Origin of the sequence: Winogradskyella ouciana, assembly GCF_009709615.1 — a bacterium.
GTDB lineage: Bacteria > Bacteroidota > Bacteroidia > Flavobacteriales > Flavobacteriaceae > Winogradskyella > Winogradskyella ouciana.
This window is the reverse complement of sequence record NZ_WJYA01000004.1, coordinates 57672-115342: the sequence shown is the minus strand read 5'-3', so window position 1 is coordinate 115342 and position 57671 is coordinate 57672. Positions and strand designations below refer to the sequence as shown.

The window sequence follows — 57671 nt, the reverse complement described above, 5'->3', positions numbered from 1 at the left end:
TCCTTTAGTCGTAAAAGAGACCATACCTCCAAAATCATCCATTTGAGATTTTGCAACCTCAAAATTAGGGTGGCTTTCAAAACCTGGCCAGTACACGTTTTCAATTTTTGGATGATTAGCCAAATAGATTGCTATAGCTTTACCGTTTTCGCAATGTCTTTGCATACGTATATGAAGTGTTTTAATTCCTCTTAAAACTAAAAACGAGTCTTGTGGCCCACAGATTGCGCCGCTAGCATTCTGAATAAAATAAAGTTTATCTGCTAAATCTTTGTCCTTAACCACTAATGCTCCCATTACCACATCACTATGACCACCTAAATATTTGGTTGCAGAGTGCATTACAATGTCAGCACCCAAATCCAAAGGTCTTTGTAGGTACGGAGTGGCAAAAGTATTGTCAACTGCCAATAACACATCGTTCTTTTTGGCAATTTTTGAAACCGCAACGATATCTATAATATTCATCATTGGATTCGTTGGTGTTTCTACCCAAATAAGTTTGGTGTCTGGTGTAATATATTCTTCTATTCTACTGGTATTTTCCATTCCAATGAAATGAAACTTTATTCCGAAATTTTCATATATCTTAGTAAATAGACGATAGGTGCCACCATACAAATCGTTTGTAGAAACCACTTCGTCGCCTGGTTGCAATAATTTTAGAATTGCATCTATTGCCGCCAAACCAGAGCCAAATGCTAATCCATAATTACCATTTTCTATACTAGCAAAGGCATTTTCTAGTGTATTGCGGGTTGGGTTGTGTGTTCTCGAATATTCGTAACCTTTATGTCCTCCGGGTGTGGATTGTGCATAGGTTGTTGTTTGATATATTGGTGGCATTACAGATCCGTATGCAGGATCGTGCTCCTGACCTCCGTGTATTACTTTTGTATTGAATTTCATGAAGTGCATTTTTATATTACAACAAATTTAAGGGATTATGCGTTCTATTCAATTCTATGCAATACCTTTATGGTATGATTAACTAAAACACAAGATTCTTGAAGCGATTACTGCCTTTTTTCGTTTTTTTATTTCTGTTGAGTTCCTGCGATTCGGAATTTAAACCTGTTGTATTTGAAACAACTGAAATTAACAATACTTACGAAGCTGACATTTCCGTGATTTATGATAAAGCTATTGGCAAAAATGAGCTAAGTAAAACCATTAATTTTAAGATTGAGGAAGCGATAATTACCACATTAAGTGATGCAACAAAAAAGACGAACCTTGAGTCCATTTTAAAAGATTTCAATTCAGAGTTTACAAACTTTAAAAAAGACTTTCCTGATGCCTCTGAGCCTGTTTGGGAGCTGCATATTGAAACAGAAAAAATTTATCAATCTGACGAGGTTATTACTCTTGCTGTCAGTACTTACGAATTTAAAGGTGGCGCACACGGAAATGACAAAATAAAATTCTTAAACCTCAATGCAAAAACAGGTGAGGTTCTCAATCAAAAAGATATAATCGAGAATTTGAAAGATTTTAAAGTTATAGCTAAATCACACTTTGTAAAGTCTCTTGATAGAGATAGCGAACAAATAAAAATGGAAGATTTCTTCTTTGGAAAGCCTTTTCAACTACCAGAAAATATTGGTTTTAGTGAAGATGGTTTGGTTTTACTCTATAATGTCTATGAAGTAGCTTCTTACGACCAAGGTTATACAGAATTTGTCATCCCTTTTAATGAAGTTGAGTCTTTGCTTAAAGTACATTAAACTTTGGGTCTTGTCAATCGCTTTATAATAGGTTCTACAGTTAAACCTTGACCTACTATAGATACAATTACCACAATGTAAGTTATCACCAGAAATAGCTCTCTATGCATTTCCTCTGACAAACTAAGCGCTAACGCAATTGAAATCCCTCCACGTAGTCCTCCCCAAGTCATAATAAGGTTAGTTTTTGGCACAAAATCTAAACGTTTAGAAAAGAATTTTATAGGTAGCCACAATGAAATATAACGACACATTAAAATAATTGGTATCGCCAATAAGCCTGCATAAATGTATTTTCCTTCTAAAGTTAAGACTAGCATTTCCATACCAATCATTACAAACAAAACAGTATTTAATAATACATCTATAAGCTCCCAGAATTTATCAACGTAGATTTCGGTAGTTTCAGACATTGCCGAATTTCTTACAGTATCGTTTCCGACAATTAAACCAGCTGTTACCATGGCCAAAGGTGCGGATAAATGAAACTTATGCGCTAACATAGTACCTCCCATTACTGTTGCAATAGTAAGAATAACTTCTACCTCATAATTGTCAATAGAACGCATTAATCGATATGTTATCCAGCCTAAAACTAAGCCCAAAATCAATCCACCTATAACTTCTTGACCAAATAAGGTCGCTATAGATGAAAACTCTACAGCCGCTTCAGGCTTAGCTGCAATGGCAAATATGGTTAAGAATATCACTACACCTACTCCATCATTAAATAAGGATTCACCCACAATCTTAGTTTCTAATTTTTTGGGTGCGCCTGCCTTTTTTAATATTCCTAAAACGGCAATAGGGTCGGTAGGAGAAATTAATGCCCCAAATAATAGACAGTAAATAAAATCAACATTCAAATTCATCCATTGCAGTACAAAGAACATAATTACTCCCACCAAAAAGGTAGACATTAAAACCCCTAAAGTGGCAAATGCTAGAATTGGTCCTCTTTGAATTTTTAATTGCTGAAAATTAGTATGCAGCGCGCCTGCAAAGAGTAGAAAACTCAACATTATATCCAACAGAACCGTTTCAAAATCTATGCTATTAATGAATGCTCTTTCTTGCAGAAGTAGTGTGTCATTAAACTGTGCAATGGCAACCACAACTGCTGTAAATACAATGGTAATTACCATTAAACCAATAGTAATTGGAAGTTTTAAGAACTTTACATTGATATAACCAAAAATGCCCGAGAGCACTATTAAAATTGTTGCTATTGAATAATATTCCATTACTGACAATCGATTTTTGAGCGGGTAAAAATATAATATTGTGCTTTATTTTCTAAAAGTAATCCTTTTTAGGATTAAATAAATTTACTTTGTATTTCAAATATAATTAAGGGACTAATAACATGAAAAAAGTATTTTATCTAAGCACTTGCAATACTTGTATGAGAATTATAAATGAGCTTGATTTATCTAGTGATTTTCACCTTCAGGATATAAAAACAGAAGCTATAACTCAAAGTCAACTTGAAAATATGAGAAGCCTTACAAATAGTTATGAAAGCCTCTTTAGTAAACGCGCTAGACTTTATAAGGAACTTGATCTAAAAAATAAAAACCTAACAGAAGAAGATTACAAAAATCATATTCTAAAACATTACACTTTTTTAAAACGGCCTGTTATCATCTTTAACGATCAGATTTTTATAGGCAATTCCAAAAAAACAGTGGCATCTGCAAAACAAGCTTTAGATGAATAGTAGAGCTTTTGCCATTTTTGCGCTTTTCATGGTACAACTGCTATACGGACTTAATTACACTATAGCAAAAGCCGTAATGAATGAAAACTACATTAAGCCTTTCGGCTTTGTACTATTAAGAGTAACGGGAGCAACTGTTTTATTTTGGCTTTTAAGCCTAATTGTACCTCAACAAAAAATTGAAAAAAAAGATTTTATAAAACTTTTTGCAGCTGCGTTGTTTGGCGTGGTCATCAATATGTTATTCTTTTTTAAAGGATTGGAATTCACATCACCAATCCATGCCTCCGCGATAATGACTATTACACCAGTTATTATTTTAATTCTATCGGCTTATGTTTTAAAGGAAAAAATTACTTCATTAAAAATTGTCGGCATTGTCTTAGCACTTTGCGGTGCTTTAGCGTTAACCATTTATGGTAAATCTATTAGAACAGGAGACAATGTGCCATTGGGAAATTTGCTTATTTTTTTAAATGCCATTTCGTATAGTATTTATGTCATATTAATCAAAAAATTAACAGCGAAATACCACCCTTTTTCATTTATTAAGTGGTTATTTTTGTTTGGGTTAATTATTCTTATTCCTTTTGGTTATAAAGAATTACAAGAGGTACAGTGGCAATCGTTTACACCATATATTACATTCTCAGTCTTATTTGTAATTTTAGGTGCCACCTTTGGTACCTACTTGTTAAATCCATTAGCACTTAATAAGCTAAAAGCATCAACTGTTGGTATATTTATTTATCTTCAACCTGTAATTGCTGGTTTATTTGCTATAACAATGGGTGCAGACAACATTGATGCCATTAAGATTTTTGCTATGATTTTAATTTTTACAGGAGTGTATCTCGTATCATTTAAACCCAAAAAGATTCACTGATTTGTCTTTTAAATCTGAAATGTTTGAAGCCGTAGATGCGATTCCAGAATCCTATTGGGAAAGCTTGGGCTGTACTTCAAACATTTATTATTCCTCAGAGTTTTTAAAAGCGTTTGAGATTGCAAATACAGATATTGACTTTAACTACATCTTCATTCTAAAAAAAGGTAAAGCCGTAGCATTTGGCAATACCCAAATTGTTACCATTGGTGTTGAAACCATAACAAAAAATACACGTTTACTCCCTTGGATAAAACGTTTTTTTAACTGGTTATTTTGTAATAGCAAAGTCCGAATTCTTTTTTGTGGCAACGTGTTTTTAAGTGGTGAATATGGCACGTTTTTAAAAACAGGTGAACCAAAAATAGAAACCTTTGAAGCACTTGCCCAAAGTATTAGGCAATTAAAATGCAAAAAGCGAATGAACGCCATTTTTGTGAAGGATTTTATAAACGAATCACTTTACATTACTGAGCATCTTAAAACATTTGGCTATGTGCCAATGCATGTTGAACCCAATATGGTGATAAGTTTAAAACCAGAATGGAAGTCATTCACCGATTACCTCAATGCATTAAAATCTAAATACAGAGTAAAAGCGAATAGAGCTGATGCTAAAAGTGAACCTCTCGAAGCAAAGTTCTTCACGGAGGAAGATATTGAGAGCTATAAAGAGGAGCTTCAAAAATTATATCAAAACACTATTGATAATGCCGACTTTAATGCTCAAATCTTAAATTTAGACACTTATATCCATCTCAAAAATACATTTAAGGATAAGTTTATTGTAAAAGGGTACTTTTTAAATAACGTATTGGTTGGGTTTTTATCCGCTATGCAAAACGGAGCTAATCTAGATGCTCATTTTATTGGCTTAGATTACACTAAAAATAGAGAGTTTTCCATTTATCCCAGAATACTCAACGACTACATTAGGCTGGGATTACAAACTAAATCAAAACAGATTAATCTGGGCAGAACAGCCTCTGAAATAAAAAGTACGATTGGTGCAGAACCTGTGCAGCTTACTTGTTACATTAGGCATAAACATTATCTGCCTAATCAAATACTTAAGCCTATTATTCAGAGAAGTGGTGCGGCTATAAAACGATTTAAACAGCATCAGCCGTTTAAATAATTCAAACTTCTAGTGGCTTCGGCCTTACACCATGCTTACGTGTGTCTTCTTTTGTAAGCACTTTAAAACTTTCAGACTTTGGAAATTTATGCGCCAACTCTAATAAAAATTCTGGCAAACCTGTAAGTTTTCTAGCCTTAAGGTCTATCCAACCTCCTTGCATTTCGCAATGAGCTAAATTGTTTCCTTCAGTATCATAGAAATTATGCTCAAACATAAAAAGCATACCATCTTCACTTATGCCAGACACTTCAATGGTCACAGTAATGGGTGCGCCAAGAAAAGATTCTTTAAAATAATACATGTGCTCATAAAATACTACCGGACCAATATTGTGTTTTTTAATTTCGGGCATAGAAAAGCCATATTCGGCAAAAAAAGCCATTCTAGTATGACTCATAAAATTGGTATAGGCAGAATTTGCTAAATGGGCATTGGCATCTACATCACTCCAACGGATTTCAAACTGTTTTTTGTACATAAATTGTTTTTCAGATCAAAAACGCAAAGTTATAAAAGTCTCTTGGGTCACCTCAATACTTTTCAAACTATTTAAATAGCGCGTTAAACATTCATTTTTGTACCTTTGCGCAACTTTAATCGCATCGTATTAATGATACAATCTATGACTGGTTATGGGAAATCTGTTCTGCAACTCCCAACCAAAAAAATATCTATAGAACTAAAATCACTGAATAGCAAGAATTTAGACATAAATGCACGTATGCCATCGATGTACCGAGCAAAAGAGCTCGAAATTAGAAAGCTAATAGCAAAGCATCTGGTACGTGGAAAGGTGGATTTTTCGCTCTATGTTGAAATCACAGGTGAAGACACAAGTTCTCAAATCAATAAGACTGTAGTAAAAGAATACATCAAACAACTAAAGGATGTTGTTGATGGTGATACTACAGAATTACTTAAAATGGCAATCCGTTTACCAGATGCGGTTACGACAGAACGAGATGACATTGATGAAGAAGAATGGACCTTAATTGCCAATGGCATTAATGATTCTGTCTCTAAAATTGTTGCCTACAGAAAAGACGAAGGTGCTACTCTAAAACAAGATTTTTTAGATAGAATTGTCACTCTTAGACGTTTGTTGGAAGAAGTTATTGCTATGGATCCAGATCGTATTGATGGTGTAAGAGCAAGATTGGAAAAAGGTATTGCAGATATTAAGGAAAAAGTGGATGAAAACCGTTTTGAACAAGAGCTCGTATATTATATCGAAAAATTTGATATCACCGAAGAAAAAGTAAGATTGGAAAATCATTTAGATTATTTTGAAAAAGCCTTAAATTCTGATGATTCCAACGGAAAAAAACTAGGGTTCATTTCTCAAGAAATTGGAAGGGAAATTAATACCATAGGCTCAAAATCCAATCATGCGCCTATGCAAAAATTGGTTGTACAGATGAAAGATGAGCTAGAAAAAATTAAGGAACAGTTATTGAACGTCCTTTAATAAAATTTTTAGTCAATGTCAGAAATTAAAACCAAAAAACAAGGTAAGCTCATTGTGTTTTCAGCACCATCAGGCTCTGGAAAAACGACTATTGTTAGGCATTTATTAAAGCAACCAGAATTAAATTTAGAGTTTTCAATCTCAGCAACTTCGCGCGAAAAACGTGGCAATGAAATTCATGGTAAAGATTATTATTACCTCTCCTTAAAAGAATTTAAAAACAGGATAAAAAATGATGAGTTTTTAGAATGGGAAGAAGTCTATCGCGATAACTTCTATGGTACACTAAAGACAGAAGTTGCTCGTATATGGGCTAAAGGAAAGCATGTTATTTTTGATATTGATGTGTCTGGAGGCTTACGTATTAAACGTAAATTCCCAGAGCAAACTTTAGCAGTATTTGTAAAACCACCAGACCTAAACGAATTAGTAAGACGTTTAAAAGATCGTGGCGAGGAAAGCGAGGAAAAAATAAGCATGCGTGTAGCAAAAGCGCCAGCAGAATTGGCCACTGCTCCACTATTTGATGAAATTGTAATCAATTCTAACCTAGATGAAGCTTTGGAGAATGCTTATAAATTGGTTTCTGACTTTATAAATGAATAGATACTGAAATAAATTTAGCTGATAATGAAAATTGGTCTATACTTCGGAACATTTAACCCTATTCACATTGGTCATTTAACTATTGCAAATCATTTAGCAGAGCATAGTGATCTAGACCAGGTCTGGTTCGTAGTGACACCTCAAAGTCCTTTTAAAACAAAAAGTAGTTTACTGGATAATCATCAAAGATTAGAGATGGTTTACAGAGCGACCAAAGATTATACAAAATTAAGACCTAGCGATATTGAGTTTGGGCTAAAGCAGCCCAACTATACTATAGATACACTCACTTATCTCGGTGAAAAATTTCCTGAGCATGAGTTCTCATTGATTATGGGAGAGGACAATCTAAAACATTTTCATAAGTGGAAAAACTATGAACTTATTTTAGAAAATTACAACATTTATGTTTACCCTAGATTGTCAGATGGTAAGGTGAACACAAAATTTAACAATCATCCGAAAATTTTTAACATTTCTGCGCCAATAATGGAGCTGTCTTCGACGTTTATACGACAAGAAATAAAAGCGGGAAGAAATGTTCGTCCCATGTTATCCGATAATGTGTGGCATTATATAGACGAAATGAATTTTTATAAATAATTTAGTAGTTAACCCTCTCAATCTTTATTATTCTTTAAAAGAATAATTATTTTTAATTAAAATAAATTTGAAAAAGAAATGACGTTTACCATAGTATTTTTGACAGCTATTATTGCTCTGATTGTTTCAAAAATCAGAACCATTGTACTGAGAAATAATTTAGATGATGTCAATGAAAAACGCCTTTTAATTACAGGAGGTTTACTGATACTTTTTTTTGTTACTAGCGCAACCTTACCCTATCCAGAATCATTATATTGGTTTATTGGATTAGGAGTAGTTTTTACAGGTGTTCTATTATCTTTTAATGTACTAAAGAAAGAGTTTAAAAGATTTTTGAAATTAAGAACTAAAGACAAGGTTGTAAATGTTCTTTTTTATAGCCTCTTTATTGTGGTCACTAACATTTGCCTCTAAAAATGATAGAATGCATTTTCTAAATGTTCTATTTTAAACCCCTTCTTTTCTTTTAGTATTGCAATAATATCAAAACGGACTTCTACATCTAGGTCGTTTTCGGTGACGTATTCATGTACCGCTTTCACCAAGTTTTTAATTTGCTTAGGTTTTACAAAGTCTTGCGGATTTCCAAAATCTATGGTAGAACGTGTTTTCACCTCAATTATGGCTAGGATATCACCTTTTTGAGCAATAATATCTACTTCAGCTTTGTCAAACCTGTAGTTGCGCTCAACAATTTCATAGTTGTTATTAGCTAGATAATTTACGGCTAGTTGCTCTCCTTTTTTGCCAAGTTCGTAATGCTGTGCCAAGTATTTATATTTGAATGATTGTGAAATTTTTCAATAAGGCTAAGAAATTTATTCAAAAGTTAAAGTGCTTTCCTTTTTATCTACCTTCAACTCAACTGTTCTTCCTAAAACCAAGGCTCTATTGTCTTTCTCATGTCCAGCAGGCATATTAAAGGCAATTGGGAAATCATATTCCTTTAAGGCATCTAAGACAAGTTGTTCTACTGAAGTTCCCCATAGCGTGGTGTTTTTTCTTAGCTTAGACATATCACCTACCACTAATCCCTTTAGGTTATCAAAATAGCCAGCACGTTTCATGCTTTGTAACATGCGGTCGATATGATATTTGTATTCACCAATTTCTTCAATAAATAAAATTTTCCCTGATGTATCAATACTTTCCTTAGAACCCAACATGGTATGTAATATGGTAAGGTTTCCGCCGACTATCTGACCTGAGGCTTCACCGTTCCTATTGTATTCTGAACCCTCTAATGTGTAATTGGTGGGATTGCCAAACAAAGCAGATTTAAATGTTTCTATTGAGCTCTTTACATCCTCTAAATCCTTAGTCAGGCTAACGCACATAAGCGCATGGATCGACTCATATCCCTCATTATGTAATTGATTGTGCAATGCTGTAATATCACTGTACCCAATCACCCATTTAGGGTTTTTCTTAAACTTGGAATAATTTAATTTATCTAAAATACGCACGGTTCCATAACCACCTCTTGCACACCAAATGGCACTGATTTTAGGGTCGTCCATGGCGCGTTGTAAATCTTCACAACGCTCATCATCAGTGCCGGCAAAATGATCTGCTTTGCTAAAGACATGTTTTCCTACTACACTATGTAAACCCCAACTTTTTAATAAATCAACGGCTTGTTGTACTTCGCGCTCTCGGTTTTTTAAAATTCCTGATGGAGCAACAATAGCTACGGTGTCACCTGCTTTTAAGTATGGAGGTCTAATCAATTCGGTTATCATGTCAGAAGATTTATCATTATCATTTTGAGCAAAGGCATAATTGCCCATTCCTAATATAATGGCCATACAGAGGAGTAAAATAGTGCGTCTCAAAATCATAAAAACTGCTTTTTGTAAATGTACATTTTTTTTCTAATTCGACTTTATAATGTGTACTTTTGTAGCTTGAAAAAACCATCCTTTATGTCTAAAAGATATACCATAACTGCTGCATTACCATACACTAACGGCCCAATACATATTGGTCATTTAGCAGGTGTTTATGTGCCAGCAGATATATATGCTAGATATTTAAGGCTAACAGGTAATGATGTGGCTTTTATTTGCGGAAGCGATGAGCATGGAGTTCCGATTACTATAAAAGCTAAAAAAGAAGGTGTTTCGCCTCAGGATATCGTAGATAAATATCATGAGATTATTAAATCCTCATTTGAGGAATTTGGAATTACGTTCGATAATTATTCACGTACTTCAGCTAAAATCCATCACGAAACAGCGTCTGAGTTCTTTAAAACTCTATATGATAAAAACGAGTTTGTAGAAGAGGTATCAGAGCAGCTTTACGATGCTGAAGCTAACCAGTTTTTAGCAGATCGTTTTGTGACAGGTACTTGCCCTAAATGCGGTAATGAAGAAGCTTATGGTGATCAGTGTGAAAATTGTGGTACTAGCCTTAACGCTACGGATTTAATAAATCCAAAATCAGCCATAACAGGAAATAAACCTACTTTAAAAGAAACCAAACATTGGTTTCTACCACTAAACAAGCACGAAGACTTTTTAAAAGAGTGGATTCTAAAAGGTCATAAAAAAGATTGGAAACCAAATGTCTATGGCCAGGTTAAATCTTGGGTAGATGATGGTTTGCGCCCAAGAGCGGTAACGAGAGATTTAGATTGGGGAATCCCTGTGCCTGTTGAAGGTGGTGAAGGCAAAGTCCTTTACGTTTGGTTTGATGCACCTATTGGTTACATATCCGCAACCAAAGAATGGGCGGAACGCGAAGGAAAAAACTGGGAAGATTACTGGAAGAATGAGGACACAACTTTAGTACACTTTATCGGTAAGGATAATATTGTTTTTCACTGTATTATTTTTCCATCAATGCTCAAAGCTGAAGGATCTTACATACTACCAGAAAATGTGCCTGCCAACGAATTTTTGAATCTCGAAGGTAATAAGCTTTCAACCTCAAAAAACTGGGCGGTTTGGTTACCAGATTATTTAGAGGATTTTCCTAATCAACAAGACGTATTGCGATATGCTCTAACTGCAAATGCACCAGAAACTAAGGATAACGATTTTACTTGGAAGGATTTTCAGGCCAGAAACAATAATGAACTAGTTGCCATTTTCGGTAATTTCATTAATCGTGTAGTGGTTTTAACTAACAAGTATTACGACGGTGTTATTCCTACACCTTCTGAATATTCTGAAATTGACGAAGAAACTTTAGCAGCTGTAAAGGCCTATCCAGCAGTAATTGCTAGTTCAATAGAGCGCTACCGTTTTAGAGAAGGGAGTCAAGAGCTAATGAACTTGGCACGACTTGGTAACAAATACTTAGCTGATGAAGAGCCATGGAAAACTATAAAAACTGATGAAGCGCGTACAAAAACAGTAATGTTTGTGGCTCTACAGATTGCCTCTGCCTTAGCAGTTTTATGCGAGCCGTTTTTACCGTTTACCTCAACAAAATTAAAGTCAATTCTTGGTCATTCTAAACTTGACGAAGAGCCTACTTGGGACAACGTTCCAACAAAAGATATCTTACTCCCTGCTGAACATACCATAAAAACAGGAAAACCAGAGTTACTTTTTTCAAAAATTGAAGATTCTGAAATACAGAAACAACTCGATAAGTTAGAAGCTAATAGAAAAGCAAACGAAGCGGCCAACAAAACGGTAGAACCTCAAAAAGATGAAATTACGTTTGATGATTTTTCTAAACTAGATTTGCGTGTTGGTACTATTTTAGAAGCTGAGAAAATGCCCAAAACAAAAAAGCTTTTAGTTTTAAAAGTAGATACTGGCATAGATACACGTACCATAGTTTCTGGTATTGCAGAAAGTTTTTCACCAGAAGAGGTGATTGGTAAACGTGTTACTGTTTTGGTGAATTTGGCACCAAGAGCACTTCGAGGTGTTGAGAGTCAAGGTATGATTTTAATGACTGAAGATGAAAACGGTAGTCTGGTTTTTGTTAATCCTAGTATTGAAGGGGTTTCAAATGGGTTGAAGATTAGCTAGTCTTTTAATATCTGATTACACTGGTTTGAATTTTTACGGAGAATAACGTAAAACTTTACTATTCTTTACTAAACTCGCGTTAAAATTGTTTCTTGTTGACGTGGTTTTTGATAAATTTATATTAAAAATCAACAGTTATGAAAGCAATTAACTCACTTCCTCTCTCTAAAACTATTTTTTTACTTCTCTTGTTCTTTGGACTGTCAATCAGCGCACAAGAAGATTCAGAAGTTTTAGAGGCTTATGAAGACTATACTGAAGCAGCTCGTGAAGTCGTTTATATGCACCTTAACAAATCTACTTACATTAAAGGTGAGTCCATAGGTTTTACAGCATATGTGATGGATAAAAAAGATAAAAAGCCATCACTACTTACCACTAATCTGTATGTGAGTATTGAGGATGAAAATAAAAATGTAATTAAACAAAAGCTTATACGCGTAGATGATGGCGTAGCTTCTAATTCGTTTGAGGTTGATTCACTTTTTTCTTCTGGTTATTATAATGTAAAAGCATATACCAATTGGATGCTGAATTTTAACGAGCAAAATCACTATGTAGAATCTGTAAGAATCATTAATCCAGAAACTGAGGAATATATAGAGGAAGAACGTATAGAAAATACGGTTGATGCTCAGTTTTTACCAGAAAGTGGACATTTACTTAGTGGTGTTATTAATAATGTAGGAGTTGTTATAAAGGACAATCTTGGTTTTGGAATTCCCAATGCTAAAGGTGAAGTCATAGATAGTGACAATCAAATATTATCAACATTCGAAACCAATCAGTTTGGTATTGGTAAATTTCAATTGTTACCAAGTACAAATGAAACCTATAAGGTTAATATTACGAGCGCCAACAAAGATTTTACGGTCAACCTTGATCAGAATGTTGAACCAAGAGGTATTATTATGTCCTTAAAAAGCCTAAAATCTAAAGTGTTTGTCTCATTAATTACCAATGATGAAACTTTAGAAAACATAAAAGGCAACCGATATACCCTAATGGCTCATAATGGTGATAACTATGACATCATGGACATCTATTTTACTGATGAAACCGTTGTTACCAAAGCCATTGATTACAGTAATACAGCAACAGGTGTAAATATCCTAACACTATTTAATGGAGAAGACAAACCAATTGCTGAGCGTTTATTCTTTAATCATAATGGTATAGATGTGTTAAAGACCAATGATGTTTCTGCGTCTAGAAAAAGAGATACAGTTACAGTTAACTTAGGCTTTAAGGGTATTAATTCAGAAACTATAAACTCCTTGAGTGTATCTGTTTTGCCAGAAGAGACAAAATCTTATAATAGGCATAACAATATTGTGTCTTACACGTATCTACAACCTTATTTAAGAGGTTATATAGAGCAAGCAAAGTACTATTTTACAGATGTTGATGCCAAAAAGCAATACGAATTAGACAACTTATTACTTACCCAAGGTTGGAGTAGTTATGACTGGAACACCATTTTTCAGAACGCTCCAAACCAAACACATACTTTTGAGCAAGGCATAAGGTTAAAGGCAAATCTCGCTAGCGACATAAGTGATAATGACGACAACTCATTTTTAATGCATGCCGTTGCTGATGAGGAACCAAGAATTTTTTCGCTTTCTGAAGGTGAAAATAGTTTTTTAATAGACAACCTTTTCCCTGTTGGCTCTGATAAGATTTATGTCTCCAAGATGACAAAGGTTAACGGTTTATTACCAGCTTCATTATATTTTCAGAGTTTTCCAAGTGCAATCCCGAGATTAACTACGGATTCTAGAACATTAAACCCTAAACACGATTATAAAATAGAGGCCAATATAAAGCCCAATGTATTTAAAGAATTTAATTTTGATGAAGTCCAAGCACTTAATGAGGTTGTAGTGCAAAGTGAATTAGATAGAAAGCGTACAAAAATGCGCGAATTTGGAAAGCATAAATTTGGTAAGATTTCCGTTATAGAAGAAGAAGACAGGCTATTGTTTAACACGCTTGGCCAATTTCTAGTTTCAAAAGGTTTTAATGTTATTGATAATCAAGGTGAATTTGCGGTAGAAGACCGAATGTATTTTGCAGATAGAACTCCTAATGGTTCACGCGTGGGTCCTGAGTTTTTCTTAGACGGAATGTATATTGCTGATACACAAATATTTTATCAATATTCACTGACCAACGTCGGTTATATTGAAATTAACAGACAAGGGATTGGTGAGGGAGCAAGAGGTGCAAGAGGTGTAATTAAAATTTACTCTAGCACAAAAGGCTCTAAAAGTACCAACAACCAAGATACCGTACAAGATTTTAAGTTACCACTATCGTTTAGCGCAGAGAAAAAATTCTATGTCCCTAAATACCAATCATACTTTAGCGATTTTTATAAAGGTTATGGTGTTATTGGTTGGGAACCAAAAGTAAAAATTGATGAAAAGGGCATAGCTAGTTTTAAAATAGTTAAACCAAGAGGGAACATAAAATTATTTATAGAAGGCATTGCTAACGATGGCTCATTTATTTTTGAGGAGAAAGCCATTTCTCTTAATTAACACCTTAGAACCTCTGCTTTAACCTGTTAAATATTTAAAATTTAGCAGGTTTTTTTAATTATTTTTCAAATAAATTTAGGTTTTACTTAAATATTATTAAAGTTTGGTATTAAAATTGAGGGGTTTCTTACAAGCTATAAATTATTAATCTCTAAAACCATCGCGTTATGAAAAACTCTACTCGATTTCGTATTTCAAAACTATTTATTCTATTAATTTTTCTCAGCAGTTTATCTTTAAGTGCCCAAGACAAGGCTAAAGAAATTGTAACCCAGTACCAAGATTATACCTCGGATGCAAGAGAAGTTGTATATGTACATCTTAATAAGTCTGCTTATATTAAGGGAGAAGCTATTGGATTCACTGCTTATGTCCTCGACAAAAAAGATAAAAAACCATCTAAGGTTACTACAAATCTTTATGTAAGTATTGAAGATGAAAATAACAACGTCTTAAAACAAAAACTTCTCAAAGTAGAAAATGGTGTTGCGGCTAACATCATTAAAATTGATTCAAGCTTTAGCTCTGGCTATTACACTTTTAAGGCTTACACAAACTGGATGAAAAACTTTAACGAGCAAAACTATTTTGTAGAGTCTGTTAAAGTTATAGACCCTAAAACAGAAAAGACCATTATAACTGAGTCGGTTAAAAATTCTATTGATGCCCAATTCTTACCAGAAGGTGGACATTTGCTAAATGGTGTTGTTAACAATGTAGGTGTGGTTTTAAAAGACTATAAAGGTTATGGTGTACAATCCGTAAAAGGTCAAGTTGTTGACCAAGACAACAACCTGATAACTGAATTTGCCGTGAATGAATTGGGTATCGGAAAGTTTCCGCTTTTAGCCGAAATAGGTAAATCCTATAAGGTAAATATTAAATACTTAAACAAAGATTATAGTTTTGATTTTAACGAGCAAGTTGAACCTCTTGGTGTGACGCTATCTCTTGTTAAGCATAGAAATAAAGCTATTGTGGCACTTATGACCAACAAGGAAAGTTTAGATTTGGTTAAAGGAAAGCCATATCAAATGACAATTCATAATGGAGATAATATCGATGTTACTGAAATTGTATTTAATGAGGATTTAACTATTATGAAAGCTTTTGAGCTAGATAATATTGCGGCTGGCGTAAATGTTCTTACACTATTCAATGAAAATAATGAGCCAATTATAGAACGCTTATTTTTTAACTACAATGGTATAGATATTATTGCTTCTAACGAGCTCTCGGCTGTTAAGGCTAATGATTCTATAACAATGAAACTCAACTTTAAGCAAGTTAACCCTTTGCTTATAAATAATATGAGCGTTTCTGTTTTGCCACAAGAAACATCATCTTATTACAGACATCACAATATTTTATCTTATACCTATCTTCAACCATATGTAAATGGTGTAGTTGAAAATGCTAAGTATTATTTTTCAGATATCACTGAAGAAAAGAAAGTAGCGCTAGATAATTTATTGATCACGCAAGGTTGGAGCAGCTACGATTGGAATACAATTTTTGCGCCTAATCCTGGTCTTACTCATACGTTTGAGCAAGGTATAACTTTAAGAGCCAATATTAATGCTCAGTCAAGAGACAAAGAGGAAACCTATTTGGTGCATGCTGTATCCAATCAAGATCCACAATTTTATGAGGTTGATAATGATATAAGCAAAGCTTTTACAGTAGAAAATGTTTTCTTAAACGAAGATGATAAGCTTTATTTATCTAAGGTTAATAAAAATAACGAATTAGAACCTGCGAAGCTCTATCTGCAATCGTTTCCTAGCAAAATTCCATCATTTCAAACTAATGCTGGGATTATAAAACCTAAGTGGGACTATGAAACCTATGCAGGATTGACAAATACAAATATTTCATTTTTAAACTTAAATGAAACACAACAATTAGATGAAGTCCTTGTAAAAACTAAAGCAGGAAGAAAAGAATTAAGAACCCGAGAATTAAGTCAAGGACGCAGTGGTAGAGTGCATGTTGTAGATGAGGATGACGTAATTCAGTTTCAATCAATTGCCGACTTCCTTGTATTCAGGGCAGGTTTGACAAAAAGAACCGTAAATGGAACCACTACCATAACAACGTTTTCTGGCGGTGTACCTGTAATATTCTTGGACGATATGCGTGTGCTCGACAGATCTATAATTGATAATCTGCCGTTGCTCTATGTGGATTTCGTCGAAGTTGATAGACGTGATATTAGTAGAACATCGAATAGTTCTGGCGGAATTGTTAAAATTTATACAGATTTTAAAAATAGACCTAGTAACAATGTAAAGACTACACAAGATTATGAATTGCCATTGGCATTCAGTACAAAGAAGAAATTCTATGTGCCTAATTATAAATATTACAACGATGATTTCTTTAAAGGTTATGGTACTATAGATTGGAAGCCTGAGCTTACAACAGATGCCAATGGAAATGTTACATTAAAAATAGCTCAGCCAGAAGTTCCTATTACATTATTTATAGAGGGAATAGCAAACGACGGTTCGTTTATTTTTGAAGAAAAATCGATTTCGATCAACTAAATTATACTTTAAAGCATTAACGCTTAAAGCCGCTGGGTACATGTACTCGGCGGTTTTTTTTTTGTAATCCATACACATAACTTTCTAAATGGGGCAATATTTTATCGGATAGAAATATAGACTCGCTTTTTCTACTTGTATATTGAGATGACTAAATAAAACAATTATGAAAAAAATATTGATATTATTTATAACCATCGGGTTTTTATCATGTGGCGCATCTAAAACGGTGCGAGAATCCAAAAAAACCATCAAAGGAAATTGGACGTTGAATAGTATATCTACCTCAGCAATTGGCGACATAAAAGTGAGCCTTTTAAACGACGCCAACAAGGATTGTTTTGAGAAAAGTACATGGCAGTTTATCCCAAACAATAACACAGGTAACTATACATTGTCTGGTACAGGCTGTGACCAAGACCAACGTTATTTTGTATTTACTATTGATGAAATCGATGAAACATCTGGCTTGTACCATTTTTTATTAAAGCCTACCAATAGCAAAGGCAAATCCGAAACAAATACAGGATTTAGGCTTCAACTTACTGCGCTATCCGATACTGATATGCAATGGCAGCAAATAGCAAATCTAGACGGAAAGCCAGTTACCATAACCATGAATTTTAAAAAACTTTAAAACTATGATACTTAAAAAATATAAATCTTATATGACAATAGCATTATCACTAATGCTAATCTTATTTACAAATTGTAAGGCCATAGACAATGCCAACAATAAACAAAAAGGCGCTGTTATCGGTGCTACTGGTGGAGCTATTATTGGAGCCATTATTGGCAATAATGTCGGCAAAGGAGGTAATGGTGAACTAGGTGCAGTTATTGGCGGAGTAGTTGGCGGAACTGCTGGCGTACTAATTGGAAAGAAAATGGATGAGCAGGCGCAAGAAATTGAAAATGAAATTCCTGGAGCCGTTGTAGAACGTGTGGATGACGGAATAGTGGTAACATTTGATGAAACCAGTGGTGTATATTTTGCAACAGATAAGTACAATATTAATCAACAATCGCAAACCACCTTAAACAAGCTTGCTGGTGTGCTTTCAGAATATCCAGACACTAATATTTTAGTCGTAGGTCATACAGACAGTGTTGGTAGTGAAGATTACAACATGACTTTATCAAAAAATAGAGCTTACGCGGTTACCAATTATTTACAGGGTAAAGGATTAAGTTCTGGGCGATTTACCACCAATTGGTTCGGTGAGAGTCAGCCTATGCACGATAATAGTACAGCTGAGGGCAGATCTAAAAACAGACGTGTAAATATTGCTATTTTACCCAATGAGGATATGATAGAAGATGCACGTGCCCAAGCTGGTAATTAAATTATAAATTTTCCTAAAAAGAAGGGCTTGTAATATTATACAAGCTCTTTTTTTATATTTATTTTTAGGTTACTCTAAAAGCCTTTCCAATTGTTGAAAATTGCATTTCATCCTATTTATAATCATCCGCTACCAGCAGGACATCGTTTCCCGATGGAGAAATATGAATTATTGCCACAACAATTGCTACACGAAGGCACTTGTAGTGGCAATAGTTTTTTTGAGCCTACAAAACCTAATGACAAATATATTTTAGCAGTACATGAACCCGAATATTATTATGATTTGGTAAACATTACTTTAGATCAACGCGCTGCAAGAAAAATAGGGTTTCCCTTAAGTGAAGTTTTAGTGGAGCGAGAAGTTATCATTGCTGACGGAACCATAAAAGCAAGCGAATATGCATTAAAACACGGAATTGCAATGAATATTGCAGGAGGCACACACCATGCTTACACCGATCGTGGTGAAGCGTTTTGTTTACTAAATGACCAAGCGATTGGAGCACGCTATCTACAAAAGATGGGATTGGCTAAAAAAATTCTCATTGTAGATTTAGACGTTCATCAAGGTAATGGCACTGCACAGATCTTTCAAAATGATAAGTCCGTATTTACTTTTTCTATGCATGGAAAAAGTAACTATCCTTTTAAAAAGGAAGTAAGTGATTTGGATATTGCTTTAGAAAATGACGCTAATGATAAGACATATCTCAAACTATTAAAAGAAACTTTACCAAAGCTCATAGACCAGCAACAACCCGATTTTATTTACTACCTCGGTGGAGTAGATGTCATTTCATCAGACAAATTAGGTAAGCTTGGTATGTCCGTAGAAGGATGTAAAGAACGTGATCGCTTTGTTTTGCAAACATGCAAGAACAACAAAATACCAGTGATGTGTAGTATGGGAGGTGGTTATTCATCTGATATTAAAGTTATTGTTGATGCGCATGCCAATACCTACCGATTGGCTCAAGAGATTTTCTTTTAAATATTAAAAGTTGACCCTAAAAACCAAATTGGGCGTAATACCCAAAGAACGTTTTTTTATTTCGGTGACCTCATCACCGTTTATACGATAGAAGCTATTAATGATATTCTTTCTATCTAAAAGATTCCAAATAGACAATCCCATATTGGCTTTGGTTTTATTACTCAAATTAAAATTATATAAAGCAGAAACATCTACTCTGAAATAATCTTCTAGTTCTACTGAATTAGTAGCGCCATAATTGATATTATCATTTACAATTTCATCACCTTCAATTGGTCGCGTTGTTGGTCTACCTGAGTTCCAGTTTAAACCTGCAGATAGTTTTAATCTTTCGGACGTATAATTTGTTCCAAAAGTAAGAGCGTGTCTAATATTAAAATTGCTTGGGAAGTTTTTTTCTGCTAAGTCTTCAAAATTATAATCACTGTTTGTATAAGAGTAACTCAGCCAAGAATTAAAATTATTTATCTGCTTTCTTACGATAAAATCCAACCCTCTTACTTCATTGAAACCACTTGTTCTTTCAAACTCATATTGGTTCTGAAAACCTTGGCTTTGTGTTGTTATTCCCTTTACTTTTTTATAGTAACCGTCAGCGCTGATTAACCAACCGTTTTTATTAAACGTTAACCCAATAGATCCTTGAAGGCTTTGAATAACAGGAATATCCTCATCATTAGACAATTGCCACCTCCGCTTTTCTATGCCCAAAAAGTCATTCTGAAAATTAATGACCTGTGAAGTGTTTTGATGCTTGAATTCGCCCAAAATTTCAAAAGAAAAATTATCTAAAAACTTATATAAAAAACTTAGTCTTGGCTCTATAAGATGTTTACTGAACTTATCTATATAATTATATCTAAGACCAGCCATAAGGTTCGTATTTCTGTCTTTAGATGTATAAGAAATCTGTGAAAACACACCATGAGTTCTCACAACTTCTGAAACCAATAGTTTAAATCGTGGTGTATCTACATCATCTAAATTGGTGATTTCCGTCTCCACAAAATGATAACCACTTAACAATTGCATTTGGCTATTGATCTTATAATTAGCTTTTAATTTTAAGCTAGTTTCAGATACTTTATTCTCTTGCAAAAAACGTTGAGATTCTAAAACATTGGCATTTATGGACTTTAATTTATAATCTGTTTCATAACCTTCAAAAACTGTTTTCCATTTATCATTCCAAATTTTGGAATATTCGATGGCACCTGCAATGCTATTTTGTGACAAACTGCTTTGTCTTGAGTCTTCTGTTGAATTAAGCGTTGTATTCTCATTAAACACTAACTCATTGGCAACATTTATAAAGTTAATTCTTAATTCTTCCTTATCGTTTATCTTATAAATCCAACGTAAAGAAGCATCATAAAAATCAAATTCCTTGTCTGAGTTTATATTGCTCATGGTATTGTTTTCCACTTCCGTATCTTGAGAAATACGCTCAAAAAAGTTATTATATGTAGGTGTCTCGGTAAAATCACTTATAGATTTTCTTGCTGCTACTTGCAGTGAGGATTTTTCACCAACAGGAATATCTACAAAACCATTAGCATCAATAAAATTTACGCCTATATTTCCATTAAATTTTTTGTTTACCTTCTTATCTGTTTCCATGGAAATGGTTCCAGAAACTCCATCCGTGTATTCTGTTGCAGAACCATTTTTTGTTAACGAAACACGTTGAGTGATCTGAGGATTAAACATGGAGATGAGTCCAAAAAAGTGCCCAGATTGGTACATTTTAATATCATCCCATAAGATAAGGTTTTGGTCATGAGAGCCTGCTCTAATATTAATATTGGAAACCGTTTCATTAATACTCTGAATACCAGGAAATGCCTGGACTGCCTGTAACACGTCAGTATCTATTAAACCTGGAAGTATATCAAAATCTGAAACATCAATCTCAAAGGATCCATTACTCAGTTTATTAATCCCCTTTACAATATAGCCAGACACCATAACTTCAGACAATTGTTGCAAATTGGAAAGTGTGTCCTTGAGAATAACCAAAACCATCTGATCTTCCGTAAGCCGAAACAAGAAATCGGTTACAGTTTCTAAATAATTTAGGGTTTCGTTTAGAGTTAATGTTTCTTTTGGTGGTGTAATCTCTGTTTGAGAAATAGCATCTTCGGCATAGTTAAACTGAACATCAAAGCATTTTTCCAAAAGACTTAAAATTTCGGACAGCGACTGTTTGTTCTCAGTCTCTTGAGAATGTAATGGAAAAGAAAAAACAAAGCTTAAAAGTAGTATTACTATAAACCGCTTAGTCTGTATTGCCATGAATTAGTACTTGGTTGGATGAACTAATTTCAAAAGTTAAATTCATAGGTTGCGTAATAGCTGAAAGGGCATTTTCTAGATTGCTATGTACAAATCCGCCTGTAAATAATCTTGCTGTATTAGTATTGCTAAATACTACTTTAACATTGTACTGACGTTCTAACTCTTCAATAACTTCCGCTAATGGAATTGCCTTAAAGCGACTTTTGTTATTAGTCCATTGTGGTACAGTATCATTAGTTTTATCTTCACTAAACACTTTATTTAAAATGCGATAAGTATCACCAGCTGACAATTGCCTTGTGATACTATCTGAAGTCACCTTAACAACACCTTCATAGCATATCACTTCAAAATAATTATTACGAGCTTTCACATTAAATTCAGTACCCACCACTTGCACTACTCCACTTTCTGTGATAACATCGAAGGTTTTTCCTTTAGCAACTTTAAAATAGGCTTCGCCTTTTAAATCTATTTGCCTTTCTTCATACCAAGAATCCTTATCATAAGTGATTTTAGAATCAGCATTAAGGATAACCTCTGACAAATCCGGAAGGCTTATGGTTGTCTTTTCGGCCAACAAAGTGCGTTGTTCTACGACACTTTCGTTCATGAACATTGTGAAATAAATCGCTAGACCAATTACTAAAACAGCAGCTATTCTTAATGCAGGTCTTAGCCATTTAAGTCGGTTTACCGATGACCTAACTTGGTATTTGGCTTTAAAAGTTTCAAAATCATCAACCTTAGAAACTTCAGAAGCTTTAAAATAGGTTGCATTTTCAATGATGTTTTTGTTTATGGCATAGTCTTCCTGCTTACTAAATGCCTCTTTTTCAACATCTGTAAGGTCATTGTTTAACCATTTTTTCAATAAGTCGTCCTCAGTCATAAACATTTTCCTTGGTTATATAACAACTCTGGTTTCATTTCTCCTTATTATTTTTTACCAATAAACTATTTGTCACTCTGAACTTGTTTCAGAGTCTTGCTTCTAACTCAACTAGAATGAGATGCTGAAACAAGTTCAGCATGACAAGAATTGATGTTAGTGCATTATTTTATTTTAAATCCTTCAAGTTCCTTTTTTAAAACATTAAAAGCACTATATATTCTGTATTCCACTACCTTTTGGGTTACTCCAAGCATTTCTGCTATTTCGCTGTGCTTTTTGCCTTCTGCTTTACTCAAGAGAAAAGCTACACGGTGTTCCTCTTTTAAATTTGCAAGGACTTTATTATATCTTTCAAAATACTGTTCTTGTTCTAAAACAAATTCTGGTGTTTCATTAGTGTAGTGTTTAGGTTTTATTTTTTGATGTTTTAAAACCACTTTTTGATGCTTAATTTCATTTAACATCATATTGTCTGCAACAGAAAACAAGAATGACTTTGCTTTAGCAAACGGCACTTTTTTACAATTGTCCCATAATTTCATAAAAGCCTCTTGCGCCTTGTCTCTTGGGTTGTATTGTGCTCCATATTTATAGTATAAAAAATTATGCACATCATCTGCGTATTTGTTATAAATACGCTCAAAGGCAGCTTCTTCACAAATATTTTCGCTAGGGTTTTTGGGCAAAAGTCTTTAGTTTTTATAAATGTATTGAATATTTTTTTTAAAAAAGTTCAGTAGTTTTTAAAAGTGAGTTGTTATATATTAAATGGCAAGAAAAAAATAAGGCCATCATGAAACAAAGAACAGCACTATATCTATTATTCATTCTTCTAGCTTTCTCATCTTGCAGAAAAGAAGAAACTGAATTTATTCAAGAACCAGAAGAAGAGGTTTTAGTAGCTAACTCTAATATTGCTACCCTAATTGAAAGAACCAGCTCTAATGATGGTTCGGTTGATAACATAGTCGATAGGGCTAATTGTTTTGATATTGCTTTTCCATATGAAGTTAACGTTAATGGAACTCCATTAACAGTAAACTCTCAAGAAGATTATGCTTTTATTGAATGTGTTTTTGACGAATCTGACTCTGATACAGATACCTTAAATATTAATTTCCCTATAACTATTGTCTTAGCTGATTTTTCTGAAATAATCATTAATAATATTGCAGAATTCAACACTTATTCTAGTGGTTGTAATGGTGAGGATGTTGCTGATGATGATATTGAGTGTATTGATTTTCAGTATCCTATTGAAGCTTCAACTTTTAATCCCAACAACGAATTATTAGAAACAGTAATTCTTGAAAATGACAATGACCTTTTCGATTTTGTTCAAGATATTAATGATGATACTATTGTTACCATAGATTTTCCTGCAACCGTAATATTAGCTGACAATTCTGAAGTAATTATCAACAACTTTACTGAGCTTGAAACTACAATTGCAAATGCCATTAACACATGCGACGAAGATGACGATTACGACTATAATGACGATGATTGTAATGGCTGCACCACTGCACAAGTAGAAATACTTTTAACAAGTTGTTCTAACTGGCAAGTAGATAAACTAGAGCGCAACGCTATGGATTACGATGACGCTTACGAGGGCTATGATTTTAATTTCTTTACTGATGGTACTATGTCCGTATTTTGGAACACAACCACAGTTTATGGCACTTGGGCAACGTCTGGTTCTGGTAATAATATTGAAGTATTAATTGACGTCCCAGCTTTACCACTTTGTAATAATAATTGGATTTTACACGAAATAGACAACTGTTCTGACAACACTAAGGTGGACTTTAGAGTAGGTGATGATGATAGATTACGTTACGAGAATGATTGTAATTAAAATTTAAAAATATGCGTAAGTGGATTGTTATATTGTTACTTTTAGTAATTGCTGTAGTAGTTGGCTACAATTACATTTATCAAGATCATAGAGATATTGAAAGTGAAACAGCTGAATTTTCAATGGTATCTTCTGATATATCTAAATTATTCTCTGAAAAAACCACTATAGCAGAAAAGAAGTTTTTAAATAAAACCATAGAGGTTTCAGGGCTAATCTCAGAGATAAACACTAGCGATATTACAATTGATGATAAAGTTTTTTGTCAATTTTCAAATAATATAAAAACCTCGCTAGTTGAAAATGATAAAATAAAAATCAAAGGTCGTGTCATAGGTTACGACGACCTGTTGGAACAAGTAAAACTAGACCAATGTTCAATTATTAATTAACTAAAACCAAAAAAATATGAAAACAAATTACTCTATTAAAGCTATCTTAATGTTTGCAATTATAGCATTAAGTTTTACAAATTTAAAAGCCCAAGCTAATGTTAGAATATCTAAAGTAGATCCTGCCACTAATTCTGTAACATTAAAAAATTATGGCGATGCAACCGCTACTATATCAGGCTATTGGTTTTGTGTGGTTCCGGCATATAGCCAAGTAAGCGGCATGACTTCTGTTACTACACTAGCACCAGATGAAGAAGTTGATATAGCAAGTACTGTAAATCTTGTGGCAAGTAGTGGTGAATTTGGATTATATAGTGCCTCTGGTTTTAGTAACGCTAATAATATGTTAGATTTTTTACAATGGGGAACTGGTAGTTCAGGAAGTAGCCGAGAATCTGTAGCCGTGGCTGCTGGCCTATGGGTTGCAGATACATTTATTACTGTTTCACCGCCTTATCAATATAACGGAGATGGTACTCAAAACGGAGTAGCAAATTGGAGCACATTAGGTGTTGATGATTTTGAGGAAGGCAGCAGTTTAAGACTTTACCCAAATCCCACAAGTGACGTATTAAATATTGAGTTTAAATCTGTAATCGCTGATGGAACATTAGAAGTATTTGATATACTTGGTAAGCAAGTCTTTGTTCAATCCATAACTTCAAATAATATATCACAGATAGATGTCACTAATTGGGAAAGTGGGTTGTATTTAATTAAAATGTCTTCGGAAAATGGAGAGGAAACCAAACGGTTTATAAAACAATAAACTCTTGCTCAGCTTATAAGAGTAAAGCCTTTATACATTATAAATTTTTAAAGAAATGAGATATACATATATAATCATAATGCTATTGGCATGCCTAGTTTCAACAGCACAAGGAGACGATTTGTTGAGCGAAATTGATACGGATTCAATAGGTGATAACTATGCTACAGCAGCCTTTAAAGGCTTAAAAATCGTGAACTTTGAATCCACAAAACTAGTCGCAAAAAAAGAACTTACGTTTATTGTATCTCACCGATTTGGTAGCATAGAAAATGGATTTGATAGTTTTTTTGGCCTTGATGATGCCGTGACCAGATTAAACTTTGTTTACGGTTTAACAGATGCTGTAAACATTGGAGTATCACGTAGTTCATTTCAAAAAATATATGAGGCTTCAGCAAAGTATCGCTTAGTAAGACAAAAAGAAAATGGTTTTCCATTTACCATAGTTGCCTATAATTCAATTTTATTAAATACTGCATTAGAAAAAGAAAATTTACCGAAGTTAGAATTTAAGGATCGTCTTGGGTACACAGTACAAGTACTGGTATCTAAAAAAGTGAGCACAAATTTGTCGTTGGAAATTGCTCCTACATTTTTTCACGACAATTTTGTGGCTTATGACGAGCAGCACAACTCGCAATATGCAATTGGTTTGGGAGGACGGCAAAAATTAGGTAAACGTTGGTCATTAAACCTAGATTATGGTTGGCACCTTAACCGAGCAGACGGTTCGCCATTTAAAAACCCATTATCAATAGGTTTTGATCTTGAGACTGGTGGCCATGTTTTCCAAATGCATTTTTCAAACGCTCAGGCTATGAATACCAATGGGTTTTTAGGACAAGCCACAGGTGATTGGAGCGATGGTAATATTTATTTTGGGTTTAATCTCAGTCGTGTGTTTTAAAACAATTATTATGAAATTGAAATATTATATATCTATCACAATCAGCTTATTAATTCTGAGCTGTTCTTACAATAGTGAAGACGATTTAACTGAAGAGGTAGTCATTGAAGATTTTGTGACCTACGAGAACAATATAAAATCTATAATAGATAATAATTGCATCTCATGTCATAGCGAACCACCAGTTAATGGAGCACCAATGTCTTTAACAACATATTTGGATGTAAAAGATGCTGTTGAAAACAGGGATTTAATTGAGCGTATATCCTCAACAGATCAAGGGTTTTTAATGCCCTTTGGCGGCCCTAGATTACCACAAAACTTAATAGATCTTGTAATACAATGGGAAGAAGAAGGTTTACTTGAAAATTAAAAAACATGAAAAAAATCACATTTATAGCACTTTTACTCATTAGCATAAGTGCAATCGGACAAAGTAAATACCTCACCAAAACAGGTTCCTTAAATTTTGAAGCCTCAGTTCCTTCTTTTGAAGAGGTAGCTGCAAAAAATAATTCAGTTACAGCAATTTTTAATACTGCAAATGGCGAATTTGCTGCATTAGGTCTGGTAAAGGCTTTTCGTTTTAAGAATGCGCTTATGGAAGAGCATTTTAATGAAAATTATGCTGAATCCCATAAGTATCCAAAAGCAACTTTTAAAGGAGAAATTGAGGATTTTGATTTTGATGGGCTAAGTGAAGAAGGTAGTTCAATGTCCATTGATGGCTCATTGACGTTTCATGGAGTTACAAAGGAGATAAAAGATATTCCTTTAACTATGAAGCTTGTGGATGATAAAATAATTTTATCAGGAAGTTTTAAAGTAATGGTTTCAGATTTTGATATTGAAATTCCTAAGGTGGTTAGAAATAAACTGTCTAATGAAGTTACAATAGATTTTAGTTTTGAATTGGTTAAAAAATAGAATCTTATTCTAAAATCAAAAGCGCAAGTGAATCACTTGCGCTTTTTTTATTAACGTCTATCACGCTTCCTTTTCTCTCTTCTCTTCTTCCAAGGTGCATTTTTCTGCCAATCACCTGCCATAATGCAACCGTAAGGCATTACTTCGTCAATGACATTGCCTAAGCCAAATTCGTCCATTTGTGCTCTTACTGCTTTCGCATTTTTATAAGCACTAGGTAACTCGGTAATATCAATTTCCTTAGAAAAGAATCGTACATCCAATCCACGTGTTTCCTCTTTGAAGATTTGCATAACACTCCCTGTTTTACTTTTTCTATGTTGTGTTCTACTCACATTTCTTCCAGCACCATGTGGTGCAAAACCTAAATTGGTTTTTGTGGTAGATCCCTCAACAATTAAAACAGGCTCAGACATATTCAAAGGAATCAATCGAGGTCCTGTAATATCAGGCATAAACTTAGCATCCAAAGGAGTTGCACCTTTAGCATGGTAAAACAAATCACCATCTTTAAACACAAAGTTATGCTCATTCCAGTATCGGTTTTCAATATCAATTCCTAAGGTTTCAGCAACTGAATTGTGCAATACTTCATGGTTGGTTTTTGTCCAATCTCTGATAGTCTGCAATGCATCCCAATAATTTTTACCTTCTTCAGTATCAAAAGGAATCCAAGCATTTTGCTTTTTAGTTTCAGGTGATAAATCACGTCTAAAACGTTCGGCAATTTTCATTCCTTTATTGTACAATTTTGCACCAGGACCTCTAGAACCATGATGTGTTACCATCATAGTGTTTCCTGTATTTTTAGAGGTTCCAATAAATAAAAAATGGTTACCATCACCTTGAGTTCCTAAATGAGAACGTGCAATTTTGATCATTTCTTTGTCATTCAACAACACGTTATCTTCAAAAGCCTCTAACAATTCCTTTGGGAATCTAAATTGAGAATTTCTATCTCTTCCGCCAGGACCAAAATGTGTATTGGCATGTGCTGCATCTAAAATGGCTTTAGGGTCTGTTTTACCGAAATCGGTTAACATGACTGAGCAACAGATGTCTGCGCTATGCATTCCTGGATGAATGGCGTTTTTAGCCACAGCAACACCTCCTACTGGAATTGTTCCGTCAGGACCAGCAGGACAAGCATCTGGCATAATAGCGCCATCAACCAATGTTGGTGTTTTCATCAAGGTTTGCATTGAGTTAATGACTTTAGAGACATTGTCCTCTTCCATTTCATTTTCTGCTTTAATATTTATTGAAAATTCAATCGGATTTCTGTGTAATGCTATTGGATCTGGCATTTTAAACTGCTCTAAATACTTAGTAGTCATTGCCTCTCCTTGTAATTTATTTTCATTGATATGTGCAATGGCTTCTTTCATCCATTTCCCTTGCTTGTATCCTAAGGCAATTAAATCGTGCCCTGTTATTTTTGTTTTCATGTTTTCTAATTTTATTAAGCTCTGCCAGCTTCTACATCTGGCAGAGCGCTACAATGAAGCCTGATTCCAAAAAGACTTCTACTAAATTACTTTTTTTAATTACAATAAATTATTCAGCCTATTCTGAAACCAGCTATTTTTAGTTTCTGCTTCAGCTTCTTTTTTAGCCTGATTTTCTATGATTCTATTTTCGTTTGCCTGTACTTTTCTCTTCTTTTTTACTCGAGATAAAACAGTATCAACAAAACTGATAAAATCATCGTTCAATGCTAATTGCTTTGCTTCTTTAAGAACCTTTTCAGCATCTTCATACTTAGCGATACTTTCGTATAGTTGTCCTTGTGCCAAAGCAATACCAGCCTTACCAACTCCTTTTATAGTTTTAGCGAAGTCAATTAACTTTTGGGCTTCATTAAAATCCTCATTATTAATCAACAGCCTTATATAATCTGGGTATATATCTGGCGTTTCATAATTGCTAGCCAGAGCTTTTTCAAAATAGCGTTTTGCGGTTTCGTTATCACCCAATTGCTCATAGTGTACTTTAGCCATTAAATGCAAAGCTTTTACATTTTCTGGGTCGTAAGACAAAGCATAATTTAAGGCTTCAACCGCTTTCCCTAATTCCCAAGGGTAGGCTTCAATAGCTCTAAACAAGTGGATGTTATGCAAATTATTTTCCATGATACTTTTATTCAATAGTTTGTTACTGTTTTAAATGCAGCGCGTTATGTACTGCTCTTAAAACTGCTCAGATAGATGTATTCTTAAATTTTTTGAAATAAAAAATCCGAAACAGTTTATTTGCTTCGGATTCTTCTCTGGGAAATAAATTATCTACCAGTCTGCCGACAGGCAGGCAGAAAATACCGAAGCCTTGTAAATGACTCGAGGTCATAACTTAAATTTTGAAATGCTACTCTATGTTTTAGCATGGCTTCTTTGTTTTACTGAAATGAATTCAGCATTAATATTATTATTTGTGTTATTGCGAATTGTTTAATTCTGCGATGCAAATATAAAATGGAATTTTTGAAACTTCCAAATAAAAATTCAATTTAATTTATTGATTATCAATTAGTTAGGTTGATCTAAGGCAAAAGAATTCCTGTCCGCTTTATGCAGATGGTCGAAGGTTTTTGGCAAGCGTTTGTCTCCCAATTGCTTAGTCTTCAATACGTGTTATTTTATTTTTTAAAGTCTAGTTTCAAATTTTTGTAATTTTTTTCATAAAAAAAAGCGCCCAATTTCTTGGACGCTTGTTATCTATGTATAGTTTTTCTGTTTAAATCATTTGTAATTAATGATTGATAATAGATACATAACGTCCTTGCCGTTGAAATAATTCAATACTATTTCCTCGATAATCCCACTGACACATCAGTGATTTTGGTGCTCTATGTACTATTGTTTTTCTCATTAGTATTGCAAATATGGCATAAACCGTACCTTAATTCCAAATTTCAGGGTCATAAAGTTTTTAAATCCGCTATTACAACTACTTATCAATTAAAGCTTTTAATAGTGTTTTTAACTGCTTATCTTTGTGTAAAACCGAGAAATTATGTTATCAAAATCAATTGAAGCTGCACTTAATAAACAAATACGAATTGAAGCTGAGTCTTCCCAAGTGTATTTAGCCATGGCTGTTTGGGCTGAAGTAAAAGGGTTTGAAGGCATTTCTAACTTTATGTACGACCAGTCTGACGAAGAACGTGAGCACATGTTAAAATTGGTGAAGTTTATAAACGAGCGTGGAGGACATGCACAAATATCTGAGCTTAACGCTCCAAATATTTCATATTCTTCATTTAAAGAAATGTTTAAAAAATTATTGGATCACGAGGTTTTTGTATCTGAAAGTATCAATGAATTGGTTCATATTTCGTTACAAGAAAAAGACTATGCCACGCACAATTTCTTACAATGGTATGTTGCCGAGCAAATTGAAGAAGAAGCTATGGCAAGAACAATTCTTGATAAAATAAATATGATCGGAGATGATAAAGGCGGATTGTATTTATTTGATAGGGATATACAACAACTAACGGTAAGTTCTGCAGCTGACACACCAGGAGGAGCGTAAATGTTAAACTTTATTTAGAATAAATAAAAATAACTATTTTTGTTGCCGAATTTAAGATTCCCTTATAAGGAAACTGAAAATGGGCAAAAAAAAGAAAAACAAAAAGCTTAAAAAAGAGCGTATTAAAGTTCTTGAAACTTCTGGTTTTGAAGCCTTGGGCAAAGTCAAGTCCAAATGCTGTAAAAAATATAAGAAAGCAGAAAACAAACGCTGTAAAAAATGTCCTTGTTTTGATTTGCTAAAAAAAGTGGCTTAATTATTATTCCCGCATAACCTTTCTTTCTTTTCAGTCACTAACTTTTGGTCGTCTAATATAGTGGCGGTTTTATCCAATATTCATAGCTATACCTTATTTTTATCTAAAATTGTATTATTTTTAAGCTGAAAAAAAAATAAGTCTATGAACAAAATTACATTTAAAATGAAAAATTTTATAAAGCCACTTACTATTGTTGGTGCATTGTGCTATACAATAGGTGCTTTTGCACAAGATGAAACTGAATTTGTCCCTAAAGTAAAAAATGTTACTACACCTGCATGTGTACTTTATGCCAAAGATTATGAAGGACCTAGCTCTACACACACGTCACCAGAAGTTTTAAATAGAATGGCAAGTGGTACAGCATGTACAAACTTTATTGTTAATTATACGGGTTTTACTGGCCCTGAAGGAGCGCAAGCTATGGCAGCCTTTCAATTTGCTGTAGATATTTGGGCTAATTCCATAGAATCCTCTCAACCCATTAGAATAAATGCAAGTTTTGAGCCTCTTGGCCCAGGAGTCCTAGGCCAAGCTGGTCCAACTACAGTTTTAACATCTAATCATCCAGACGCTACCCCAAATGTCTTTTATCCTGTTGCATTATGGGAAAAAATTGAAGATCAAGACTCAAGTGGTTTTGGATCTATAGACATAAATGCTACTTTTAGTAGTTCTTTTAACTGGTATTACGGTACAGATGCTATGCCTCCAGGAAGTCAATTTGATTTTGTCACGGTAGTATTGCATGAGTTAGGTCATGGTTTAGGCTTTATAAGCTTTGCCACGACAGATGGGTCTACTGGAAGATTGAGAGAGCCAAACAACATGATTCCGACTGTTTACGATCTTAATGTTGAAAACGGCATGGGTCAATCCCTTTTAGATTCTGGTCTTTTTACTGACCCTTCTAATGATATGCATTTACAGTTAACAGGTAGTAACCTCTTTAACAACTCGCCAACATCTGTAGGTCAAAACGGAGGTGTAATACCAAGGATGTTTGCACCTAGCCCATGGGATCAAGGTTCTAGTTATAGCCATTGGGATGAGTCAACGTTTCCTAATGGAAATGTAAATTCATTGATGACTCCTCAAATAGGCTCCGGTGTTGCAAACCATAATCCAGGACCAATTTCTTTAGGACTTTTTGAAGACATGGGCTGGTCTATATGTGGTGGCTCTCTTACTGTAGATGAATTTACTGTAGATACTGTTGAAATAAGTCCAAATCCATTTACATCATCTATTGCCATAAAATTATCTAATGGTGCAAATGATGACTACACTGTAAATCTGTTTGATATCAACGGACGTGTTGTAATGAGCGAAACGCTAACTGCAACAAACGGTAACCTCACGCTTTCTAATTTAGATAAGTTAGGTGATGCACTGTACTTTGTTAAGATTACCAATGACTTTAGTGGTAGTAGTATTACTAAAAAAGTAATTAAGAACTAATTTTATTATTTATATAAATAGAAAAGAGCTGCCAAATGGCAGCTCTTTTTATATCTCAACTTTTTTACTTGTGTTTTATTTCCCCAACATTAAAAGTTCGCTACAAACCACTTCCGTCATATAACGTTTCATACCGTCTTTATCTTCCCAAGAGCGTGTGGTCAGTTTACCCTCAATGGCAACCTCCTTACCTTTGGTTACAAATTTCTCTACAATCTGTGCCGTTTTTCCCCAGGCAACAATATTGTGCCATTGGGTGTCGGTTACCTTTTCGCCTTGCGAATTTTTATAGCTCTCGTTAGTCGCTATTGAAAATTTTGCCAAGGTTTTTCCTGACTCTAAATTGATGATTTCTGGATCCTTACCTAAGTTACCAATCAACTGTACTTTGTTTCTTAATGTGTTCATGTGTTCTAAATTTTTAATGTTAAACAGTTAATACTATCGAGACTTGCCTACCCATGGATAGGTTCTTATGTTTCGACACTGCAAAGATTATACAGTTGGCAAATTTTAGTCGGTAGTTACGTGTTTAAATTCGTTTGTAAACGTTTGTAGTCGTTTGAAAATGACTAAAACGCTATGGTTGTTGGTTTTGTTGATATTTTGTTTAATTCTATAAAAAGTGTTTTTTATACGCGTTGCCTGTAATTATGAACGACTACTACGTCTACATACATCTAAATCCAACAACGAATGAAATTTTCTACGTTGGAAAAGGCAAAGGACACAGAAAAACAGCAAAGACTTCTCGAAATGAGAAATGGGTTGAATACGTTTTAAAACTAACTGAACCTCATAAAGTTTTGGTCTTAAAAGAAAATTTAAGTGAAAGAGACGCTTTGGACTTGGAGAAAAAAGTTCTGAAAAAAATTGACTTTCACTACGATGATTTGACAACAAATATTGTGGAATCTGAACCTGAATGGAATGACGATAGCGGAATTCTAATCAAATTGGATTTTAGAAATATCTTCTCGGAATCAGATAAAAAAGTTTCTTTTCGTTTCCATAATCTCACTGACAATGAAATAATTAAATCTTTGCTTGATTTTCCAAACGAAATCAAACTTTCAGAAATACAGAAAGAATTTGATTCCATTTATGATTTCTTTCACGATAATTATGATGAATTGGAGGAAATTGATGATGATATGTTTTTGGATATAGAAAGTGCTTTGGACTCAATAAATGACCTAATAGATGAATACAAAGTTTCGGATAACGAAAATTTGACTGAATTCCTTAAAGATTTGGAAAGAGAGAGATTTGAAGTTGAATTTATCCTTGATGAGACACCAAAAGGAATGCAAAAACAAATTGCCAAAAGAATTATAAATTGGATAGACGAGAAAATAAAAAAATAGCTACATGCAACAACGACTATGGTTCATTGCTTCTGACTTTCCTCTCGGAAAGTCCTCGCAAATTTGCTATCTTCGGTTTACGGCGGAAAATCCTCGCGGATTTTCACGTAACGAAACCATAGCCAAACACGTTGTGTGTAATTAAAAAAACGAACATTTGAACTCAAAGATATTCGCAACAAGAGTTAAACAATATGAATCAATCTTAAATGAGCATATAGGAAATAAAACGACTTGGATTGAAAACGATTGGTTTTTAATAGAACCTCTGAATGAAAATGATTCTGAAATTTCAATCAGGTTTTTGTTTGACGAAATAAGAGTTGGAATTGGAATGGTGACTGAATCTTATTCTGATAAATATGCTGGATTGGAATTTGAAAAAGGTTTTGAAAAATTCTTAAAACTCATTTCTACAAAAATAAAACGGGAGGATTTATACAAAGGAAAATATCCTTATAAGTCGCATTATACTTTTGAAAACAACGGAGTTTATGAATTGTTCGGAACAGCAATGACTTTTGAATTTCGATTTTGGAAAAAGCTGATTAAAAAAACAAATATTCAGAAAGCAATAATTGAATCTGAACTGATTATGGAAACGTTGAACGTAATAAAATAACTACACACAACTATGTGTATAATTCATTGCTGGTTATAGCCAACGACCGTTAACCTACAAATACTCGACGCAAACTTTATAAAATGAACCCATTAGAAAAATTTAAAGATTGGTACAACGAAGAAACTCAAAAAAGTACGGTTAGAATACCTTCGGCTTGTTGTTTGTCTTCTATTGGTATAGATGGTTTTCCTAATGCTCGTATGGTTTCTTTAAAAGAAGTTAGAGAAGAAAAGTTTGTTGTCACTGGTCCCATGAATTCTAAAAAAGGAAAGGAGTTACTAGCCAACCCAAAAGCTTCTCTCATATTTTGGTGGACAGATACTGAAAGACAAATTAGGGTACAAGGAGAGGCTTTTCAAATTGAAGACGAACTTGCAGACCACTATTTTAAAGACAGAAATAAAGAATCACAAATTGTTAGTGCAATAAGCAACCAAGGTGCTGAAATAGATGATATCACTGAACTTATGACTTTGTTTAAACAACGAAAAGCTGAATGTACCAATACAGAAATTGAGAGACCTAAAGATTGGTCTGGTTTTTACATCGTACCAAAACGGATAGAGTTTATGGAGTTTAATAAAAACCGGTTTCACTATCGTGAGTTATTTACACGTAATAACAACAAGTGGTACAAAGTGATGTTACAACCTTAGAAAACCTTTTACCATGAAAAAATTGATTATAGTTTTAATGCTTTCGAGTGCTTTCGCTTGCAAAGAAACATCAGACGGTAAAAGATCGGAATTAGAACTATCCATAGAGCAATCCATAGTAGAAATGAAGATTCGCTACTCAGCAAAAAGGGATTTAATTCCGTGTCAATTGGTGTCTATAAAAATGACAAAACCTTTACCAAGCATTATGGAGAATTAGACAAGGGAAAAGGTAATACACCAAATGACAGTACTATTTATGAAATTGTATCTTTAATCGCGATATGAAACAGGTCCTCAGCTACATCTTACCGGTAACAAAAACCATAGAATCCGATTATAGTGGTACTCTAGAAATCACCTGGCACAATGGTAAAAAGCACCTCAACTCCCAAAATGCCAACTATAGTTATGGTTCACTACAACACATTTTAAAATTTGGAATTGAAAAAATAAACTTACAGAACGTCAACTCAATTTTAGTATTAGGCATGGGAGGTGGAAGTGTTATTGCCACGCTTCGAAAAGATTTTGAGTTTAATAAGGACATTACAGCTGTTGAAATCGATCCTGTTATTATAGACATTGCCAGCAAGGAATTTGGGATTTCAGAAAACGAAAATCTAAAAATCCTTTGTGCTGATGCGCTTGAATTTGTTAAGCAGGGCAAAGCGCAGTTCGATTTAATCATTGTAGATCTTTTTATAGATTTATCCGTTCCGAGTCAATTTTTATCTGAAGAATTTTGGGACCATACGCTTAATTTAAAATCTTCAAAAGGTGATATCATTTTTAATGCTTCGGTAAAGGACACTAACAACAAAAGTGTAAATCAGCTCATCAACTACCTAAAAACAAAAGTGTATAAAGTCGATGTTTTTGAAAACGTTAACGATACCAATACGCTCGTGATTTTAAAATCTCTGTAAACGTTTGTAAACGAATATTTTGTATTTTGTCACTACGTATGAAGTATTCGATTGAAAAGGCATTAGAAATTTTAGAACAAACGCCAAAAACCTTAAAATCCTATTTGGGCAATCTTTCTGACGATTGGCTTTTTGCCAACGAAGGAAACGATACCTGGAGTCCTTACGATGTCGTTGGGCACTTAATCCATGGTGAAAAAACGGATTGGATACCACGCCTTAAAATCATTCTCAGTAATTCTGAAAACAAAACCTTTGAATCCTTTGATCGGTTTGCACAATTTGAAAATTCCAAAGGAAAAACCATCACCCAACTACTAAATGAATTTGAGAATTTAAGACAAGATAATCTCAAGGTTTTAAAGCAACTCAATTTATCGAGCGAACAATTAAAACTAAAGAGTATGCATCCAGAATTGGGTGAAGTTTCTATTAGCGAATTATTAGCCTGTTGGGTAACGCACGATTTGGGTCATATTGCCCAAATAAGTAGAGTTATGGCAAAACAATATAAAAACGAAGTAGGACCTTGGGTAGCGTACATCCCAATTTTAAATACATAATTATGCATAGAAAATGTCCAGAATGTGGTGATAGAATTATAGGTAGAGTTGACAAAAAATTCTGTAGTGATGGTTGCCGTAACGCTTATAACAACCGCATTAACAAAGATTCCAAAAATCTTATCAGAAACACCAATAATCGCCTACGAAAAAATTACAGGATTTTGGAAGCCCTCAATCCGAACAAAAAAACTAAATGTTCTAGGGCAAAACTCGTTGAACGTGGTTTTGATTTTAATTATTTCACAAGTATCTATACAACAAAAGCAGGTACAATCTACTATTTTGTTTACGACCAAGGCTACTTGCCTTTAGAAGGTGACTATTATGCTTTGGTAAAACGAGACGATTAACCCTTGGTTTTACTGTTCCAGTTTTCACCTTTGAGTTGTAGTGCAGCCTTTAAAATATCCTTTTGACTTATCTGACCCACTAGTTTGCCATTTTCCACAATAGGAAAACGTCTTCTCTTCGACTGTAAAAACTTATTGGCAGCATCAAAAACATCCATATTGCCGTCAATGGTTTCAACATTGGCAACCATACGTTTTTCTACATTATCCTGCTCAAGAGGCATATTATAATATCGGCTTTCGCTCAGATGCTTTAAACAATCACCTTCGGAGATAATACCAACTAACTCATTTTTATCATTAACTACTGGTCCACCGGAGATCTTATATTTTATTAAACACTCTACCACTTGTTGTACGGACTGGTCTGGTTTAAATGTTATGAGATTAGTGGTCATATAATCTTTTACTTTTAGCGCAACAGGCTGGCTAGTGCTTTGCTGTTGTTGCTTACGAGCACCTTGAAAACTTTTTATTCCCATAACGTTTGATTTTTAGAGTGAATTTTAAATTTAGTGAAAATTACTTGTTTGGCAAAATGATAAGTTCTTGGTCTAAATTTTAGGTACTTTTATCCTTTATAAACTCATCGACGTTTGAAAAATAGAATAAGTATAATTGGTTGTGGCTGGCTTGGCCTTCCTTTGGCTAAAGCATTAATTAGTGAAGGTTATAAAATAAAGGGCTCAACAACATCTCAAAATAAGATTGAAGACCTAAAAAAAGCTTCAATCGATAGTTATTTAATTCAGTTAGGTGAAAATGGAATTTCTGGGAATCCTTCAGAATTTTTAGCGGAAAGCGAAACTGTAATCATTAATATTCCACCTGGCTTAAGAAAAAATCCGTCCAAAAACCATGTTGCCGAAATAACGCATTTAGTGGAAGCTATTGAGGCAGCACAAATAAAACACGTGCTTTATGTGAGCTCAACTTCGGTTTTTAAAGATGAAGAGGATTTTCCTGTAATAGATGGTGATACCTTGCCCAATACAACCTCAAGTAGCTCAAAGCAACTTATAGAAATTGAGCAAATGCTTCAAAACAATTCAAACTTCAATACTACTATATTACGATTTGGTGGTTTGTATGATGAAGAAAGGCATCCTGCTGAATATCTTTCAGGAAAGAAAAATGTTGCTAATCCTAAAGCTCCAATTAATTTGATTCACAAAGAAGATTGCATAGAAATCATTGGCACAATCTTAAAAAATAACCATTGGAATATGGTTTTTAATGCAGCTCACCCAGATCATCCTAAGAAAAGCGAATACTATACAGCCTATTGCAAACAACATAGTTTACAGTTACCAGAGTTTAATTCGGAATCCAAAAGCAAAGGAAAAATAATAGATAGTACTAACTTGGTACAGCTTTTGAACTACACTTTTAAACAGGCGCTATAGAAATTAATAGTTTTTTAAGAGCTATTCACATTAAATTTTATAGTTTTAGCCCTCAAAATTTTAAGACAATGAAACAGATTACATTAGCAATTGCGATACTATTTTCAGTTAGTGCTTTTGCCCAGACCAATGCAGAATTAAAGGAACACTACGAAGCGTATTACCAGCAAATGAAAAAACAGGGTGATGTACAAGGTATTATTAATGCTATGACGCACCTTAATCTTTTAGAGCCATCAGTTGCCAGACAAGACACCCTTGCATACTTATACCTTTCTGAAGGTAAGTATATGCAGGCCTTAAATACTATAGGTATTGAAAAAAACGCAACGGATTCGGATATGAATGTTGAAGTTAAAGCTTTAGCACTTAAAAATCTAAATCAGCCAAAATTAGCCTTAGAGCATTACGAGATTTTGTTTGAACGCGATCCTAATGTTTACTTGGCATACGAAATTGCTGACATGAAAATTCAAACTGGTGATTCAGCAGGCGCTAAATCTAAAATTGAATATGGTTTAGCCAATGTAACAGATGATATGAAGCGTGGTTTCTACGAAACCCAACAGCCTTACGAAACTTCTATGAAAGCTGCATTATTGTGTTTAAAGGGATTACAAACATTTACTGAAGACAAAACTGCAAATATAGATGCAGCTATTAAGTTAATGAACGATGCCTTGGCCATAGATCCTAATTTTAATTTGGCAAAAGTGAGTCGCCAAGCTTTAGAAAGCCAAAAAGCACAACAAGCTGCCGCTGCTAAAAAGAACTAATAATCACAACACGATATATAAAAAAAGCTGCCAATTGGCAGCTTTTTTTATTTTCAATCTTTTTGGTTTCTTACCATATTCTAACACGCTTTTCTGGTGCTAAATACATTGAATCCCCTTCTTTAATATTAAACGCTTCGTAAAATGCATCAATATTTTTTAAAGGTTGTGTTGCTCTAATATGACCTGGAGAGTGAGGGTCTGTGTTGATTTGAGTTCTTAAAGCTTCATCCCTGATCAACGTTCTCCAAACTGTTGCCCAAGACATAAAGAAACGTTGTTCTGCTGTAAAGCCATCTATATCTTCTGGTCTTCCGTTTTCTTCAAAGTACAATTGTAACCCATCATAAGCTCCCAATAAACCACCTAGATCACCAATGTTTTCTCCTAAAGTAAAAGGGCCGTTAACATAAACGCTATCTAAAACTTCAATTGCAGAATATTGGTCTGCTAAGGCTTTACCTCGCTTTTCAAATTCAGCTAAATCTTCTGGTGTCCACCAGTTGTTTACATTACCGTCACCATCGAAACGGGCTCCAGAATCATCAAAAGCATGAGAAATCTCATGACCAATTACCGCACCTATTCCTCCATAATTTACAGCTTCGTCAGCTGTATAGTTATAAAAAGGTGGTTGTAAAATAGCCGCTGGGAAAACAATCTCATTATTTAGCGGGTTAAAATAAGCGTTAACCATTTGCGGTGGCATTCCCCATTTAGATTTGTCAACTGGCTCATTAATATCTTCAATGTTTTGTTTCTGTGACCATGCGCCTACTGCTAACATATTCTCGGCATAAGAATTTCCTTCTTTTACCTGTAAGTCAGAGTAATCTTCCCACTCATCTGGATAAGCTATCTTAACAGTAAACTTATCTAGCTTTTCTATAGCTTTCTTTTTAGTTTCCTCACTCATCCAATCTAACTTGGTGATGCGATTTTGGAAAGCCGTAATAACGTTAGCTATCATTTTCTCAGCTTTTTCTTTAGCTTCTGGTGGAAATTTAGCCTGTACATACAATTGACCTACTGCTTCACCAACACTACCATCTACAGTTCCGAGAGCACGCTCATCCGCTGGACGCATTTTTTTAGATCCATTAAGTGTTTTACCATAAAATTCCCAATTCGCCTTTTCAATTTCAGTGGTTAAAAATCCAGCAGCACCATTTAAAGTACTCCAGTCCATAAGCGTTTTAATATCTTCAATAGGTGTAGACTTTAAAAAACTATTCATCGCTTTAATATACTTAGGCTGCATTACTAAAAGTGTATCTACTTTCTTTTCAATACCCATATCATCCATAAACTTTTGCCAGTTTATTGCTGGTGCCATCGTCTGTAAATCTTCAAGTGACGTTGGGTTGTTGAAATTTCGTATATCTCTACTCGCCACTTTATCTAAACGTGGTTCTGCCAATTGCGTCTCCATCTCTAAGATTTTTTCTGCAGCTTTTTTAGCATCAGCTTCAGAATAATCAATGTACTGCAACATTCTTGCTACGTGGTCAACATACTGACTTCTTATCTCTTTGGTCTTATCGTCTTGATCTAAATAATAATCACGCTGTAAACCTAATCCTGCTGGGAACAACCAAGCAGTATTCATACTACTGTCATTAAGATCTGGATTTGAACCAATACCAGCGAATGGTGCTGCAACACCAAGTGTTGAAGCAAGAACCGTTTGCATATCGTTTAGGTTTTTGACGCCATCAATCTTATTTAATAGAGGCTCTAGTGGTTTAGTGCCAGCTTCGTTACGAGCAAGAGTGTCTAACTCAGATTCAAAAATCAACAAGGCTTTTTGTTGGTCTGAACCTTCTTTATAGGTTCCTAGTTCTTTAGATGTATTTAAAATATCCAACACATCTTTTCTTGTAGATTTACGCAATACGCCAAATCCTCCCCAACGCGATTCGTCGTCTGGGATAGCATTGGTTTCCATCCATTTACCATTAACGAAAGTGTAAAAATCATCATTTGGACTTACAGTTGTGTCCATGTTTTCCAAAATTATGCCTGGGATTTTTTCTTCTGCCATTGCAGAGTCTTTCTTGGCTTCATCTTTACATCCTACAATAGTAAAGAAAGCCAAACCTGATATCGCTAGAACGCGACTTAGATTGGTTTTCATGTGTTTGTGTTTACTGATTAATTATGGTCAAATGCAATTCGCTATTAATCATTACGTAAAATGATTAAACTTTGAATACGCTCGTGCCATAATGTGATTATTAGTTAATTATAATTAAACGTGGTTAGTAGTTAGACCGATTAATTAAGCAAATGTTACAACTTAACAAAATTTTAAGATAGTTGGATGCTAGTATTCTGCTTTAATCTGTTCGTAAATATCGCGTGATAATTTTTTATTGATTTGATAATTAAGATTAGAAAAAGCAACGACAACCTCTTTAACGCTTTCTAATTTTAAGTCACTATCGATATTGTCTAACGTTAGATTTTCGTTTAACCTTAAAAGTGTTGTTTCAATAATTATCGTTCTGGAAATAATTGGGTTGGTCTGTAAATCTTCTGGAATCTGTGCTTTAAATTCGTCTATAAACTTCTTTAAGAGTTTTTTGTCCCCATTAAAAAAAGATAAGTCCGCTTTTTTAAGATAGCTGATTTGGATTGCCAATTCTTGATATTTTTCCCAATCAGCAACAGCTTCCTCTCCATTGGTACTCAAGGCATAATCAGAATAATCAAAATTCTCAATAGCCTTTGCCGTAATCGGAGTTTTTTGGTTCTCAGTTTCTATGTCTGTGATTTGAGATTGTGATTCCCCATCACCGCAACTCATTAATAGAAAGCTAAATATATTTAAGAGCAGTAAACCAATTCTCATTTCTTATTGTAATTTGATTGTAAATATACTTAAACTATTATTTTGTGTTTATAGTATATTCTTAAAATGAAGATTGACAACTTCTTACTTTAAAGCTGTTTTTTTTGAAAATTTTAATTTTTGGACGTCTAAATTCTTGCTATTTTTGAAGATACTTTAATTAAACTATATGCCTTCTAAAATATTAATAATTGGTGCCTGTGGACAAATTGGCTCAGAGCTTACAACTAAGTTAAGAGAAATACATGGTACAGAGAATGTTATAGCCAGCGACATTAATACCAGAAAGCTAGACTTGGTTAACTCAGGTCCTTTTGAAATTATTGATGCCAAGAACTTCAACGCTATAAAAGACTGCTGTAAAAACCACAATATAGATACCGTTTATCTAATGGCTGCCTTATTAAGTGCTACAGGCGAAAAATACCCTATGGAAGCTTGGGATCTCAACATGAATTCCCTTTTCCATGTCCTTAATTTAGCCAAGGGAGGTAATATAAAAAGAGTCTATTGGCCTAGTAGCATTGCCGTTTTTGGCCCTACAACTCCTAGAGAAGACACACCTCAACATACCATCTGTGAGCCAACTACGGTTTATGGTATAACGAAACAGGTGGGTGAGCGCTGGTGCGAATATTATTATAAAAAATACGGTGTTGATGTTAGAAGTATTCGCTATCCAGGTATTATAAGTCATAAAGCTATGCCTGGAGGTGGCACAACGGATTATGCCGTAGAAATTTACCATGAAGCCATCAAAAAAGGAACATATGAATGTTTTCTTTCAGAAGATACAAGTTTACCAATGATGTTTATGGATGATGCCATTAAAGCGACCATAGACCTTATGGAAGCACCAGGAGAAAATCTAACCATTAGGTCATCCTATAACCTTTCAGCTATTTCGTTTACTCCAAAAGAAATATATGAAAGCATAAAAGCGCAAATGCCTGATTTTAAAATCTCCTATAAACCCGATTTTAGGCAAGCCATTGCTGATAGTTGGCCATCTTCTATTGATGATAGTGTAGCCAGACAAGAATGGAATTGGCAGCATAGTTTTGACTTGGATGCTATGACTGCTGAGATGTTGAGAGCATTAAAGAAAAAGTACCATGCCTCTTAAGAATTATTTGTTAATTTATATAAATGTTTTATATTCGGCGCTTTAAAGCCTCAAATGTTTACAAAAGTGAGAAAAAGAGAAGCCCTAATTCCTCTTTTTTCTTTTATATTTCTTAACCTACTCGTTCTATTTTTATGGGATCAGTCTATTAGTGCTCAAAAATCAGCGCTTCAAAATAGGGTTCACAATTCGGGAGAACTCTTATCGCAAAAGTTTCTTTCTATTGTTAAAAGAGATATTCAGAGTTTAGAAAATTTAAAGGATAGACTTCAGATTACAAATGGCGCTTATTTTGATTATTGGGAACATGATGCGGAATTAATATTACAGCAAAATCCTTCTTTTAAATTTATTGAGTGGATAGATGATCTTATGATCATTCGCAAAATAAACCCTACCCTAGGAAACCAAGCCGCTATCGGGTTGGATATTTCTAAAATTGACTACAGACGCGATGAGTGGATTAGACATAGCTTAGATGGATCTACCAATGTAACCTCGTGGTTTAAGATGACTCAGGGCGGTCACGCCTTTTTAGTAGACGTTCCCGTATACTTTCAGAACAAATTTAGAGGAACGATTACTGCGGGAATGGATTTTAAGAAAAATCTTGATGCATTTGCAGAAAACCTGCCTGATTATAGTGTAGAAATCCGTGATGATAAAGGGACTGTTTTCTATACTCAAAACCCAACCCAAACCGAAACTGGCAATGATGATTTTGTATATAGCAATACATTAAAAATCGATAGTTTAGATAGTCAATTTTGGTCCATAAAAGTAAAGCCAGCCTCTGCCAATTTTTTAAACGACAAAAGTTCTTCAATAAACAACATGCTTATTTTTGGGTTGGCACTATCTACCTTAATGAGCTTACTTATTTATTTTCATTTAAGAGCAAAACTTGAAACCACAAGGGCTGTCAGAGCAAATAAAAAATTAAAAATAACCAATAAAAAACTTAGTAAGCAGCGTAATAGAGCAGAAAGAGCATCAATGGCTAAAACAGAATTTCTCTCTAACATGAGCCATGAAATTAGGACACCTTTGAATGGTATTTTAGGACTAATTCAATTATTGAAAAATTCGAGCAACCCAGAGAACAACGCGCATTATTTGTATCTAATGGACAAATCTTCTAAAAACCTCTTGGCTTTGGTAAATGATGTACTTGAAATAGACAAAATAGAATCTGGGGAAATGAGTTTAAATGAGGTTGTGTTTACACCAAGTAAAGAGGTTGCGGCTTTAGTAAGTCAGTTTAAAGCAGAATTTGAAACAAAAAATCTGTACCTAGATTTAGAGCTTCACTCCAATTCAGAGCTGTCCGTTGTGGGTGATGAGGGAAAATTCAACCAAGTTATTATCAATCTTATAAAAAATGCCTTGAAATTTACAGCTCGTGGTGGCGCTTGTGTGGTTTACAAAGAAACTCTAAAGGACAATTGTCTAAACATATCATTAAAAGTTTCGGATACAGGGATTGGCATACCTCAGTATAACCTTTCAAAAATATTTAAAAGATTTACGCAGGTAGACCAGGGAATTAAGAAAAAACATGAAGGCAGTGGGCTAGGCTTGGCGATAAGTCAGAATTTAGTTGAATTAATGGGAGGTACAATATCTGTTGATAGTCAATTGGGCAAAGGCAGTGAATTTATATTTAATATACCTTTTGCATTATCTGAAATTCAACCTCAAAACAATTTCAACACTGATTCATTCCATTTTAGTTTTGAGAATATAAAAGTTTTAGTAGTAGATGATAACAATATTAATGTTCTTGTCTTAACTAAACTTCTTCGAGATCTTGGTGTAAAAACAGATAAAGCCAAAGATGGTATAAGTGCTGTGAAAATGTCTAGGGAAAAACAATACCAATTGATATTAATGGATATCCATATGCCTTTAATGGATGGTTATGAAGCAACCCGCTTAATACGAGAAGTTAATAAGGACATATTAATCATTGGCCTATCTGCTGATGTCACAAAACAAGCCATAGACAAATCCTTAAAACTTGGTATGAACGACTATCTTACTAAGCCCTTATCTAAGGAGAAACTCCAAAATATTTTAATCAAATATTTCTCAGTAAAAAAAGTTGTAGCTTAATAAGCTTATGGGTTGTTTTGGTATTGAACCTAATAACTTTTCAAAACTGTTATAAATCCTGCTGAGACAGTGCATAAAAAAAGCCCAACATAGTAGTTGGGCTTTTGCTCCTCAGACTGGGCTCGAACCAGTGACCCTCTGATTAACAGTCAGATGCTCTAACCAACTGAGCTACTGAGGAAGATGCTTTTCGCTTAAGCGAGGGCAAATATAAATTATTTTTTAATCTCTACAATATGAAATTTTAATTTTTTGATTTAAAAATTAAAATTCATCATCGGTTTGTTATCCATCTAAAAACGTCATTACCATTAGCAAATAATACAAGAGCAATTAAGATAAAGAATCCAACGATTTGCGCACGCTCTAAGAACTTTTCACTTGGCTTGCGACCAGATATCATTTCGTACAATAAAAACATAACGTGTCCACCATCTAAGGCAGGTATTGGTAAGAGATTAAGTATTGCCAACATAATTGACAAGAAAGCTGTAAGTCTCCAGAAAGCTTCCCAGCTCCATACTTCTGGGAAAATATCAAAGATGGCTTTAAAACCACCTAAACCCTTATAAGCTCCTGTACTTGGAGTGAATATCGCTTTTAACTGATCAAAATAACCTGCTACTTGATCTACAAATTTATCTGCGCCACCACCAAAACTCTCTAAAAATGTGTACTCCTTTCTGGTAATATCTATATATCCTAATTCTTCAAACTTATTTTCTGAAATACCCGGAAACACACCTATTTTACCATTTGAGTTTACTTTTAATTCCCTCTCAATACTATCATTGTCCCTCAAAAGTGTGGCAGTAATGGTTTGGTTTTTATAGTTTTTCAACCTTGGTTCTAATTGATCAAAATATCTAATCCCTTTTCCATTTATAGCTAACAGAACATCTCCTTGCTTTAGGTCAACATCTTTATTCTGCATAGTGTCATCAACCTTTGCTACCATAAACGGCACTCTAAGGTTAAATAAACTAGAACGGTTTTTTCTAGAAGACAACTGCCCTAAAAAATCTTCAGGTAAATTGATTTTTTTGGTTTCGTTGTTACGTTCTACAGTAAACTCCTCTGCAGAAATCAAGCTTTTAATAACGTCTGAGTGTGCTTCAACAGGTTCACCATTAACCGCAATTACTTTATCACCTGTTTTAAAACCTAAATCGAGCATTAATTGGTTTTCAATTAAATATCCATCCTTAAGACTTTCTAGCGTATAGTCTTTATCACCATAAGCAAAGGAAATAAAGACGTAAATAAAGTAGGCCAGAATAAAGTTAACCGTAACACCACCAAGCATAATAATCAACCGTTGCCAGGCTGGTTTAGAACGGAATTCCCACGGTTGCGGAGGTTGTGCCATTTGTTCCTTATCCATACTCTCATCTATCATTCCGGCAATCTTTACGTAACCTCCAAGTGGTAACCAACCGATTCCATATACAGTATCCCCAATTTTCTTTTTTAACAGCGAGTATTTTACATCAAAAAAGAGATAAAACTTCTCTACTTTGGTTTTAAATAATTTGGCTGGTATAAAGTGACCCAACTCGTGCAATACGATCAGAAGCGATAAACTCAGTAAAAATTGGGATATCTTAATTACAAATTCCATGTAGTCATTTTCAAATTTTCAATTGACAAAAGTAAGGTTTTAAAGCAACTTAGAAAATAATTGTATTTCCAATCGATTTATTTTTAACACCGATTTATAAATCATAGGATTTCTCTCTCACGTTTCTGTTAAAATAATAGAGTCAAATTGCCAACTGTTGTATCTTTGCATTTCAAAAATTTTAACGAAATACCAATGTCATTTCTTTCGTTTTTTAAGCGCTATAAAAAATTCGGAGTTTTCTTTTCTGTGCTTTGTGTCATTATTATAGGTATAATTTATAGCATTCTTAATGTTAAACGACCATTGCCAATATACCAGCCAGCCATGGTTAGTGAAGAATTGGTGGATAGCACTATTCAGCACCAAATTAAATATCATAAAATTGCGGATTTTAGTTTAATCAATCAAAATGGCGAAACCATTACGCAAAACACTTACAAAGACAAAATATATGTAGCTGACTTTTTCTTTACAACCTGCCAAACGATTTGTCCGATTATGACGGATCATATGTATCAAATTCAAAAGGAAATAATTAGTGATGACGATGTAATGCTCCTCTCCCATTCTGTTACTCCAAGAATTGATAGCGTTGCACAACTTAAAAAGTATGCCAAGGAAAAAGGGGTTATTGACCGTAAATGGAATTTAGTGACTGGCGATAAAAAACAAATCTATGAATTGGCCAGAAAAAGCTACTTAGCGGTAAAAACGCAAGGCAATGGTGATATCTACGACATGATACATACCGAAAACTTTATGCTTATTGATAAAAAGCGTCAAATCAGAGGATTTTATGACGGTACAAATCCTGAAGACATCGAAAAGCTTCTGGAAGATATTGAAACCTTAAAAGACGAATCCTAAATTCTTTAAAAAGGTTTTAGCCCCTAGAAATTTTATTCTATTTTTGCTTCTTTAAATTCAATCTAAATAAGAATAAGCTTGACACTAGCAGAATTAAAACGTGGACAACAAGGTACTATTAAAGATGTTTCCTCAATCCATATTCCTTTAAAACTTCTCGAAATGGGCTGTTTGCCGGGTAATTCTGTGGAGCTGGTTCAAGTTGCTCCTTTTGCAGACCCCATGTACCTCAACATTAATGGTTCGCATTTGGCCATTAGAAAGGAAACTGCTGTGCACATAATAATAGAGGTAATAAATGGCTAAACAAATCAACGTTGCGTTAATAGGAAACCCAAATACAGGAAAAACCTCTGTTTTTAATGCCTTAACAGGATTGAATCAAAAGGTGGGTAACTATCCTGGTATTACAGTTGAAAAGAAGGAAGGCATCTGCAAATTACCTCGAGGTGTAAAAGCACATATTATTGATTTACCCGGAACTTACAGTTTAAATGCCTCTTCGCTTGATGAAAATGTGGTCATTGAACTGCTCCTTAATAAAAACGATAAAGATTTTCCTGATGTTGCTGTTGTAGTCAGTGATGTTGAAAATCTAAAGCGAAACCTTCTACTTTTTACCCAAATAAAGGATTTGGAAATTCCATCCATACTGGTCATCAATATGTCAGACCGAATGGCCTATAAAGGTATCTCCTTGGATATTGATTATTTAGAGCAACAGCTCGAAACCAAAATTGCACTTATAAGTACACGGAAGAATAAAGGCATTGGTGAACTTAAGGAGCTCATTGCAAATTATAAAGACCTCTCCACAAAACCATGCCTTAATGCTTCGTCAATAGATGAGGATTATTTTAATAATCTAAGAAAAGCATTTCCCAATCAACTCTTGTACAAACTTTGGTTAGTGATTACCCAAGATGTCAACTTTGGTAAAACCGATAGAAACACCATAGATGCCGTTTCAGATTTTAAAACAAAAACAAAAGCAGATCTAAAACGACTTCAGCAAAAAGAAACAATAAAGCGCTATCAGTTTATCAATAACACGCTTAAAAAAGGGCAAACTATTGATTTGGCCAGTGCTAAGGATTTAAGGGTTAAATTAGATAGGATTTTAACACATAAGGTTTGGGGCTACCTCATATTTGGAATAATACTCTTAACTATTTTTCAGGCGATTTACGATTGGGCACAAATTCCTATGGAACTTATTGATAGTGCGTTTGCGTCTTTAAGTGAATGGACAAAAAACACGCTGCCAGACGGAGCATTTACAAGCCTTATAGCCGAAGGCATTATTCCTGGGCTTGGTGGTATTGTTATTTTTATTCCGCAGATTGCTTTCTTATTTCTCTTTATTTCCATTCTCGAAGAAAGCGGTTATATGAGTCGTGTGGTCTTTTTAATGGACAGAATTATGCGACGGTTTGGGCTAAGCGGAAAAAGCGTAGTGCCTTTAATTTCCGGGACAGCTTGTGCCATACCTGCAATAATGGCGACACGTAATATTGAAAGCTGGAAAGAACGTTTAATTACTATTTTAGTAACTCCATTTACAACATGCTCTGCACGTTTACCAGTGTATTTAATCATTATAGAATTAGTTATACCTGAAGGTCGCTTTTTAGGATTAGGTTACCAACCCTTAACTTTAATGCTACTGTATCTGATCGGGTTTGGAGCTGCGGTTGGTTCAGCTTGGATATTGAATAAGATACTGAAAATAAGGAGTAAAACTTTTTTTGTAGTAGAAATGCCCAACTACAAATTACCGTTATTTAAAAATGTAGCTTTAACGGTTTTAGAGAAAACAAAGGCTTTTGTATTTGGAGCAGGAAAAATCATCCTGGCTATTTCAATTATTCTTTGGTTTTTAGCTTCTTACGGTCCTGGCGAACAATTCAACAATGCAGATACTATTGTTACGGAACAATTTGCTTCAGAAAATCTGTCTGAGGACGAGTTACAGCAAAAAATTGCATCACATAAGTTAGAACATTCCTTTATTGGTATTACAGGAAGAGCAATTGAACCTGCGATACGACCCTTGGGTTACGATTGGAAAATCGGTATTGCTATTGTAAGTTCTTTTGCAGCACGCGAAGTCTTTGTAGGTACATTGGCGACCATTTATAGCGTTGGTAGTGATGAAGAGGAAACTATTAAAAACAGAATGGCTGGCGAGGTCAACCCAATTCTTGGTGGACCCTTATTTAATTTTGCATCAGGTATTTCCTTATTGCTGTTCTATGCTTTTGCCATGCAGTGCATGAGCACACTAGCCATTGTAAAACGTGAAACCAACTCGTGGAAGTGGCCCATGTACCAACTTGTAATCATGAGTGCTTTTGCTTATCTTGTAGCATTGGCGGCATTTCAAATGTTAAAATAAATGAACACACTTATTCAAAACATATTGGTTTTTTCTGCTCTAGGCTTAGCACTTCTATTTCTGGTAAGAAAATTTATTTGGAAGCCAAAAAGCAAATCTTCTTCGGCTTGTGGGACTGATGACTGCGGATGCCATTAACCCAAAATAAACTATAATCATAGTGTTTGATTCATTCTTTAGGCTGAAACACAACTTCCAGCTGATAATCTTCTTCTTTTGTTTCAACAGAAGTGTCGGGATATGGAGTTAAGCTAAAACCATAAATTAATAAATTCTCAGAATAAAAAGCTAAGTTATTGCTAGCCGTTACAAAACCGCTGGCATCAATCCTGAGTTTCTTCTTTTGAATGAATTTTGAATCTTTATAAATCAACACTTCAACAAAAGCCTCACCTGCTCTAACACACATCACGTCTTTTGGACATCTTGAATCGTTTATCACCCTGTTAAATTCCACCTGAAAAGTGCCGAACTTTACCTCTTCATTCAATTTTACAAATTCACTGATACTTAACGAATCTTTTTGTACAACGTTTTGTGCTTCTAGTGCATTAAATGAACCAACAATACAGCACAATAATAAAAACAGTCCTTTTCTCATATTACTAATATATAATCTAAAGACTTAAATAATTTATTAATGTGACAAATTATAAAATATTTTAGCTACATTTGAAAAATATTTAAGCTAACTTAAAAATTAATTAAAGCAATTATAAATGTCCGTAGCTACTGAAAATTTTATAAAAGCTATTTATAACAATAATTCCCACGATGCTCGCAACACAAAACCTGGGAATATTGCTAAAAAACTTGGTATATCCAATGCTGCTGCAACCGATATGGCAAAAAAACTGGCTATAAAGGATTTGCTGCATTATGAAAAGTATCAAGAATTACAGCTAACAGATAAAGGCAAAAAAATGGCGCTCAATGTGATTAGAAAACATCGTCTTTGGGAAGCCTTTCTATTTAAAATGTTTGATATGTCTTTGCACGACATCCACAGAGAAGCAGAGCTTTTAGAGCATCAAACTTCAGATTTGCTGGCCAATAAAATCAGCGAGTATCTTGGCAATCCTAAGTTTGATCCGCATGGTGACCCAATTCCAAATTCTGAAGGAGAAATAACAACAACGGATACTTCCATTCCGCTTTCTAATGCTGTTGAAGGAAAAAAATATGTCATTTCTCGCTTAACAAGCGATGACAAGGAATTTTTTGAATTTTGCGCGCATCACAAATTAAAATATGGCAATGAAATCAAAGTTTCAAAGCAATTCAAAAACAACAAAATGACTGAACTCTCAGTTGAAAACAACACAATTTTATTAAACGAAGATTTTACAACCTTAATTTATGTCAATGAAGCTAACTAACAGAAATTTATTATTGAGTCTCACTTTATTTACCGCGTTACAATTTGGTTTTGCACAAGAAACTGATAATGTAGAAGCATTAGTAACCGATAGACCAGATGCAACTGAAGCCTCTTCAACCGTGGGCAAAGGAGTTTTACAATTTGAAACCGGAGGACTTTACGAATCCTTTGAAGAGAATAATATTAAGTCTGAAAACTACACGTACAACACTATGCTGATACGTTACGGAATTTTAGATAATCTGGAATTTCGATTAGGCTGGGATTTTGTTGAAGGCGTAACCACAGTAAACGGCAACAAATTAGATAATGTTACCAGTGGTCTTTCTCCATTATTACTTGGTTTGAAGTTAGATATTGCCGAAGAAGATGGCTGTATGCCAGAGATCGCATTGATAGGCCATGTATTTCCGGTATTTAGTGCTGCAGAAGACTACAGACCAGAATATACGGGAGTAGATTTTAGACTTTCGCTATCACATACTTTGAGTGAAAATTCTAGTCTTGGTTATAATATTGGTGCACAATGGGGAGATGACTCTCCTGAAGCTGCAGCAATCTATACGCTTGCTTATGGTTATAGTTTTACAGAAAAATTCGGAATGTACGCTGAAGTGTATGGAGACTTGCCAGAAGACAGTTCTGCCAACCACTTTTGGGATGCCGGACTCACTTATTTAGTTTGCAACGATTTACAACTTGATGCCTATTTCGGTACAAGTTTTACCGAAGGGCAAGATATTTTAATTGGAGCTGGATTAAGTTATAGAATAAGAAAGAAAAAATAAAGATAATTTTTACTGTGCGTGTCACATTGAGCGCAGTCGAAATGCAATTGAAAACAAAATTTAAATGAAAAATATAACACTACTATTTCTCTTATTAATAACAGTATTTGGCTGTAAAAACGAGAAAAACGACAATGGCAAATTAAATGTAGTTACCACAACAACTATGATTACCGATTTGGTAAAAAACATTGGTGGAGATGCTATTAATGTAGAAGGTTTAATGGGAAGTGGAGTTGATCCTCACCTGTACAAAGCAAGTGAAGGTGACGTAACAAAACTGTTTAATGCAGATATTATTTTTTATAATGGGTTGCATCTTGAAGGTAAACTAGTAGAGGTTTTTGAAAAAATGGGTAATCAAGCGAAAACTCCTATAGCATTGGCCGATCAACTAGACAAAAAAGGATTGATTGGTTCTGATTACTTTGCTTCCAATTACGATCCGCATGTATGGTTTAATATTGACTATTTTAAGCAATTTGCTGAAAAAGTAACAGAAGTTCTATCTGAAAATAATCCAGAAAACAAGGACACATTTGAAGCCAATAAAATGAAATATTTATCAGAATTGGATGAACTTCAAGAAAAAGTAAGGACCGTTATCGAAACGCTTCCAAAAGAAAAGAGAATATTGGTGACAGCGCATGATGCCTTTAATTACTTCGGTAAAGCTTACGATTTTGAAGTGGTCGGCCTTCAAGGATTATCCACTGCAACAGAAGCTGGCGTTCAAGATGTACAGAAATTAGCTGCTTTTATTATTGAAAAACAAATCAAAGCTATTTTTGTAGAAAGCTCTGTGCCAAAACGAACGATTGAAGCACTACAAGCTGCTGTAAAGTCAAAAGGTCATGAAGTAGAAATTGGAGGCACCTTATATTCTGATGCCCTTGGAAATGCTGGTACAGTTGAAGGGACCTATGTTGGTATGTTTGAGTATAATGTGAATACGATTGTAAATGCTTTGAAGTGATTAGTGATTAGTGAGAAATAAACCAAAAGAACAGAAAATAGCATAAATGAATGTCCCTAATTCCGACTGTGTCGGAAACATCAAAATTCAGAAATAATGAGCGAAAGAACGAAGATGCAAGGCGTAGCCTTAAGCACGAAGTTCTGAAAGCGAATGGTGCTTCGCAATTTCCTAATTTTGATCGTGATTTTTTGGTTCGTTTTGCATCAAGGCAAAATGAACATAAATTAAATTATGAAGAAACAAACTAAAGACAATGAGACTCCTGCTTCCGCAGGAGTGGTAGCAGTTAAAGTAGATGACCTCACCGTAGCCTACAACTACAAACCCGTACTCTGGGATATCGATTTAGAAATTCCAGAAGGAGTTCTTATGGCTATTGTTGGGCCAAACGGAGCAGGAAAATCAACCTTGATAAAATCTATTCTTGGTATTTTAAAACCCATAGCTGGTAGCGTCGCCATATACGACAAACCCTACGAAAAGCAACGACAGCTAGTAGCTTACGTGCCTCAAAAAGGAAGTGTCGATTGGGATTTTCCAACAACCGCTTTAGATGTGGTTATGATGGGCACCTACGGAAGTCTGGGCTGGATTAAACGACCAGGACAAAAAGAAAAGAAAGCTGCACTTGAGGCTCTGGAGAAAGTAGGTATGCTACCTTTTAAAAACAGACAAATCAGTCAACTTTCAGGAGGGCAACAGCAGCGTATATTTTTGGCAAGAGCCTTGGTACAAAATGCATCCATCTATTTTATGGACGAACCGTTTCAAGGTGTTGATGCTTCAACTGAAATCGCCATCATCAATATATTAAAAGCCTTAAGAAAAGCTGGTAAAACGGTTATTGTTGTTCATCACGATTTACAAACCGTACCAGAATATTTCGATTGGGTGACCTTCTTAAATGTGAAGAAAATTGCTACAGGACCAGTAAAGGATATTTTTAGTGATGATAATTTGACGAAGACTTATGGTATTAATTATAAGGTAAGTATACAAGAGTAGAAAAGTGTAAAGTATACAGTGTTCAGTCGCAGTTTGCAGTACATACTCTAACTAATGAAAACCAAAATATAAATCGAACTTGATATTCCGACAAGGTCGGAAACATCAAAATTCAGAAATAATGAACGAAAGAACGAAGATGCAAGGCGTAGCCTTAAGCACGAAGTTCTGAAAGTGAATGGTGCTTTAGCAATTTCCTAATTTTGATCGTGATTTTTCGGTTCGTTTTGTATCAAGACAAAATGAACAAAAGAAAAAAAACAGATTGCCGCAGCTGATTAAAAATCAGCTTCGCAATGACAAATAAAAGAAAATTATAGACTTAACAGAATACATAGAACTCGTCTTCACAGACTACACACTTAGAACCATAACTCTTGGTACTGCCATACTAGGTGCGGTAACCGGAATGTTGGGCAGTTTCGCCGTACTCAGAAAACAGAGTTTACTCGGAGATGCGATTTCACACGCTGCATTACCAGGTATTGCCATCGCTTTTTTAATTACTGGTGCAAAGGATAGTAACACCTTATTGCTCGGAGCACTGGTCAGTGGTCTTATTGGCACCTTCTGGATTCGAGGTATTGTTACAAAAACCCATTTAAAATCAGACACGGCTTTAGGCTTGATTTTATCCTTGTTTTTCGGCTTTGGTATGTTGCTGTTGACCTTTATTCAAAAACAGCCCAATGCCAATCAAGCTGGATTGGATAAATACCTTTTTGGACAGGCAGCAACCTTGGTAGAAAGTGATGTATGGCTAATGGCAATTGTTACAGGAATCTGTTTAATCATTATGCTCACCTTTTGGAAAGAATTCAAAATACTGCTTTTTGATGCTGATTATACCAAAACACTTGGCTTTAACACCAAAACTATTGATATACTTATTACCAGTTTTATTGTTTTGGCCATTGTTTTAGGCTTACAAACTGTTGGTGTGGTATTAATGAGCGCTATGCTCTTGGCACCAGCTGCAGCAGCAAGGCAATGGACCAACAAATTATCTGCTATGGTGTTTTTGGCTGCGCTCTTTGGAGCATTTTCAGGAGTATTTGGTACTGCGATTAGTGCCAGTCAGAATAATTTATCCACTGGACCTGTCATTGTCTTGGTAGCAGCGGTTTTTGTTATTGTTTCTTTTGTGTTTTCGCCTAGTCGAGGCTTATTGTTTAAACAAATTCGATTTATTAAAAATCGTCGTGATTTGGAATTACACAAAACATTGGCATTTATGCATAACATTGCTGCAACGCACGAGGATATTTCGCATCCACATGCTATTATTATTTTGAACAACTTTCAAGGTTATACCAAAGGCACTTTACAGAAATTGGTGGATAAAGGTTATGTAGAACTACAGGGCAATATGTGGAGTCTCACTGAAAAAGGGTTTGAAACAGCTTCAAATTTATACAACCAGCAAAACGAAAATGATGAGTAGCGCACAGTTTGAAATACAGTTGATTGCAAGTTTGGTTGCGGTGGCCTGTGCCATACCAGGAACATTTTTGGTGCTCAGAAAAATGGCAATGATTAGCGATGCCATTAGCCATTCCATCTTGCCAGGTATCGTTATAGGCTTTTTTATAACTCATGATTTAAACTCACCGTTACTCATTCTTTTAGCAGCCTTAACAGGAATTATCACCGTAATTTTAGTAGAGTATATTCAAAAAACAGGACTGGTAAAGGAAGACACAGCTATAGGCTTGGTGTTTCCTGCATTGTTCAGTATTGGTGTGATTATGATTGCCAAAAACGCCAACGACGTACATTTGGATGTTGATGCCGTTTTATTGGGTGAACTGGCCTTTGCTCCTTTTGATAGGCTACTTATTGGTGGCACTGATGTCGGTCCAAAATCACTTTGGATCGTTGGGACAATTCTGCTTATTACAATCACCTTACTGTTTACGTTTTTTAAGGAATTAAAAGTCAGCACGTTTGATAAAGGCTTAGCCGCATCTCTTGGGTTTTCTCCAGCCATTATTCACTATGGTTTAATGTCGGTGTCGTCCGTAACAACCGTTGGTGCTTTTGATGCTGTTGGTGCTATTTTAGTCGTTGCCCTTATGATTGCACCTGCTGCAGCGGCTTATCTTTTAACGACGGATTTAAAGAAAATGCTTGGACTTTCTATTGGATTTGGGATTTTTAGTGCCATTTTAGGCTATTGGGTAGCACATTGGCTAGATGCTTCCATTTCTGGTTCCATAACCTCAGTACTAGGACTTGTTTTTCTGTTGGTCTATCTATTTGCACCAACAAAAGGTATTATAGCGGTGATGTATCGCGAAAAACAACAGCGTAGAGAAGTATCGCTTATCACCTTTTTACTGCATTTAAAAAACCATGATGAAATCTCTGAACGCCATGTAAAACATCTCAACGAGCATATCAATTGGCAAAAAGTGCGTTCAAAATCTGTATTAGACTTAGCGCAGAAAAACAATATGATCACTATTGACAATAATATCGTTTCCCTTACTGAAAAAGGCGATGAATTCACGTCTAAAGCCATCGACTATATTATTACCAACGAAGATGCTCAGATTGAAGATATGAAAGATGACTTCTTTTTGTTTAGAGGGTAAATCAATTTTTGATTTACGAATTACGATTTTTGATTTTGCTTTTCACAGACTGCTTACTGCTTACTACTTACTACTTACTACTTACTGAAACCTATTTAAACCCACGTTCTTTCTGAATATGCTCATAAGCTTCCTGCACTTGCCTAAACTTTTCCTCTGCTCCTTCTTGGTGCTCCTTGCCTAGATGTCCAACTCGATCTGGATGGTATTTCTTTGCCATTTTTCGGTAAGCACGTTTTACTTCATCATCAGAAACCGATTTATCGATTTCCAGAATTTTGTAGGCATTGTCAGAACTGTTATAAAACATCGCCTTTATACTTTCAAAATCCTTGCTGCTAATGCCCAAATACCCAGAAATGGTATAGAT

The 57671-nt window shown here is 34.6% G+C and carries 61 protein-coding genes, 1 tRNA gene and 1 pseudogene (2 of these 63 cut by a window edge); 45 read left to right on the top strand and 18 right to left on the bottom strand.

Going from position 1 to position 57671, the window contains the following annotated elements:
- Positions 1-909, bottom strand: the 5' portion of a protein-coding gene (locus tag F1003_RS04505; protein WP_155088026.1) for a cystathionine gamma-synthase. Its footprint begins 231 nt before the window's first position; 909 of the gene's 1140 nt are visible here — the first part of the coding sequence; the start codon lies at positions 907-909; its stop codon lies beyond the left edge, outside the window.
- Between the two features lie 98 nt (positions 910-1007).
- Between F1003_RS04505 and F1003_RS04500 the strand changes: the two genes are divergently transcribed.
- The gene (locus F1003_RS04500; RefSeq protein WP_155088025.1) at positions 1008-1727 is read left to right on the top strand and encodes a DUF3298 and DUF4163 domain-containing protein; all 720 of its coding nucleotides are present in this window, start codon (positions 1008-1010) and stop codon (positions 1725-1727) included.
- On the opposite strand, the gene F1003_RS04495 is transcribed toward F1003_RS04500, so the two are convergent.
- On the bottom strand, positions 1724-2971 hold the full coding sequence (locus tag F1003_RS04495) for a cation:proton antiporter (protein ID WP_155088024.1): 1248 nt from the start codon (positions 2969-2971) through the stop codon (positions 1724-1726). The two genes, F1003_RS04500 and F1003_RS04495, sit on opposite strands and share 4 nt — an antisense overlap.
- A 122-nt stretch (positions 2972-3093) precedes the next feature.
- On the opposite strand from F1003_RS04495, the gene F1003_RS04490 reads away from it, so the two are divergent.
- Genes F1003_RS04490 through F1003_RS04480 form a run of 3 tightly spaced genes read left to right on the top strand, consistent with a single transcriptional unit; the run spans position 3094 to position 5471 of the window.
- Positions 3094-3447, top strand: coding sequence for an arsenate reductase family protein (locus F1003_RS04490; protein ID WP_155088023.1), 354 nt, complete (start codon positions 3094-3096; stop codon positions 3445-3447).
- Positions 3440-4333, top strand: a complete 894-nt coding sequence (locus F1003_RS04485; protein ID WP_155088022.1) for a DMT family transporter — start codon at positions 3440-3442, stop codon at positions 4331-4333. Before F1003_RS04490 ends, F1003_RS04485 begins: the two co-directional genes overlap by 8 nt.
- Position 4334: 1 nt before the next feature.
- Positions 4335-5471 carry a peptidogalycan biosysnthesis protein gene (locus F1003_RS04480; RefSeq protein WP_155088021.1) on the top strand — a complete coding sequence of 379 codons (1137 nt, stop codon included), beginning with the start codon at positions 4335-4337 and terminating at the stop codon, positions 5469-5471.
- 1 nt (position 5472) lies between these two features.
- On the opposite strand, the gene F1003_RS04475 is transcribed toward F1003_RS04480, so the two are convergent.
- Positions 5473-5952, bottom strand: a complete 480-nt coding sequence (locus F1003_RS04475; RefSeq protein WP_155088020.1) for an acyl-CoA thioesterase — start codon at positions 5950-5952, stop codon at positions 5473-5475.
- Between the two features lie 132 nt (positions 5953-6084).
- Here F1003_RS04475 and F1003_RS04470 point away from each other — a divergent pair, with 132 nt between their 5' ends.
- The 4 genes from F1003_RS04470 (at position 6085) to F1003_RS04455 (ending at position 8568) form a co-directional block, all read left to right on the top strand.
- Entirely contained in the window at positions 6085-6942 is an 858-nt protein-coding gene (locus F1003_RS04470; protein ID WP_155088019.1) for a YicC/YloC family endoribonuclease, read from the top strand.
- A gap of 15 nt (positions 6943-6957) precedes the next feature.
- Positions 6958-7548, top strand: a complete 591-nt coding sequence (gene gmk, locus F1003_RS04465; protein WP_155088018.1) for a guanylate kinase — start codon at positions 6958-6960, stop codon at positions 7546-7548.
- 24 nt (positions 7549-7572) lie between these two features.
- Complete coding sequence (nadD, locus tag F1003_RS04460) at positions 7573-8151, top strand: nicotinate (nicotinamide) nucleotide adenylyltransferase (protein WP_155088017.1); 579 nt, start codon at positions 7573-7575, stop codon at positions 8149-8151.
- Between the two features lie 78 nt (positions 8152-8229).
- Entirely contained in the window at positions 8230-8568 is a 339-nt protein-coding gene (locus F1003_RS04455) for a hypothetical protein (RefSeq protein WP_155088016.1), read from the top strand.
- Here the strand turns inward: F1003_RS04455 and F1003_RS04450 are convergent.
- Both F1003_RS04450 and F1003_RS04445 read right to left on the bottom strand, forming a co-directional pair.
- A complete protein-coding gene (locus F1003_RS04450; RefSeq protein WP_155088015.1) occupies positions 8565-8924 on the bottom strand; it encodes a YraN family protein in 360 nt (119 codons plus the stop codon). The two genes, F1003_RS04455 and F1003_RS04450, sit on opposite strands and share 4 nt — an antisense overlap.
- Positions 8925-8972: 48 nt before the next feature.
- Entirely contained in the window at positions 8973-9962 is a 990-nt protein-coding gene (locus F1003_RS04445; RefSeq protein ID WP_438695858.1) for a S66 peptidase family protein, read from the bottom strand.
- Positions 9963-10079: 117 nt separating this feature from the next.
- Between F1003_RS04445 and metG the strand changes: the two genes are divergently transcribed.
- The 6 genes from metG to F1003_RS04415 all read left to right on the top strand — a co-directional run bounded on the left by metG (position 10080) and on the right by F1003_RS04415 (position 19580).
- Positions 10080-12146, top strand: a complete 2067-nt coding sequence (gene metG, locus F1003_RS04440; protein WP_155088013.1) for a methionine--tRNA ligase — start codon at positions 10080-10082, stop codon at positions 12144-12146.
- A gap of 137 nt (positions 12147-12283) precedes the next feature.
- The gene (locus tag F1003_RS04435) at positions 12284-14692 is read left to right on the top strand and encodes a hypothetical protein (protein WP_155088012.1); all 2409 of its coding nucleotides are present in this window, start codon (positions 12284-12286) and stop codon (positions 14690-14692) included.
- A gap of 167 nt (positions 14693-14859) precedes the next feature.
- Positions 14860-17241: a hypothetical protein gene (locus F1003_RS04430; RefSeq protein WP_155088011.1), complete on the top strand. Its 2382-nt coding sequence runs from the start codon at positions 14860-14862 to the stop codon at positions 17239-17241.
- A 166-nt stretch (positions 17242-17407) separates the two neighbouring features.
- Complete coding sequence (locus F1003_RS04425) at positions 17408-17878, top strand: lipocalin family protein (protein WP_155088010.1); 471 nt, start codon at positions 17408-17410, stop codon at positions 17876-17878.
- A 31-nt stretch (positions 17879-17909) separates the two neighbouring features.
- Positions 17910-18587 (top strand): YiaD family glycine zipper/OmpA-like lipoprotein, encoded by a 678-nt coding sequence (locus F1003_RS04420; RefSeq protein WP_497986918.1) that lies wholly within the window; start codon positions 17910-17912, stop codon positions 18585-18587.
- 90 nt (positions 18588-18677) lie between these two features.
- Positions 18678-19580, top strand: a complete 903-nt coding sequence (locus tag F1003_RS04415) for a histone deacetylase family protein (protein WP_155088008.1) — start codon at positions 18678-18680, stop codon at positions 19578-19580.
- A 3-nt stretch (positions 19581-19583) separates the two neighbouring features.
- Here F1003_RS04415 and F1003_RS04410 read toward each other — a convergent pair whose 3' ends face one another.
- From F1003_RS04410 to F1003_RS04400, 3 genes are all read right to left on the bottom strand, one after another.
- The gene (locus F1003_RS04410; protein WP_155088007.1) at positions 19584-21878 is read right to left on the bottom strand and encodes a TonB-dependent receptor plug domain-containing protein; all 2295 of its coding nucleotides are present in this window, start codon (positions 21876-21878) and stop codon (positions 19584-19586) included.
- A complete protein-coding gene (locus tag F1003_RS04405) occupies positions 21862-22773 on the bottom strand; it encodes a FecR family protein (RefSeq protein ID WP_155088006.1) in 912 nt (303 codons plus the stop codon). Before F1003_RS04405 ends, F1003_RS04410 begins: the two co-directional genes overlap by 17 nt.
- A 164-nt stretch (positions 22774-22937) precedes the next feature.
- Positions 22938-23462: an RNA polymerase sigma factor gene (locus F1003_RS04400; protein WP_155088005.1), complete on the bottom strand. Its 525-nt coding sequence runs from the start codon at positions 23460-23462 to the stop codon at positions 22938-22940.
- Positions 23463-23569: 107 nt separating this feature from the next.
- On the opposite strand from F1003_RS04400, the gene F1003_RS04395 reads away from it, so the two are divergent.
- The 6 genes from F1003_RS04395 to F1003_RS04370 are packed head-to-tail and all read left to right on the top strand — an operon-like array spanning position 23570 to position 27638.
- Positions 23570-24637, top strand: coding sequence for a hypothetical protein (locus F1003_RS04395; RefSeq protein WP_155088004.1), 1068 nt, complete (start codon positions 23570-23572; stop codon positions 24635-24637).
- 11 nt (positions 24638-24648) lie between these two features.
- Positions 24649-25029 carry an OB-fold protein gene (locus F1003_RS04390; protein WP_155088003.1) on the top strand — a complete coding sequence of 127 codons (381 nt, stop codon included), beginning with the start codon at positions 24649-24651 and terminating at the stop codon, positions 25027-25029.
- A 16-nt stretch (positions 25030-25045) separates the two neighbouring features.
- The gene (locus F1003_RS04385) at positions 25046-25801 is read left to right on the top strand and encodes a T9SS type A sorting domain-containing protein (RefSeq protein ID WP_155088002.1); all 756 of its coding nucleotides are present in this window, start codon (positions 25046-25048) and stop codon (positions 25799-25801) included.
- 55 nt (positions 25802-25856) lie between these two features.
- Positions 25857-26711, top strand: a complete 855-nt coding sequence (locus tag F1003_RS04380; RefSeq protein WP_155088001.1) for a DUF5777 family beta-barrel protein — start codon at positions 25857-25859, stop codon at positions 26709-26711.
- Positions 26712-26721: 10 nt separating this feature from the next.
- Complete coding sequence (locus tag F1003_RS04375) at positions 26722-27084, top strand: hypothetical protein (protein ID WP_155088000.1); 363 nt, start codon at positions 26722-26724, stop codon at positions 27082-27084.
- Positions 27085-27089: 5 nt separating this feature from the next.
- Positions 27090-27638, top strand: coding sequence for a YceI family protein (locus F1003_RS04370; protein WP_155087999.1), 549 nt, complete (start codon positions 27090-27092; stop codon positions 27636-27638).
- Between the two features lie 50 nt (positions 27639-27688).
- On the opposite strand, the gene F1003_RS04365 is transcribed toward F1003_RS04370, so the two are convergent.
- Together F1003_RS04365 and F1003_RS04360 are read right to left on the bottom strand one after the other, a co-directional pair.
- Positions 27689-29086 (bottom strand): RtcB family protein, encoded by a 1398-nt coding sequence (locus F1003_RS04365; protein ID WP_155087998.1) that lies wholly within the window; start codon positions 29084-29086, stop codon positions 27689-27691.
- A gap of 99 nt (positions 29087-29185) precedes the next feature.
- Positions 29186-29770, bottom strand: a complete 585-nt coding sequence (locus tag F1003_RS04360; protein WP_155087997.1) for a tetratricopeptide repeat protein — start codon at positions 29768-29770, stop codon at positions 29186-29188.
- An 880-nt stretch (positions 29771-30650) separates the two neighbouring features.
- Between F1003_RS04360 and F1003_RS04355 the strand changes: the two genes are divergently transcribed.
- From F1003_RS04355 to F1003_RS04350, 3 genes are all read left to right on the top strand, one after another.
- Positions 30651-31172 (top strand): ferritin, encoded by a 522-nt coding sequence (locus tag F1003_RS04355; RefSeq protein WP_155087996.1) that lies wholly within the window; start codon positions 30651-30653, stop codon positions 31170-31172.
- Positions 31173-31251: 79 nt separating this feature from the next.
- Positions 31252-31428 (top strand): hypothetical protein, encoded by a 177-nt coding sequence (locus tag F1003_RS16800; protein ID WP_202913878.1) that lies wholly within the window; start codon positions 31252-31254, stop codon positions 31426-31428.
- Positions 31429-31593: 165 nt separating this feature from the next.
- Positions 31594-32892, top strand: a complete 1299-nt coding sequence (locus F1003_RS04350; RefSeq protein WP_162306894.1) for a T9SS type A sorting domain-containing protein — start codon at positions 31594-31596, stop codon at positions 32890-32892.
- A 75-nt stretch (positions 32893-32967) separates the two neighbouring features.
- On the opposite strand, the gene F1003_RS04345 is transcribed toward F1003_RS04350, so the two are convergent.
- On the bottom strand, positions 32968-33300 hold the full coding sequence (locus F1003_RS04345; protein ID WP_155087994.1) for a single-stranded DNA-binding protein: 333 nt from the start codon (positions 33298-33300) through the stop codon (positions 32968-32970).
- A gap of 245 nt (positions 33301-33545) precedes the next feature.
- Between F1003_RS04345 and F1003_RS04340 the strand changes: the two genes are divergently transcribed.
- From F1003_RS04340 to F1003_RS04310, 7 genes and pseudogenes are all read left to right on the top strand, one after another.
- Positions 33546-34259, top strand: coding sequence for a GIY-YIG nuclease family protein (locus F1003_RS04340; protein WP_155087993.1), 714 nt, complete (start codon positions 33546-33548; stop codon positions 34257-34259).
- 157 nt (positions 34260-34416) lie between these two features.
- A complete protein-coding gene (locus F1003_RS04335) occupies positions 34417-34881 on the top strand; it encodes a hypothetical protein (RefSeq protein ID WP_155087992.1) in 465 nt (154 codons plus the stop codon).
- A 77-nt stretch (positions 34882-34958) separates the two neighbouring features.
- Positions 34959-35540 (top strand): annotated as a pseudogene (locus tag F1003_RS04330) (pyridoxine/pyridoxamine 5'-phosphate oxidase); the annotation flags it as partial.
- A 13-nt stretch (positions 35541-35553) separates the two neighbouring features.
- A complete protein-coding gene (locus F1003_RS04325; protein ID WP_155087990.1) occupies positions 35554-35760 on the top strand; it encodes a hypothetical protein in 207 nt (68 codons plus the stop codon).
- A 64-nt stretch (positions 35761-35824) separates the two neighbouring features.
- Positions 35825-36469, top strand: coding sequence for a spermidine synthase (locus F1003_RS04320; RefSeq protein WP_155087989.1), 645 nt, complete (start codon positions 35825-35827; stop codon positions 36467-36469).
- 38 nt (positions 36470-36507) lie between these two features.
- Positions 36508-37032 (top strand): DinB family protein, encoded by a 525-nt coding sequence (locus F1003_RS04315; RefSeq protein ID WP_155087988.1) that lies wholly within the window; start codon positions 36508-36510, stop codon positions 37030-37032.
- Between the two features lie 2 nt (positions 37033-37034).
- Positions 37035-37385, top strand: coding sequence for a DUF2116 family Zn-ribbon domain-containing protein (locus tag F1003_RS04310; RefSeq protein WP_155087987.1), 351 nt, complete (start codon positions 37035-37037; stop codon positions 37383-37385).
- Here F1003_RS04310 and F1003_RS04305 read toward each other — a convergent pair.
- Entirely contained in the window at positions 37382-37867 is a 486-nt protein-coding gene (locus F1003_RS04305) for a CBS domain-containing protein (protein ID WP_155087986.1), read from the bottom strand. The genes F1003_RS04310 and F1003_RS04305 overlap by 4 nt on opposite strands.
- Positions 37868-37981: 114 nt before the next feature.
- Here F1003_RS04305 and F1003_RS04300 point away from each other — a divergent pair, with 114 nt between their 5' ends.
- Positions 37982-38791 (top strand): NAD(P)H-binding protein, encoded by an 810-nt coding sequence (locus F1003_RS04300; protein ID WP_155087985.1) that lies wholly within the window; start codon positions 37982-37984, stop codon positions 38789-38791.
- 68 nt (positions 38792-38859) lie between these two features.
- The gene (locus tag F1003_RS04295; protein ID WP_155087984.1) at positions 38860-39567 is read left to right on the top strand and encodes a tetratricopeptide repeat protein; all 708 of its coding nucleotides are present in this window, start codon (positions 38860-38862) and stop codon (positions 39565-39567) included.
- A 70-nt stretch (positions 39568-39637) separates the two neighbouring features.
- Here the strand turns inward: F1003_RS04295 and F1003_RS04290 are convergent, their stop codons facing one another.
- Together F1003_RS04290 and F1003_RS04285 are read right to left on the bottom strand one after the other, a co-directional pair.
- Entirely contained in the window at positions 39638-41704 is a 2067-nt protein-coding gene (locus F1003_RS04290) for a M13 family metallopeptidase (RefSeq protein WP_155087983.1), read from the bottom strand.
- A 189-nt stretch (positions 41705-41893) separates the two neighbouring features.
- The gene (locus F1003_RS04285; protein ID WP_155087982.1) at positions 41894-42421 is read right to left on the bottom strand and encodes a hypothetical protein; all 528 of its coding nucleotides are present in this window, start codon (positions 42419-42421) and stop codon (positions 41894-41896) included.
- 169 nt (positions 42422-42590) lie between these two features.
- Here F1003_RS04285 and F1003_RS04280 point away from each other — a divergent pair, with 169 nt between their 5' ends.
- Both F1003_RS04280 and F1003_RS04275 read left to right on the top strand, forming a co-directional pair.
- Complete coding sequence (locus F1003_RS04280; RefSeq protein ID WP_155087981.1) at positions 42591-43547, top strand: NAD-dependent epimerase/dehydratase family protein; 957 nt, start codon at positions 42591-42593, stop codon at positions 43545-43547.
- Between the two features lie 54 nt (positions 43548-43601).
- Positions 43602-45662, top strand: a complete 2061-nt coding sequence (locus F1003_RS04275) for an ATP-binding protein (protein ID WP_155087980.1) — start codon at positions 43602-43604, stop codon at positions 45660-45662.
- Between the two features lie 107 nt (positions 45663-45769).
- Here F1003_RS04275 and F1003_RS04270 read toward each other — a convergent pair.
- Together F1003_RS04270 and rseP are read right to left on the bottom strand one after the other, a co-directional pair.
- Positions 45770-45843 (bottom strand) — tRNA-Asn (locus F1003_RS04270).
- Positions 45844-45936: 93 nt separating this feature from the next.
- Entirely contained in the window at positions 45937-47283 is a 1347-nt protein-coding gene (gene rseP / locus F1003_RS04265; RefSeq protein WP_155087979.1) for an RIP metalloprotease RseP, read from the bottom strand.
- Positions 47284-47478: 195 nt separating this feature from the next.
- Here rseP and F1003_RS04260 point away from each other — a divergent pair, with 195 nt between their 5' ends.
- From F1003_RS04260 to F1003_RS18450, 4 genes are all read left to right on the top strand, one after another.
- The gene (locus tag F1003_RS04260; RefSeq protein WP_155087978.1) at positions 47479-48153 is read left to right on the top strand and encodes an SCO family protein; all 675 of its coding nucleotides are present in this window, start codon (positions 47479-47481) and stop codon (positions 48151-48153) included.
- 72 nt (positions 48154-48225) lie between these two features.
- A complete protein-coding gene (locus F1003_RS04255) occupies positions 48226-48459 on the top strand; it encodes a FeoA family protein (RefSeq protein WP_162306918.1) in 234 nt (77 codons plus the stop codon).
- Positions 48452-50551, top strand: a complete 2100-nt coding sequence (gene feoB, locus F1003_RS04250) for a ferrous iron transport protein B (RefSeq protein WP_155087976.1) — start codon at positions 48452-48454, stop codon at positions 50549-50551. Before F1003_RS04255 ends, feoB begins: the two co-directional genes overlap by 8 nt.
- Entirely contained in the window at positions 50552-50689 is a 138-nt protein-coding gene (locus tag F1003_RS18450; protein WP_235898271.1) for a FeoB-associated Cys-rich membrane protein, read from the top strand.
- Between the two features lie 31 nt (positions 50690-50720).
- Here F1003_RS18450 and F1003_RS04245 read toward each other — a convergent pair whose 3' ends face one another.
- A complete protein-coding gene (locus F1003_RS04245; RefSeq protein WP_155087975.1) occupies positions 50721-51152 on the bottom strand; it encodes a hypothetical protein in 432 nt (143 codons plus the stop codon).
- A gap of 118 nt (positions 51153-51270) precedes the next feature.
- On the opposite strand from F1003_RS04245, the gene F1003_RS04240 reads away from it, so the two are divergent.
- The 7 genes from F1003_RS04240 (at position 51271) to F1003_RS04215 (ending at position 57301) form a co-directional block, all read left to right on the top strand.
- Complete coding sequence (locus tag F1003_RS04240; protein ID WP_155087974.1) at positions 51271-51930, top strand: metal-dependent transcriptional regulator; 660 nt, start codon at positions 51271-51273, stop codon at positions 51928-51930.
- Positions 51917-52720, top strand: a complete 804-nt coding sequence (locus tag F1003_RS04235; RefSeq protein ID WP_155087973.1) for a transporter — start codon at positions 51917-51919, stop codon at positions 52718-52720. Before F1003_RS04240 ends, F1003_RS04235 begins: the two co-directional genes overlap by 14 nt.
- Before the next feature lie 64 nt (positions 52721-52784).
- Positions 52785-53696, top strand: coding sequence for a metal ABC transporter solute-binding protein, Zn/Mn family (locus F1003_RS04230; protein ID WP_155087972.1), 912 nt, complete (start codon positions 52785-52787; stop codon positions 53694-53696).
- 50 nt (positions 53697-53746) lie between these two features.
- The gene (locus F1003_RS16560; protein WP_162306893.1) at positions 53747-53947 is read left to right on the top strand and encodes a hypothetical protein; all 201 of its coding nucleotides are present in this window, start codon (positions 53747-53749) and stop codon (positions 53945-53947) included.
- Positions 53931-54704 (top strand): metal ABC transporter ATP-binding protein, encoded by a 774-nt coding sequence (locus tag F1003_RS04225; RefSeq protein ID WP_155087971.1) that lies wholly within the window; start codon positions 53931-53933, stop codon positions 54702-54704. Before F1003_RS16560 ends, F1003_RS04225 begins: the two co-directional genes overlap by 17 nt.
- 316 nt (positions 54705-55020) lie before the next feature.
- Positions 55021-56148 (top strand): iron chelate uptake ABC transporter family permease subunit, encoded by a 1128-nt coding sequence (locus tag F1003_RS04220; protein ID WP_162306917.1) that lies wholly within the window; start codon positions 55021-55023, stop codon positions 56146-56148.
- Positions 56141-57301: a metal ABC transporter permease gene (locus tag F1003_RS04215; RefSeq protein WP_155088610.1), complete on the top strand. Its 1161-nt coding sequence runs from the start codon at positions 56141-56143 to the stop codon at positions 57299-57301. The genes F1003_RS04220 and F1003_RS04215 overlap by 8 nt, the downstream gene beginning before the upstream one ends.
- A gap of 91 nt (positions 57302-57392) precedes the next feature.
- Here F1003_RS04215 and F1003_RS04210 read toward each other — a convergent pair whose 3' ends face one another.
- On the bottom strand, positions 57393-57671 hold the final stretch of the coding sequence (locus tag F1003_RS04210; protein ID WP_155087970.1) for a TerB family tellurite resistance protein. It continues 510 nt past the right edge of the window; only the last 279 of its 789 coding nucleotides appear in the window; its start codon lies beyond the right edge, outside the window; its stop codon occupies positions 57393-57395.

Coding starts and splice junctions, on each gene's coding strand:
- F1003_RS04420 (WP_497986918.1), top strand. CDS start 17,910: ATGACAATAGCATTATCACTAATGCTAATCTTATTTACAAATTGTAAG.
- metG (WP_155088013.1), top strand. CDS start 10,080: ATGTCTAAAAGATATACCATAACTGCTGCATTACCATACACTAACGGC.
- F1003_RS04305 (WP_155087986.1), bottom strand. CDS start 37,867: ATGGGAATAAAAAGTTTTCAAGGTGCTCGTAAGCAACAACAGCAAAGC.
- F1003_RS04485 (WP_155088022.1), top strand. CDS start 3,440: ATGAATAGTAGAGCTTTTGCCATTTTTGCGCTTTTCATGGTACAACTG.
- F1003_RS04375 (WP_155088000.1), top strand. CDS start 26,722: ATGAAATTGAAATATTATATATCTATCACAATCAGCTTATTAATTCTG.
- F1003_RS04385 (WP_155088002.1), top strand. CDS start 25,046: ATGAAAACAAATTACTCTATTAAAGCTATCTTAATGTTTGCAATTATA.
- F1003_RS04320 (WP_155087989.1), top strand. CDS start 35,825: ATGAAACAGGTCCTCAGCTACATCTTACCGGTAACAAAAACCATAGAA.
- nadD (WP_155088017.1), top strand. CDS start 7,573: ATGAAAATTGGTCTATACTTCGGAACATTTAACCCTATTCACATTGGT.
- F1003_RS04365 (WP_155087998.1), bottom strand. CDS start 29,086: ATGAAAACAAAAATAACAGGGCACGATTTAATTGCCTTAGGATACAAG.
- F1003_RS04225 (WP_155087971.1), top strand. CDS start 53,931: ATGAAGAAACAAACTAAAGACAATGAGACTCCTGCTTCCGCAGGAGTG.
- F1003_RS04325 (WP_155087990.1), top strand. CDS start 35,554: ATGAAAAAATTGATTATAGTTTTAATGCTTTCGAGTGCTTTCGCTTGC.
- F1003_RS04310 (WP_155087987.1), top strand. CDS start 37,035: ATGCATAGAAAATGTCCAGAATGTGGTGATAGAATTATAGGTAGAGTT.
- F1003_RS04215 (WP_155088610.1), top strand. CDS start 56,141: ATGAGTAGCGCACAGTTTGAAATACAGTTGATTGCAAGTTTGGTTGCG.
- F1003_RS04295 (WP_155087984.1), top strand. CDS start 38,860: ATGAAACAGATTACATTAGCAATTGCGATACTATTTTCAGTTAGTGCT.
- F1003_RS04430 (WP_155088011.1), top strand. CDS start 14,860: ATGAAAAACTCTACTCGATTTCGTATTTCAAAACTATTTATTCTATTA.
- F1003_RS04360 (WP_155087997.1), bottom strand. CDS start 29,770: ATGGAAAATAATTTGCATAACATCCACTTGTTTAGAGCTATTGAAGCC.
- F1003_RS04470 (WP_155088019.1), top strand. CDS start 6,085: ATGATACAATCTATGACTGGTTATGGGAAATCTGTTCTGCAACTCCCA.
- F1003_RS16560 (WP_162306893.1), top strand. CDS start 53,747: ATGTCCCTAATTCCGACTGTGTCGGAAACATCAAAATTCAGAAATAAT.
- F1003_RS04350 (WP_162306894.1), top strand. CDS start 31,594: ATGAAAAATTTTATAAAGCCACTTACTATTGTTGGTGCATTGTGCTAT.
- F1003_RS04315 (WP_155087988.1), top strand. CDS start 36,508: ATGAAGTATTCGATTGAAAAGGCATTAGAAATTTTAGAACAAACGCCA.
- F1003_RS16800 (WP_202913878.1), top strand. CDS start 31,252: ATGGGCAAAAAAAAGAAAAACAAAAAGCTTAAAAAAGAGCGTATTAAA.
- F1003_RS04340 (WP_155087993.1), top strand. CDS start 33,546: ATGAACGACTACTACGTCTACATACATCTAAATCCAACAACGAATGAA.
- F1003_RS04245 (WP_155087975.1), bottom strand. CDS start 51,152: ATGAGAAAAGGACTGTTTTTATTATTGTGCTGTATTGTTGGTTCATTT.
- F1003_RS04370 (WP_155087999.1), top strand. CDS start 27,090: ATGAAAAAAATCACATTTATAGCACTTTTACTCATTAGCATAAGTGCA.
- F1003_RS04240 (WP_155087974.1), top strand. CDS start 51,271: ATGTCCGTAGCTACTGAAAATTTTATAAAAGCTATTTATAACAATAAT.
- F1003_RS04405 (WP_155088006.1), bottom strand. CDS start 22,773: ATGACTGAGGACGACTTATTGAAAAAATGGTTAAACAATGACCTTACA.
- gmk (WP_155088018.1), top strand. CDS start 6,958: ATGTCAGAAATTAAAACCAAAAAACAAGGTAAGCTCATTGTGTTTTCA.
- F1003_RS04475 (WP_155088020.1), bottom strand. CDS start 5,952: ATGTACAAAAAACAGTTTGAAATCCGTTGGAGTGATGTAGATGCCAAT.
- feoB (WP_155087976.1), top strand. CDS start 48,452: ATGGCTAAACAAATCAACGTTGCGTTAATAGGAAACCCAAATACAGGA.
- F1003_RS04275 (WP_155087980.1), top strand. CDS start 43,602: ATGTTTACAAAAGTGAGAAAAAGAGAAGCCCTAATTCCTCTTTTTTCT.
- F1003_RS04280 (WP_155087981.1), top strand. CDS start 42,591: ATGCCTTCTAAAATATTAATAATTGGTGCCTGTGGACAAATTGGCTCA.
- F1003_RS04230 (WP_155087972.1), top strand. CDS start 52,785: ATGAAAAATATAACACTACTATTTCTCTTATTAATAACAGTATTTGGC.
- F1003_RS04425 (WP_155088010.1), top strand. CDS start 17,408: ATGAAAAAAATATTGATATTATTTATAACCATCGGGTTTTTATCATGT.
- rseP (WP_155087979.1), bottom strand. CDS start 47,283: ATGGAATTTGTAATTAAGATATCCCAATTTTTACTGAGTTTATCGCTT.
- F1003_RS04495 (WP_155088024.1), bottom strand. CDS start 2,971: ATGGAATATTATTCAATAGCAACAATTTTAATAGTGCTCTCGGGCATT.
- F1003_RS04490 (WP_155088023.1), top strand. CDS start 3,094: ATGAAAAAAGTATTTTATCTAAGCACTTGCAATACTTGTATGAGAATT.
- F1003_RS04235 (WP_155087973.1), top strand. CDS start 51,917: ATGAAGCTAACTAACAGAAATTTATTATTGAGTCTCACTTTATTTACC.
- F1003_RS04290 (WP_155087983.1), bottom strand. CDS start 41,704: ATGAAAACCAATCTAAGTCGCGTTCTAGCGATATCAGGTTTGGCTTTC.
- F1003_RS04395 (WP_155088004.1), top strand. CDS start 23,570: ATGAAACAAAGAACAGCACTATATCTATTATTCATTCTTCTAGCTTTC.
- F1003_RS04380 (WP_155088001.1), top strand. CDS start 25,857: ATGAGATATACATATATAATCATAATGCTATTGGCATGCCTAGTTTCA.
- F1003_RS18450 (WP_235898271.1), top strand. CDS start 50,552: ATGAACACACTTATTCAAAACATATTGGTTTTTTCTGCTCTAGGCTTA.
- F1003_RS04445 (WP_438695858.1), bottom strand. CDS start 9,962: ATGGCCATTATATTAGGAATGGGCAATTATGCCTTTGCTCAAAATGAT.
- F1003_RS04260 (WP_155087978.1), top strand. CDS start 47,479: ATGTCATTTCTTTCGTTTTTTAAGCGCTATAAAAAATTCGGAGTTTTC.
- F1003_RS04410 (WP_155088007.1), bottom strand. CDS start 21,878: ATGGCAATACAGACTAAGCGGTTTATAGTAATACTACTTTTAAGCTTT.
- F1003_RS04455 (WP_155088016.1), top strand. CDS start 8,230: ATGACGTTTACCATAGTATTTTTGACAGCTATTATTGCTCTGATTGTT.
- F1003_RS04285 (WP_155087982.1), bottom strand. CDS start 42,421: ATGAGAATTGGTTTACTGCTCTTAAATATATTTAGCTTTCTATTAATG.
- F1003_RS04355 (WP_155087996.1), top strand. CDS start 30,651: ATGTTATCAAAATCAATTGAAGCTGCACTTAATAAACAAATACGAATT.
- F1003_RS04390 (WP_155088003.1), top strand. CDS start 24,649: ATGCGTAAGTGGATTGTTATATTGTTACTTTTAGTAATTGCTGTAGTA.
- F1003_RS04435 (WP_155088012.1), top strand. CDS start 12,284: ATGAAAGCAATTAACTCACTTCCTCTCTCTAAAACTATTTTTTTACTT.
- F1003_RS04345 (WP_155087994.1), bottom strand. CDS start 33,300: ATGAACACATTAAGAAACAAAGTACAGTTGATTGGTAACTTAGGTAAG.